Annotated in this window: 49 protein-coding genes (2 of these 49 cut by a window edge); 2 read left to right on the top strand and 47 right to left on the bottom strand. The window is 37.1% G+C overall.

The window, feature by feature from the left end:
• From NGR58_RS00485 to glmS, 20 genes are all read right to left on the bottom strand, one after another.
• Positions 1–120 carry the 5' end (the start) of an acyltransferase gene (locus NGR58_RS00485; protein ID WP_258087796.1) on the bottom strand. Its footprint begins 939 nt before the window's first position, so only the first 120 of its 1,059 coding nucleotides appear in the window; its start codon is at positions 118–120; its stop codon lies beyond the left edge, outside the window.
• 97 nt (positions 121–217) lie between these two features.
• Positions 218–1,396, bottom strand: coding sequence for a UDP-galactopyranose mutase (gene glf, locus NGR58_RS00480; RefSeq protein WP_258087795.1), 1,179 nt, complete (start codon positions 1,394–1,396; stop codon positions 218–220).
• Between the two features lie 72 nt (positions 1,397–1,468).
• Complete coding sequence (locus NGR58_RS00475) at positions 1,469–2,242, bottom strand: DUF4422 domain-containing protein (protein ID WP_258087794.1); 774 nt, start codon at positions 2,240–2,242, stop codon at positions 1,469–1,471.
• Entirely contained in the window at positions 2,239–3,621 is a 1,383-nt protein-coding gene (locus NGR58_RS00470; RefSeq protein ID WP_258087793.1) for an O-antigen ligase family protein, read from the bottom strand. Before NGR58_RS00470 ends, NGR58_RS00475 begins: the two co-directional genes overlap by 4 nt.
• A gap of 13 nt (positions 3,622–3,634) precedes the next feature.
• Positions 3,635–4,267, bottom strand: coding sequence for a YveK family protein (locus NGR58_RS00465; protein WP_258087792.1), 633 nt, complete (start codon positions 4,265–4,267; stop codon positions 3,635–3,637).
• A gap of 126 nt (positions 4,268–4,393) precedes the next feature.
• Positions 4,394–5,017, bottom strand: a complete 624-nt coding sequence (locus tag NGR58_RS00460; protein WP_258087791.1) for a sugar transferase — start codon at positions 5,015–5,017, stop codon at positions 4,394–4,396.
• A gap of 30 nt (positions 5,018–5,047) precedes the next feature.
• Positions 5,048–5,830: a type I methionyl aminopeptidase gene (gene map / locus NGR58_RS00455; RefSeq protein ID WP_258087790.1), complete on the bottom strand. Its 783-nt coding sequence runs from the start codon at positions 5,828–5,830 to the stop codon at positions 5,048–5,050.
• Positions 5,831–5,971: 141 nt separating this feature from the next.
• A complete protein-coding gene (locus tag NGR58_RS00450; protein WP_258087789.1) occupies positions 5,972–7,327 on the bottom strand; it encodes a GH25 family lysozyme in 1,356 nt (451 codons plus the stop codon).
• A 117-nt stretch (positions 7,328–7,444) separates the two neighbouring features.
• A complete protein-coding gene (locus NGR58_RS00445) occupies positions 7,445–7,867 on the bottom strand; it encodes a hypothetical protein (protein WP_258087788.1) in 423 nt (140 codons plus the stop codon).
• A gap of 11 nt (positions 7,868–7,878) precedes the next feature.
• Complete coding sequence (locus tag NGR58_RS00440; protein WP_258087787.1) at positions 7,879–9,498, bottom strand: C39 family peptidase; 1,620 nt, start codon at positions 9,496–9,498, stop codon at positions 7,879–7,881.
• A 132-nt stretch (positions 9,499–9,630) separates the two neighbouring features.
• Positions 9,631–11,370, bottom strand: coding sequence for a YfhO family protein (locus NGR58_RS00435; RefSeq protein WP_258087786.1), 1,740 nt, complete (start codon positions 11,368–11,370; stop codon positions 9,631–9,633).
• Positions 11,371–11,459: 89 nt separating this feature from the next.
• The gene (locus tag NGR58_RS00430; protein WP_258087785.1) at positions 11,460–12,605 is read right to left on the bottom strand and encodes a CDP-glycerol glycerophosphotransferase family protein; all 1,146 of its coding nucleotides are present in this window, start codon (positions 12,603–12,605) and stop codon (positions 11,460–11,462) included.
• Positions 12,606–12,697: 92 nt separating this feature from the next.
• Positions 12,698–14,185, bottom strand: a complete 1,488-nt coding sequence (locus NGR58_RS00425; RefSeq protein ID WP_258087784.1) for a hypothetical protein — start codon at positions 14,183–14,185, stop codon at positions 12,698–12,700.
• A gap of 136 nt (positions 14,186–14,321) precedes the next feature.
• On the bottom strand, positions 14,322–15,164 hold the full coding sequence (locus tag NGR58_RS00420) for an SDR family NAD(P)-dependent oxidoreductase (RefSeq protein ID WP_258087783.1): 843 nt from the start codon (positions 15,162–15,164) through the stop codon (positions 14,322–14,324).
• A 5-nt stretch (positions 15,165–15,169) separates the two neighbouring features.
• Positions 15,170–15,502: a hypothetical protein gene (locus NGR58_RS00415; RefSeq protein WP_258087782.1), complete on the bottom strand. Its 333-nt coding sequence runs from the start codon at positions 15,500–15,502 to the stop codon at positions 15,170–15,172.
• A gap of 92 nt (positions 15,503–15,594) precedes the next feature.
• Entirely contained in the window at positions 15,595–16,347 is a 753-nt protein-coding gene (locus tag NGR58_RS00410; protein WP_258087781.1) for an alpha/beta hydrolase, read from the bottom strand.
• A gap of 120 nt (positions 16,348–16,467) precedes the next feature.
• Entirely contained in the window at positions 16,468–18,453 is a 1,986-nt protein-coding gene (locus NGR58_RS00405) for an LTA synthase family protein (protein ID WP_258087780.1), read from the bottom strand.
• Between the two features lie 146 nt (positions 18,454–18,599).
• On the bottom strand, positions 18,600–19,385 hold the full coding sequence (locus NGR58_RS00400) for an alpha/beta hydrolase (protein ID WP_258087779.1): 786 nt from the start codon (positions 19,383–19,385) through the stop codon (positions 18,600–18,602).
• A 44-nt stretch (positions 19,386–19,429) separates the two neighbouring features.
• On the bottom strand, positions 19,430–20,077 hold the full coding sequence (locus NGR58_RS00395) for a hypothetical protein (RefSeq protein WP_258087778.1): 648 nt from the start codon (positions 20,075–20,077) through the stop codon (positions 19,430–19,432).
• 298 nt (positions 20,078–20,375) lie between these two features.
• The gene (glmS, locus tag NGR58_RS00390; RefSeq protein WP_258087777.1) at positions 20,376–22,193 is read right to left on the bottom strand and encodes a glutamine--fructose-6-phosphate transaminase (isomerizing); all 1,818 of its coding nucleotides are present in this window, start codon (positions 22,191–22,193) and stop codon (positions 20,376–20,378) included.
• 841 nt (positions 22,194–23,034) lie between these two features.
• Here glmS and NGR58_RS10255 point away from each other — a divergent pair.
• Positions 23,035–23,343 (top strand): transposase, encoded by a 309-nt coding sequence (locus NGR58_RS10255; RefSeq protein WP_407077140.1) that lies wholly within the window; start codon positions 23,035–23,037, stop codon positions 23,341–23,343.
• A 757-nt stretch (positions 23,344–24,100) separates the two neighbouring features.
• Here the strand turns inward: NGR58_RS10255 and NGR58_RS00385 are convergent.
• The 20 genes from NGR58_RS00385 to NGR58_RS00290 all read right to left on the bottom strand — a co-directional run bounded on the left by NGR58_RS00385 (position 24,101) and on the right by NGR58_RS00290 (position 48,690).
• Positions 24,101–25,000: a DUF6270 domain-containing protein gene (locus tag NGR58_RS00385; protein WP_258087776.1), complete on the bottom strand. Its 900-nt coding sequence runs from the start codon at positions 24,998–25,000 to the stop codon at positions 24,101–24,103.
• Between the two features lie 236 nt (positions 25,001–25,236).
• Positions 25,237–27,555: a glycosyltransferase gene (locus NGR58_RS00380; protein ID WP_258087775.1), complete on the bottom strand. Its 2,319-nt coding sequence runs from the start codon at positions 27,553–27,555 to the stop codon at positions 25,237–25,239.
• 69 nt (positions 27,556–27,624) lie between these two features.
• On the bottom strand, positions 27,625–29,844 hold the full coding sequence (locus NGR58_RS00375) for a CDP-glycerol glycerophosphotransferase family protein (protein ID WP_258087774.1): 2,220 nt from the start codon (positions 29,842–29,844) through the stop codon (positions 27,625–27,627).
• A 3-nt stretch (positions 29,845–29,847) separates the two neighbouring features.
• The gene (locus NGR58_RS00370) at positions 29,848–32,292 is read right to left on the bottom strand and encodes a glycosyltransferase (RefSeq protein ID WP_258087773.1); all 2,445 of its coding nucleotides are present in this window, start codon (positions 32,290–32,292) and stop codon (positions 29,848–29,850) included.
• 22 nt (positions 32,293–32,314) lie between these two features.
• A complete protein-coding gene (locus tag NGR58_RS00365) occupies positions 32,315–32,749 on the bottom strand; it encodes a hypothetical protein (protein ID WP_258087772.1) in 435 nt (144 codons plus the stop codon).
• Between the two features lie 22 nt (positions 32,750–32,771).
• Complete coding sequence (locus NGR58_RS00360; protein WP_258087771.1) at positions 32,772–33,992, bottom strand: SGNH/GDSL hydrolase family protein; 1,221 nt, start codon at positions 33,990–33,992, stop codon at positions 32,772–32,774.
• 35 nt (positions 33,993–34,027) lie between these two features.
• Positions 34,028–34,474 (bottom strand): glycerol-3-phosphate cytidylyltransferase, encoded by a 447-nt coding sequence (tagD, locus tag NGR58_RS00355; RefSeq protein WP_258087770.1) that lies wholly within the window; start codon positions 34,472–34,474, stop codon positions 34,028–34,030.
• A 25-nt stretch (positions 34,475–34,499) separates the two neighbouring features.
• On the bottom strand, positions 34,500–38,489 hold the full coding sequence (locus tag NGR58_RS00350; protein ID WP_258087769.1) for a CDP-glycerol glycerophosphotransferase family protein: 3,990 nt from the start codon (positions 38,487–38,489) through the stop codon (positions 34,500–34,502).
• Positions 38,490–38,508: 19 nt separating this feature from the next.
• The gene (locus NGR58_RS00345) at positions 38,509–39,246 is read right to left on the bottom strand and encodes a hypothetical protein (RefSeq protein WP_258087768.1); all 738 of its coding nucleotides are present in this window, start codon (positions 39,244–39,246) and stop codon (positions 38,509–38,511) included.
• A 66-nt stretch (positions 39,247–39,312) separates the two neighbouring features.
• Complete coding sequence (locus NGR58_RS00340; protein WP_258087767.1) at positions 39,313–39,702, bottom strand: hypothetical protein; 390 nt, start codon at positions 39,700–39,702, stop codon at positions 39,313–39,315.
• Between the two features lie 11 nt (positions 39,703–39,713).
• On the bottom strand, positions 39,714–40,538 hold the full coding sequence (locus NGR58_RS00335; protein WP_258087766.1) for an ABC transporter permease: 825 nt from the start codon (positions 40,536–40,538) through the stop codon (positions 39,714–39,716).
• Between the two features lie 5 nt (positions 40,539–40,543).
• Positions 40,544–41,824, bottom strand: a complete 1,281-nt coding sequence (locus tag NGR58_RS00330) for an ATP-binding cassette domain-containing protein (protein WP_258087765.1) — start codon at positions 41,822–41,824, stop codon at positions 40,544–40,546.
• A 15-nt stretch (positions 41,825–41,839) separates the two neighbouring features.
• Positions 41,840–42,697: a hypothetical protein gene (locus tag NGR58_RS00325; protein ID WP_258087764.1), complete on the bottom strand. Its 858-nt coding sequence runs from the start codon at positions 42,695–42,697 to the stop codon at positions 41,840–41,842.
• A complete protein-coding gene (locus NGR58_RS00320; RefSeq protein ID WP_258087763.1) occupies positions 42,690–43,523 on the bottom strand; it encodes a LicD family protein in 834 nt (277 codons plus the stop codon). The genes NGR58_RS00325 and NGR58_RS00320 overlap by 8 nt, the downstream gene beginning before the upstream one ends.
• Before the next feature lie 353 nt (positions 43,524–43,876).
• A complete protein-coding gene (locus NGR58_RS00315; protein ID WP_258087762.1) occupies positions 43,877–44,212 on the bottom strand; it encodes a heavy metal-binding domain-containing protein in 336 nt (111 codons plus the stop codon).
• A 37-nt stretch (positions 44,213–44,249) separates the two neighbouring features.
• Positions 44,250–45,200 carry a hypothetical protein gene (locus NGR58_RS00310; protein WP_258087761.1) on the bottom strand — a complete coding sequence of 317 codons (951 nt, stop codon included), beginning with the start codon at positions 45,198–45,200 and terminating at the stop codon, positions 44,250–44,252.
• A gap of 118 nt (positions 45,201–45,318) precedes the next feature.
• Complete coding sequence (locus tag NGR58_RS00305; protein WP_258087760.1) at positions 45,319–46,785, bottom strand: helix-turn-helix domain-containing protein; 1,467 nt, start codon at positions 46,783–46,785, stop codon at positions 45,319–45,321.
• 218 nt (positions 46,786–47,003) lie between these two features.
• A complete protein-coding gene (msrB, locus tag NGR58_RS00300; RefSeq protein WP_258087759.1) occupies positions 47,004–47,447 on the bottom strand; it encodes a peptide-methionine (R)-S-oxide reductase MsrB in 444 nt (147 codons plus the stop codon).
• Positions 47,434–47,979, bottom strand: coding sequence for a peptide-methionine (S)-S-oxide reductase MsrA (gene msrA / locus NGR58_RS00295; RefSeq protein WP_258087758.1), 546 nt, complete (start codon positions 47,977–47,979; stop codon positions 47,434–47,436). Before msrA ends, msrB begins: the two co-directional genes overlap by 14 nt.
• A 45-nt stretch (positions 47,980–48,024) precedes the next feature.
• Complete coding sequence (locus NGR58_RS00290; RefSeq protein WP_258087757.1) at positions 48,025–48,690, bottom strand: hypothetical protein; 666 nt, start codon at positions 48,688–48,690, stop codon at positions 48,025–48,027.
• A gap of 533 nt (positions 48,691–49,223) precedes the next feature.
• Here NGR58_RS00290 and NGR58_RS00285 point away from each other — a divergent pair.
• A complete protein-coding gene (locus NGR58_RS00285) occupies positions 49,224–50,462 on the top strand; it encodes an aminopeptidase (RefSeq protein WP_258087756.1) in 1,239 nt (412 codons plus the stop codon).
• Between the two features lie 85 nt (positions 50,463–50,547).
• Here NGR58_RS00285 and NGR58_RS00280 read toward each other — a convergent pair whose 3' ends face one another.
• From NGR58_RS00280 to coaA, 7 genes are all read right to left on the bottom strand, one after another.
• Positions 50,548–51,705 (bottom strand): CAP domain-containing protein, encoded by a 1,158-nt coding sequence (locus tag NGR58_RS00280; RefSeq protein ID WP_258087755.1) that lies wholly within the window; start codon positions 51,703–51,705, stop codon positions 50,548–50,550.
• A gap of 145 nt (positions 51,706–51,850) precedes the next feature.
• Complete coding sequence (locus NGR58_RS00275; protein WP_258087754.1) at positions 51,851–52,744, bottom strand: RluA family pseudouridine synthase; 894 nt, start codon at positions 52,742–52,744, stop codon at positions 51,851–51,853.
• 95 nt (positions 52,745–52,839) lie between these two features.
• A complete protein-coding gene (locus tag NGR58_RS00270) occupies positions 52,840–53,040 on the bottom strand; it encodes a cold-shock protein (protein ID WP_075269406.1) in 201 nt (66 codons plus the stop codon).
• 299 nt (positions 53,041–53,339) lie between these two features.
• Complete coding sequence (locus NGR58_RS00265; protein ID WP_258087753.1) at positions 53,340–54,092, bottom strand: DUF4811 domain-containing protein; 753 nt, start codon at positions 54,090–54,092, stop codon at positions 53,340–53,342.
• 5 nt (positions 54,093–54,097) lie between these two features.
• Positions 54,098–55,642, bottom strand: coding sequence for an MDR family MFS transporter (locus NGR58_RS00260; RefSeq protein WP_258087752.1), 1,545 nt, complete (start codon positions 55,640–55,642; stop codon positions 54,098–54,100).
• Between the two features lie 314 nt (positions 55,643–55,956).
• Positions 55,957–56,739, bottom strand: coding sequence for a LysM peptidoglycan-binding domain-containing protein (locus tag NGR58_RS00255; protein ID WP_258087751.1), 783 nt, complete (start codon positions 56,737–56,739; stop codon positions 55,957–55,959).
• Between the two features lie 367 nt (positions 56,740–57,106).
• Positions 57,107–57,671: the 3' portion of a type I pantothenate kinase gene (coaA, locus tag NGR58_RS00250; RefSeq protein WP_258087750.1), read on the bottom strand. 380 nt of this gene lie beyond the right edge of the window; the window shows 565 of its 945 coding nt (coding positions 381–945); its start codon lies beyond the right edge, outside the window; its stop codon occupies positions 57,107–57,109.

Genomic DNA, 57,671 nt, shown 5'->3' with positions numbered 1-57,671 from the left:
TGGTGAAAAATTAAAAGCGTAACCCGACGTATGCAACCATACCACTGCAAATGTTGCGACAATATTTAAAATGTCCAAATAATAATAATGCTGTTTACTTACGTTAACTGGCTTTTCCATGTCACTCCCGTCATTGTATATCAAACTATTATAAATAAAACAAGGCACAATACACTGAGAGTGATTGCGCCTTGATTATCTATTAATCTATCAAAAATTAATGTTCTTCATCATGTGCGAAGTTAAAATCTGATGGAATATCAAACTCTTTACGTACTGTATTGAAGGCAGCATTGAATACTTGATCCATATCGTAATAACGATATTGGCCTAAGCGACCACCAAAAATAAATTGTTCCTTATGCTGACGTGCTTCCTTTGCATATTCCTTATACAGATTTGTATTCTTTTCATCGTTAACAGGGTAATAAGCTTCCTTAGAACGATCCCATTCTTGTGGGTACTCCTTGGTAATGATTGTCACCCCATCATCTGACAAACCATCAAAGTGCTTCCACTCCATTACACGTGTATACGGAGTTTCTGCATCTGTATAGTTGATCACCGAATTACCTTGGTAGTTATCTGTTTGTTTTAGTTCAGATTCAAAGCGAACTGAACGGTATTCCAACTCACCAAACTTGTAATCAAAGAATTGATCAATCATACCTGTATAAACGATACGAGGGAACTCAGCAATATATTCGTCTTTGTGATCAAAGAAATCTTCATTGACACGAACATCGATCAAATCGTTGTCCAACATCTTTTCAAAGATTTGTGTATACCCACCTACTGGAATTCCTTGGTAACGATGGTTGAAGTAGTTATTGTCGTAGATAAAACGAACAGGCAAACGCTTAATGATGAATGCAGGCAGTTCTGTTGCTTTACGTCCCCATTGCTTTTCTGTATAACCCTTCACTAGTTTTTGGTAAATATCTGTACCAATTAATGAAATGGCTTGTTCTTCTAAATTACGTGGCTCGCGGTCACCTAATTCAGCTAAAGCAGCTTGTTTTTGTTCTTCAATCTTAGCCTTAGCTTCAGCGGGTGTCTTCGTTCCCCACATTTCATAGAAGGTGTTCATGTTAAATGGCAAGTTATAAAGTTCACCTTTATAGTTAGCCACCACTTGGTTTTGGTAACCATTGAATTCAGCAAACTGATTGATGTACTCCCAAACCTCTTTATTATCCGTGTGGAAAATATGAGCACCGAAATCGTGGACAGTAATCCCATGATCAGTATGTGTATAAGTGTTTCCGGCGATGTGTGAGCGCTTTTCGATGATAAGTGAACGCTTACCACGTTTCGCAGCCTCGTAAGCAAAGATTGCTCCAAACGGACCGGCTCCAACAACTAAGTAATCATAATTTTTATCATTTAAAGTCATTTATTCGTTTCCTCTACATATCTATAAAAAATATCCTGAACTTACTTTACCATAAATCCAGGATATTGTGTTTTAAAAGTGAACCTTCTTATTTGTATCTTTAAAAAACTTACGCTTTAAAAATTGGGTCCCTTTATCGATCCAATTCGTCTTTTCCGTTGTTACCAACGGGAACTCACGGAACGTTTTTTTATTTGTATATAACCAAGTATCCATCAAACGTTCTGACAAGAAGCCGAACACTCGCCGGTCCTGACCCTCATATGATTCATAAGGAATCCGTCGGGCAACTTGATCTAACACGCCAAACATAAAATCCGTATATGACTGAAAATCAGCCTGTTTCATAATAGCCATGTTAAATAGATGCGCCTTCTTACTCTGTCCCATTTGTTGAAAAGCAGGTAGATATTCAGGGAATTGCTCCTTAATGACATCCTGCATGGCAAAATAAGGCTCATTTTTATGAGCATTTAAATAATGCTTTTCTTGTGATTCAATGTAGTAATCACGTTGTTTTGGTAACAAGACATCGGCTTGTTCTAATGCAGCATATATTTGTTCTTGATCCAGAATATCAGCTAAATCATGACCAGATTTTGTACCAAAATACCGCCGATAATGTGCTAGGCCAACAACATCTTCGTGCTGCAAGTTATACTTTGCCCAATATAATGCGGTTAATTCATTAAAAAATGGATTTAACTCTGAAATATTCTCACCTTGATCATCACGTAAATACCCTGTTGGCACTTCATCACGTAAAGCCGACCCAACCATAATCGGTTGATATCCTGCAACTTCAGGAATTTGATATGGTTTATGGGTTGCAATTAAAATCTTCATTCTTCTGACTCCTTTGCAAACACATCATTCTCAGCGATATGAACCACCCGCCAGTAAAAGAACAACATTAACAAAATCGGCCATGACATCACATTTGATGGTGTGACTGCACTAACTACCACAACCACAACCACAGTCATATAAAATGCCTTAATTGAAATACGGTAGAACATGCTACGCTCGTCAAATTGACCGGCTATTTCTTTCAAAATAACTAAGGAACGCTTAATTAGACTAAACAATAGCCAAGCAAAAGTTAAGCAGAAGACAAGACCATATCTTGCTAGCCAACCGAAAAGATCATTCAAAATTGGATAAGCTTGCTTGCGATAAACTTGCATATACTCAAAATTGTTTTTTGACCACTCTGGTAAGTTATCTACAATATATTGTCCTTCATAGCCATAACCAACACCAAATAATGGATGCTGTAGCCATGTTTTAATCAAAGCAATTGTTCCACCAAGACGGTTATCCGTACCACCCTTTTGGAAAATCCAAGTATTCAGCAAACTACGGATACTTGGTACAGCAACATATGCAACCGCTACGCCTAATAGCGCAATTATTCCTAGGAAAAATAAACTGATCTTTTGTTTTTTGGGTGCCGCTAACCAGTATACTAACGCTAGAATACCAATTAACAAGAAACCCGTAGTTGTCTTTGCTAACAACAATACACCTAAACTGGCAGCGCCTAATATCAGTGCTGTCCAGTAAATCCAACGATTTTTAAATGCTTTTAATGGTTCTTGTATCAACATCAGTAAGAACGGACTAAATGCAATCCCCACCAACAATGCTAAATAGGCCGCCTCTGGCTCAAAACCATTGACACGCATTGAAGTTGCGACATAACTACCATTGTCATAAAAATCGCGATTTGCCCAATGACGCTCAAACAGATGCGCAATTGGATTGACCCAGTGCGATAATGATGTCATCCCAAACAGATAGAGAATCTGTGGTAAAACAATTAAACCAAGATAAACGGCTACTGTAATGATGACCGATTTCATAAATTTTACTGCATCTGCATAGCTACGAATGAGCATTTTTTGAACCGTATACGCAATCCAAATTGACAAAATGACCTGGATAAACATCATTAATCCATGTAGTAAGCCATATATGCGTGTCGTCGACCCTACTGCAAATGATTGATAGGTCATTAAAATTAGTTGGGCAACAATAAACACACCCCAAATACGTAAAGTGGTCGTTTTCGGTAAAACATCCTCTAAACGTGCAGGCTGTAAGTATAGTTTAACTAATATAAACAGACCAAATACAACAACAGCAATTTGAGAAAATAAATCAAAGAAAAAGAATGTATATGTTTTTGGCAAAATCGCAAAAGGCATTAACCAACTAACCATATTTCACCCCTTTTTAAGCTTTGGTTGCTTTAAAATTTTTGAAAATACCCGTGAAGAAAGCTAATACAATTCCTACTGCCAGACCAGCAGCCAAACCAAAGACAGCTGACTTTTTAGGTGATCCTGACACAATCGAATCAACATGAGCTTTCTTAGGTGCTGACATCAATTCTGGTTGTGGCATAGTTGAAATTAGCTTAGGCGCGTTAGCAGCATATGAATCCGTATAGGCATTCACCATTTTCACTGCTTGATTGCCCTTTTTAACACCGCGTACTTCTGCCTTGATTAACAATGTGCTATCAGGCGTTGATAATGTCACTGCTTGACGTAACTCGCCAGCAGTAATTTTAACATGTTGCTTTTTTAACTGTTTCACAGCGGGATCAATAATTTGCTGATCCTTACCGATAGAACGATACGTTTTTAGCATCCAAGAATTTCCCATGACACGTGAATTTGGATCCTTAGCATTGCTATCATCCTTACCAACGTACATATCCCGTGAAGCACTAACACTCGTCACAGCTGGCTGTTTGTTCATAGCATACATCACACCACCACAAATAATACCTAATACAATAATCCACCAGGCGTTGCGTAATAAATGCTTGATCAAATCAGTTATAGTAAATTGATTGTCCATTTCACTATTTCCTCTTAGTATAAAATTTCTGACTTAAATTATAATCAGTTAAATGCGAAAACTCGCTACGTTTCAGTATACAGGAGATGTAGCGAGTTTTATAGTTTTATCATAAATTCTTAAAATTTACATTGCGCCTTTTCCCCTAAAGACCGCAATGACTGTCATAAATAAAATTTTGAAATCGAACCACAAATCGGCTTGATCAACATAGCCAATTTCTAGTTGCGCGCGTTCTGGATATTGAATTTCACTTCGACCACTTGCTTGCCAAAGTCCCATTGCACCTGGTTTGACTGATAAAAATTTGTCAACATCTTGACCATATTCTACCAATTCTTTAGCAACCACGGGACGTGGTCCCACAATACTCATTTCACCCTTCAAAATGTTTATAAACTGGGGTAATTCATCAATGGAAGTTTTACGTAGAAATGCACCAAATTTAGTGATTCTAGGATCCTCTTCTGTTGGTAATTTATAGCCATTTTCAACAAATTTCTCATAAAGTTCTTTGTTGGCATACAGCTTTTCCTCAGCTCCCACTACCATTGAGCGAAATTTATAAATACCAAACTCATGATGATTCTGTCCAATTCGCTTTTGTTGATAGAAAATAGGTCCACGATTCTCACCAAAAAAATAGAATATTGATACTACCAAAAAAATTGGCGATAAAATAATTAATGCGAATAGTGAAACAGAAATATCTAAAAATCGTTTGGTAAATAAGTATCCGGTTTCTGACACAGCGAAACCTCCTTCTTGTTTGCTAATGCTTTATAGATATTTTGCGTCATATTCAGGGTCTTGTGACGTCAAAATCTTTGGTCCATCATTGGTTATCGCAACAACATGTTCATATTGTGCTGACCAAGAACCATCCTCAGTCGTAACAGTCCAACCATCTTCCTTAGAGGTTTCTACTTTCCAACCACCAAGATTGACCATTGGTTCAATCGTTATGGTCATACCTGGCTTTAAACGCAAACCATGACCGGCTGTTCCATAATGAGGTACAGCTGGTTCTTCATGCATAGTTGGTTGAATACCATGTCCGATATACTCACGGACATTACCATAACCATTTTCATCAGTAACATATTTATCAATAGCTGCACCGATATCACCGATACGGTTCCCCACTTGTGCTTGATCAATACCTAGGTAGAGAGCTTTTTTAGTAACAGCCATTAGGCGCTTTACTTCATCTGATACATTACCAACAGCGTATGACCATGCAGAGTCAGAGTAGTAACCGTCTAAATCGACAACCGTATCAACTTTAACGATGTCACCTTCTTTTAAAATTAATTTTTTACGTGGAAAAGCGTGGGCCACTTCATTATTCACCGAAACAGTTGTCGCATACTCAAAGCCTTCAAAACCGATTTGAGCTGCACGACCACCGTGGCTTTCAATATAGTGACGACTAAATTTTTCAATTTCCCAAGTTGAAAGTCCTGGTTTGATTAATTCACGAAGTCCTTTATGCATACCGGCTATAATTTCACCGGATTTTTTCATGCCATCTATTTCACGTTGTGACTTAATTGTAATCATTTATATTCTAACCTGCTTTTCTAAATTCAGTTTAACTAGTAACATTATACGCTTACTTTAACAATTCTTGCGAACTTTTCTTATTATCAATAAATAAATGGCTATTTTCAAAACTTCTGAAAATAGCCATTATCAGTTATTTTATCGCAGATAAAAGGTCCCATCATTACCAAAATAATAGTCACGATTATTTATCTTCTGATGTCCTTGCACTGCTCGACCATCAACACCAACATAGTACCGATGGCCCCAAGCCGTGTGCCATTGGTTATGTTGACGGAAACCATGCGTAAACCAGTAATATGTGCCCATGTAAAAACGGAAGCCAGTGTATGGTAGCCCTTTTTCAAACCATTGCCAGCCACGATTAAACTGGACATAACCTTGCCAAGGTGTCAGTTGGCCTTGCGCATTAGCATAATACGTTTGCTTACCTAACTTAACCTGCTGGTTCGTGCGTAAAAAGTGCGTGCCATTATTACCAAAGTAATACTTATACTCACCAATTTGACGAATACCTTGTACTGCTCGGCCATCAGCACCAACGTAATAGCGCTTGCCCCAGGCCGTTTGCCATTGGTTGCCCTGCCTTACGCCCTTATTAAACCAGTAATAAGTTCCCTTATAGTAACGGAAGCCCGTATAACGTTTACCACCTTCAAACCAATACCAACCTGTACCATCATTTAAATAACCCTTTGCTGGTTTACCTGATGAATAGAAAATATTATTTACTGTTTGCTTACTATTCGTTGTTACACTGGTATCTTGTTGTAAAATTGGTGACCCATAATCAACGCTTACATCAAACAATCCCACGACACCAGGAAAACTTGTTTTTGAATTCCATTGCCACGCACCGTACTGCGTATGCCAAAGGTTATTAGCCGTTGGTTGATATGGATATGATGCCATCCAAATGTTTCGCAAGCCAAACTGATAAGGCTTTAATTGTGTTTCTGCAATATAACTGGGCGAGGTATACAACATATAGCGTGGATACCCATTAGCCGCTAAACGGTCACGAAATGATCGTACATTTTGCGTCACATCCCTTTGCCGAGTGGCAACATCCTCTAAGTCATCAACTAACACTGTATGATTTGGTAGCTGATAATTTTTGACCTGTGTCGTAAAGTAATCAGCCTCACTAACTGCACTAGCCGGTGTTCGATACTTAGAATAATGATAAACCGCAATGCGCAACCCAGCTGCTTGAGCACTCGCAATTTGGGCCCGGGCACTTGGATTCACATAGTAAGTGCCTTCCGTCAATTTAACAACGACTCCTTTGACACCGTGCTGTTTCATCTTGTCAAAATCTGCTGTTGTTAAACGACCATTCCATGATGACACATCCACAAAGTCCATCCGTGGTGTCCCTGCTTGACCAGCTGTAATGCCTGGTACACCATTCACATAGACATGATGTACTAAAACCGCAATACCGAGGATACTAATTATTAGAACTAGTATCAGTTGTTTAAAATAGTGCATCAAAAAATTACCTCATATTTTGTATAATTACACCTTTTGTAAGTGCCTAATCATATTACAATATTTGGTAATCTAAATAAGACCAGTTATTTTACATGTATTAAAAAAATAGTCCGCTTACTGTTTCAACTGATTTTTAACATATGTTGGGAAATCAGTCTGTTGTTCCTTGGCTGCTTGCCAATACTGAGTAATCGTCGCATCATCGAGGCTTGAAGAATCTATTCCCGCCTCATAAAGCTTAATACGAGCTTCGCGAACATTTACGACTTGAGAATCATCCGTTGATTGCTCATCATCAGTACCGTTGGTTGTCTCTGAACTAGTCTCTAACGTCAGGCTTTCATCCCCTGACAACGATGTACTACTAACACTTGATCCTTGTGACTGACTAGAAGATTTTACACTTGAAGTATTTGAAGAAGCACCATTATCTTGTGTATGCTCATCCGCTGATTGGTTAAACATAAAGTACATTGCAAAAATGGCAATCACAATAATGACGATTGTTACGATCCAAATAACCTGTTTACGTTTCATATTGATCACCCCTAATTAATCGCGAATGCAGGAGTTCCTGCATCCCAATCCTGTGAGTCCTTTGATAATTTACTCAAAATGCCATCAACACTATTCCAACCACTATAGAATTGGTGATTATATGGATCAAAAATCTCCGTATTTCCTTGATTGTAACCATAACCTACAACAGCATGCCCAATTCCAACGTTCACGAAGAAAATAACTGGTTTACCTTGTTTCAAGGCTGATTTCACAGCATTAGCTGTACTTAAACTTTGTGCTTGATGCCCATACGCATTAACCATTGTTTTTAGATCGAGTCCCGAAGCACCATACGACTCGTGAAACTGACTCACTTGATTTCCAACTTGACGTGGCGTCACATTAACACCATATGAACCCTTTAGGACCATGGCTACACTAGTTGGCACACACCCAGTTGCGCCGAAAGTACCACCACTTAACCAAGTATTTGACCATCGTTTATCCCACTGTGAATAATAATATGGTTTTGCCACTTTTTTAGGCATGTCTCGTTCATAAAAGGTCCCGTTGGTACCAAAATTATGCTTCACACCATTAATGGTCACAATACCTTGGACAGCGCGACCATCAGCACCAACGTAGTATTTGTTCCCCCAGGCAGTCTCCCATTGATTATTCTGCCGAACACCATTTTCAAACCAGTAGTATGAACCTTTGTAGTGACGGAATCCGGTGAATAGTTGTTCATTTTCGATCCAACGCCAACCTAATCCAGAAACATTGACGTAGCCAGAAGGTAATGCTCGCTTATAAAATGTCTTATTGGTTCCAAAATTATAAATCTGATTATTAATAACCCGCAACCCTTGCACAGCCCGACCGTCAGCACCAACATAGTATTTATTGCCCCAGGCAGTTTCCCATTGGTTATTCTGTCGAACACCGTTTTGGAACCAGTAATAGGCTCCCATATAATAACGGAATCCTGAGTAAAGTTGGCCCTTTTCTAGCCAACGCCAACCAACACCGGGTACGTTAATATATCCTGAGACATCATCGTTTCGTAAATAAAATGTCCCATTAGTTCCAAAGTTATATCGCTTACCATTGATCCACTGCGTACCTTGCACAGCTCGGCCATTCGCACCAACGTAATATTTGTGACCCCAAGCTGTTTCCCATTGGTTATTCTGACGAACACCATTTTGGAACCAGTAATAGGCACCTTGATATTTTCTAAAGCCTGTATATGGCTGGCCATCTTCTAACCAGTTCCAACCACCATTAGCTTGAGAAACTTCCGGTGCATAGACATAACCTGACCTGTGGTCAACTTTCGTCGATGATGTGGTTGCACGACGCCCACTTAAACCGCCTTGTTCCTCTGTCGACTCAGTTTCACTTGAAGACGGTTCCGCTTCGTCTACCTGACTAGAACTAACAGTCGGCGTACTTTGACTTACTGGTGCCGTCGTTTCAGGAATACTTTGACTTGCTTGTTCCGACGATTCGGTACTCACTTCACTAGTCGTTACCTGCTCACTAGTTGTTACCTGCGATGATGACGTATCATCAGCAGAAATTGTGGCATAACCCAGTTGTCCACCTGCTAATATACTTAGTCCGAATAGCATCGTTCGGTACAAATTATTATGATTTTCCATGCCCGTTACTCCCTTAATTTTTTGTAAATTATATCTATACTTCACCACTTCTAGTCTGACAAAACTTGCGCTAGCAAGGAAAAAAGCAAGAAAGAGAAAAATTCTTTCTTGCTTATATTAAAAATACTATGTTTATGCTTTACGACGTTTATCCCAGATAATATAAATGATCAATCCAGCACCGGTTGCTAAACTAATTACCCAAGCAACATACGTCGTTACTGGTGTTTTTGCATGAACAGTCAACTCACTAACTGGACGATTCGTTGTCTTAATAACCAGCTGCTTATTCTTGTTTATCTTATATTGATACTGATGATTATTTTGGTCAGTAATTTCATAGTTTAGACTCTGATAGCCAACCATCGGAATGATCGTTTTTGTATTCTTAGCTAACTTTGCCTGATACGTCAGGCCATTAGGTTCAGAGGTTGCTTTGGTCTGTAGTAACTCATGATTCTGAACGATTGCCTTTTTCTGTAATGATTTATTAAAATCGACATTCTCAGGCAGGTAGTCAAACGCACCATAAGTATCCCAATAACCCATCAAATTTTCAAAGTCATCATTGTTTACTTTAAAGTTCGCCATGGGTGCATAACTGACTGGATGCTTCGCTGTTGATTTATAATCAGTTTGCACAGCCAAGGCATTGACCCGATCGACAAAGCCATATTTAATGTTAAATACGGCAAAGGCAAATGAAAATAGTGCTAATCCGATATATATCGTTTGTTGTAACCACTTTTTATTAATGACATTGCGAATCGCCAAAATTGCGCTAACACTCAGCAAAAAGATAGCAATAATGAAGACACGATGTGGGAATTGAATGACACCTAGCTTCGTATCATATAAATAATTCCAAACATAACTTGAACCACTAAAAATGACAGCGACTGATACTAATGTCGCAATTTTTGTAAAACGATCCTGCTTAAGCCAAGTTAATACCACACCGAAGATGGCTAGGAAAGCGATAATCCCAACTGTGTTGGTTTTAAAACGAGCATCAGCGGCAATGGTAAAGGTTGCTTTCACGAACTCATGCCAATCTGGTGCTGCCCAGATAGTTAACTCTGTTGCTGCTGGAGTCGCCAGTGTATTTCCTAACATAGCGATAATGAACGGCATTAGGAATACCAGTGATAATAGAATCGTAATCACAGCAGCAACTGACAAATTAGCCAATACATTCCAACGATTTTTTCGGAAAATCAATAAAAACAACGTAAAAATCGCTGTATAGCCAGCAACGATCGCAAATGATAGCACGTGAGATAAGATAACCAAAGTAAAACCAATGACTAACAATGAAATAGTTTTTTTGTCTAACTTAACCACATTGTCGGTCGTTGTCTTGGCCAATCTGATTAATCCCAGTAACACTAATGGCATAAATGACATCGCCCAAACTTCACCAAATAACCATTGTTGAATAACTTGAGATAATGTTGGCGTCGCCATGGTATAGATGAACGCTGCAATAGTGCTTTCTGTTAATGACAGTCCTAATTCTTTACTGACCCATTTAGCAATACTGAACTGGGTCATTAGTTGCACCCACATCAACACATACATTGCTGTGACTGGTGGAAAAATAAACTGCAATACCGCCCCGATATAAACTGGGAATGACGGATACATAGTTGGTACGATACTACCAATTTGATTAGCAGAAAATGTTGAGATAACTGGTATCAAATTACCATTTTTAATATGTTGATAAAATTCAAATATACGACTGGCATGGAATTGTAAATCCGCTCCTGCATATAAAAAGCCAAACCGGCCAACATAGGCTAAAATAATTGCGAAAACTAAGCCTGGAATAAGGTAATAACATCCCTTCTTTATTGCACTAGCATGCATTTTTTTACTCCTTAATCATTCTCTGGTTTTTATTTCAAATTAAAGGGCGCTATTAACTTCAACAGTTTGATAGCGTCCTTGTCATTGTATCACGATAAATGCATCAAAATACTCTTTAATGCAGTTGCTGCTTCTTCACCACTATGTGAATTATACTGTTGGCTGATATCTGCTAGCACTTGATAATCATACTCATCTGCTTGTAATAGGTTCATCAATTCTGACTCAGAATATGCAACAGGTAATCCTAAATCTTCTTGGGCGTCTAAATAAACACCTCGTCGGACATGATATTCATTAAAGTCCGGTTGAAAGAGAAAAATTTTCTTGCCATAGACAGCAAAATCAAAGAACACACTTGAAAAATCAGTAATCAACACATCAGTAATCATAAATAACTTATACAATGAATAATTATCTGCCGTAATGATTTTGCCTTTTTTAACAGCCTCTGAAAAATAATGACCCCGATAAATTACCGTATAGGTTTCAGATAATTTTTCTAAAGTTGCTTGTGTTAATGTCGTCTGTTCACGTGCTTGATAACCTCTAAAAGTTGGCACATAAAGCAAGATTGGTTTATCTGATTTAATACCCAGCTGATATTTTACACGTTCTGGTGTAATGTTTTCTCGATAGCGCGTCACAATATTTTTACGTAACTGACCATGCTCCACAAATCTTTTTGTTTTTGGAAAGACCTCTTTGAATTTTTCTAGGTCATAGTCACCATATGTAAACATAAAATCAAATTGTACATGATCATACCAATATTGCACTAATCGAGATAATCCAATTTCGGCATGGCCTAAACTTTTCAGTGGTACACCATGCCAAAATTGAATATAAATGTTTCGTTTATGACTAAATGGAATTAAACGATCAATACTAGAATTCGCCACCCAATATTTAGACCTTAACAAATGGTAGAAAAAAGTCGGTGAATTAGATGAAACTTTACGTCCTAGTTCCGGTTGCACATAAATTTTTGGCTTATTCATTGCCCAGACAAGTTCATAGTCCTTAAATGCCGGATCATTGCGTAGCATATTATAGGCTTCTTTTGGTGTATCTGAATATTGACGACCACTATAAGAGATAAACAAGATTTGTTTTTCGTTCGGTCTAATAAATAATTGTAGAATTTTAACGAAAGCCCCGACAGTAATCAGGTACGCACCTCCAAAAAAGGATGAATTTTTGATACGATTTTTAATTTTTTGTGCTCGACCCATATTACACCATTGCCCTCTGCCCTAAGTTTAATATTTCAAGTATAACAAAAATATGTTATTGGCGAAGCGTAATCATGTAAATTCTGATGAAATTAACGGATTTCATGCATTATTTCCGCACCACGATTAACAATTAAATAAGAACGACCATTTTGGTCCCAGACCTGTGATTCAAATTCTCTAGTCGCTTGTTTTGGCGATACATAGACACCACTTTTAATATCTGACTTATTCAATGCACCCCGTGCCCACTTCGAAGCAGGTATGGCATAATAAGCGCCATCAGTTAGATAAAATAACTGATCCGTCCGATTATTGACGGATAGGAATTGGCCAAAGTAACCTGGCTTGTTTCTGACAACCGTTCGTGACATATGCAATTGCAACTTACCATGCTGTACGTTACCACGGTACAACATTAAATCTCCAGCCTTAATGTTCTTAGCAGCTAACTGCTTCTTCGTCTTATTTGAAATCATGCTAACCATCGCCACATTACCATCATCATCCATACTGAATGTTTGTTCACCATGAAATGATTGATGATTTTTAGGGTCGCGGAAAGTAAATTTGTGCTGATCACTCGGATATAGCGTATCTAATTTAATTCTGACAAGACGTTGTTGGCGTGACTTTTTAGCTAAGGTTATCAACCAAAGGTGATTATCTTTCGCATTATAGGCAACCGCCTGACCATGGCCCATATGAAATTCTGGTCCAACCTTAATTGCCTGAATCAAACGATCATCATTTGTTGTCGCAAAACGGTTTTGATTGATTCGCTTCTCTAGGCTTCTAAGGCGATCTGCCTGACCAGTTTGCCAGACACCAAGCGCTTGCAATTGTTGGATATCATACCGGACTATGCGACCATAATTTTTTCGCTTCTCTGACTCATACATCACGTACAGATAACGTCCGTGCATGACACTCCCCTGTGGTAATTGCCAATTAACTAACTTTGTTGACACGGTCGGTAACAATAAGGCTGTCTGATAACCTTTAATAGGTGATACTGAGCGGTCATTTGCTTGTAGAGTAGAAAACTTACTTTTAGCCGCAGTATACTTTGGCTTTTTTAAATAGGACATGCCGGTATCAGGTGCCTGTACAACCCGATACTTTTTAGGTGCAGTTCGACTATTTTTGAAAACATTCGACCAGTTACTAGTCTTGATTTTTTCCTTCGGCTTACTTAAAACTTGCCACTGAGCTTGTTTCATCCACTTTGTATTCGCCACAGCATGACCTGACTTATCTTGTAAACTTACTGTGACTTGATCATTTTTGCGTAAAGAACGTGATAGTTTTGCCGTAAAAGCTTGATTTAAAATAACGGTCTTCTTTAATAAAGTATCTTTTTGATTCTTCACAACAAGTGTGTAGGCAACCGCCCCCTTCTCATTGTCATCATAAATCGTCCCTTTAATTTGATCACTGCCAGTTTGTAACTGAATATTCTGTTTCAAATCCATGCTTACAACTGTGTTGTTAGTTTGCCCATAAATGGCGTGATTAGGTATACAAAATGCCAGCAGAAAGAACGTACTAAAGGCCACCAATGTTTTTAAATATTTCATACTTACCCAATCACCTCACAAACTTCTGTTACAAAAATATCTCTTCATTTTATCATAATAAACTGTCCGTCGTCGTGTTGGCATAAAAAAAGTAGTTAAGACACCGAATGTCTCAACTACTTGTAAAAAATATTTATTAAAGATAATCCTGTAAAAGCTTTTGCGTCTTATCCCATAATTGCTGTTGCAAGGTCAAATCATTGACTTGTGGGTTAACTTTCTTCGCTTTTGCACGTTTATTGTAATAAGCCCCTGACTCCCAAGTTTCGCCAGGTGTGCCTTCAATAAAGAAACGCAACGTGTCGCCACCTTCTTGTGCACTTTGCATGACAACCTTATTCAACATTGTATGATAAATGCGATACATCCAACTCTTTTTATCATTAGCAAAGTTTGTGCGAATCATACCAGGATGGAACGAAACGGCTGATAAACCATTTTTATGGAAACGTCGATCCAATTCATTGGCAAACAGAATATTTGCTAGTTTGGCATCGCCATATGCTTTCGTTCCTTTATATTTCTTATGACTATTATTCAAATCATTTAAATTAATATGACCAAAGAGTTGATGAGCAATACTTGAAGTATTAATCACGACTGCCTGGTCTGGATTAAAATTGGGCATCAATAATTGGGTGAGCAAAAATGGCGCCAAGTAATCCACCTGGACAGTTCGCTCAAAGCCATCATTTGTTAATGCATGTGTCCCAAACAGTCCACCGGCATTATTAACTAAAATATCAATTTTTTGATCACCTAAAGTCCGTTGCAATAATTCTGCTAAATGACGAACCTGATCAAGTTGTGAAAAATCAGCAGTGAAATATGGGGCATCGACTCCATTAGCCACCTTAGCTGTCTTCGCTTTATTACGACCAACTAAGTAGAGATTGTACTCTGCTTGATTTAATCCCCGCGCAGCTGCTGCGCCAATACCATCAGATGCACCTGTAATAATCACATTTTTCTTTATCATATAGCTCACCAATCCTTTCGAATTAACGTGCGTTTAATTGATTTTTTCGTTACCACAAATCGTTGGTAATCTGCATGATCTAGTTTCATCAACGTTACTGTTGTTCGATCAACATCACATACCAGATAATTGACCCGCGACTGCAGCACTCTATCAGCACTTATTTTAATATCTTTACCAACTGTAAAAATATCATTTACCCTTAGTTGTCGGTACTTTTGTTGACTAATAATCCGCCTACCCAAAAATCCGATTGACCATAGTGTACCACCAACCAGTGCTGATTGTTCAAATTGTTCGGTTAATTTTATTTTTATTTTTTTGTCATCTTTCTGCATAGAACCCCCACTTACTTTTAGTATAGCATAAAATATGTTTTGCTTGGAGAAATTCATATATATAGATAACAATCAATAGGTAAAAATACAGATTATCGTATAGTAAAAGGCTGTTTCTCATCAATTATCTTAATCACCTGCTGAATAGCTCCATCCCACAAACGCCATTCATGCCCACCAGCAGCTTGCACAAATTTATGTTGCAGCCCTTGCTGTTCAATCTGATCACTCAACGTCAAATTCATATCATAAAAAGGATCCTTATCACCACAAAACTGCCAAATAAACGGTGCTTGTTTCGACTGCTGAGTAATCAGATATGCAATATCATTAATGGAATGCCTAACTTGCTCTGGTGAGCCAAACAAACTACGATACCAAGCATCGCGTTCTGGATTTTCACGCCATTTTCGTTCAATATCAGGCATTGCTGACAATGGAAAGATACCTTGAAATTGGTCAGGATGGGTTAACCCTGTCTTTAAAGCACCAAAGCCACCCATTGAAGTCCCTGCGATGAATGTCCGTTCACGTTTATTTGATAAATGAAACCACACTCGACAACGTTGCAAAACTTCCTCACTGATATACTCAAAATACTGGCTTTCACCCACCCGACTGGTGTAATAGCTACGATCCACGCGTGGCATAATAATCGTGATGTCTGTTTGGCTGGCATAATCCGTCAGACGCGACTGATTTAGCCATGCGTTCTCATCTTCTCCCATACCATGCAGCAACAATAATGTCTTACCAGATTCAGTTGGATGTTCCGGCAAAATAACATTGATACTCGTACTCATTTCTAACTTTTCCGAATAAAACGACATGCGACTGACTGCCATAATATATCCCCCTGTTATTCTCCTAAAATCACTTTGTCTATATAACCATTTATACCATTTTTTATCCCTAACCTTCTAAAAAAGCAACCGAATTCTACCATAACTCGGTTGCTTAATAGTTTACTTTTTGTGTGTAAAGTCACCACTCAAATAATGCTCACCCGCACTTAAGTCGTACTGGACTAGTTTTAAGTCGTGTAGTAATTCTTTTTGCTTCGATGATAAGTCTTTTGTTTTTAACTCTTTACCATTGTTATCTACAAAAGTATCACGTGCATAATTAACGAATACCGGCAATTTATCAACAACCTTTGTTTGTAAGGCAAAGAAAGGTGTCACCTTGCTATTCGTTGCCTGCAATAATAGTGCTGGGAAATCGCTTGGTGATGCATAAGGACGTTCATCTTGACGCAAAGTTGACTTTTTACTATTATCACGAGCCGCTTTATTTTGATAAATAAAGTAGTCAGTTTCATGACTAGTTTTCATCTGCGCTTCTTGATCAATAAACGTAAATACAACTGGCCAATGATCACCATAGAAAACCAACGTCACTGGACGATCAAGGTTCTCAACCTTATCAATCATCTTTTTAGTTGCTATATCGGTTTCGTGAACCCCAGTAATATATGTTTCTACTTGATCTTTTGTGTTCTTCGAAACTGCTGGTTCCAATACCTTGTATGGACTACCAGGATATTCATTCGCCTTATACATCAAATGATTTTGCATAGTCATTAACTGCAAGAATTGTGATTTTTTACTTTGCGTATCATCAATTTTGTCTAACAAGAAACGGTAAGCATTCTTATCAGCTGGATAATCAGTTTTCGACGATAGCTTACCCGTATACTTGTCCGGATACTTATTCTTCAAACCATCGGTTGTATAGAATTTCTGAATACCGATATCCTTATAAGCATCACGACGGTTATAAAACATACCCGGATATGGATGGAGGACTTCACGTTGATCAAATAAGTTCGGCAACGTTGGTACCTCATTCGCATATGGTACTAATTGCGTATAGGGAACAACCATTTCTGGCGCAAATGTCGCCAAAGGGAAACCAGCAATTGTCATATATTCAATATTTGCCGTTCCACCACCATAACCAGAAGACAGCATGGTACCAGATAGCACCGCATCTTTTTTGATTTGATTAATATTCTTGTAAACATCTGGACCTTCATACTTCAGTTTTGGTACTTCATTCGGATTCGTTAATGATTCACTCAAAATAGAAATAACGGTCTGACCTTTTAGGTTATCTTGACGCGTTTTATTCAATTCACTAGCATAATTCGTGTACTTTTTCTGTATTCGGGTCATTTCCTTAGCCGAATACTCATTAGGCTCACGCATAATCACACTTGAAATATTCGAAACAAATGTCATGATTGGTCCATTAACCATCGCATCATCAACCATAATATTATTTTGTTGCTGATAACCAAAGTGGTACAAGATAGCCTTATTTTGATCAGCATTCACCACAAAAGGTGTGGCTAATAAACCAAAAGAAATTAATAGTACACCTAATCTACTACCAGATTGGAGAAACATCATATTGTGGACCGATTTTGCGAATACGCCGGCTCGCTTACGACGTAAATATATTTCGATTAACGTTGCACCAACCAATAAAATTGCGATAGCAATAATCGCCCCGACCAGCAAGTCCTTATCAATCATCTTCGTTAAGCCACTCACAGCTGTTAACTCAGCCATGTCGCTGAGAATGATTGGCTCATTACGTGTACTCATTTTCATATATTCAGCAACAATGGCAATAATCGCCAATATAGAATAAATTGCAGTTCCAATAAATAATTTATTGACTAACACAACGATGAATATGAATAGCAATAAGCATGCCAACACCGAATAGACCATTTGTGGTCGCGTCAAGAATTGAAAGACATAGTGTAATGCCACATGCATGTCAGTCGATTGCGCATTTAAACGCCCCCAAACTTGAAAATGCATCGCAAATTGCAATAGTAATGTTGTCAAAAAACTAAAAATTAAGCCTACAGTTAATAGCTTCATGACACTATTAAAAGACGGTCCCACAAACTTTTCTCTACTCAAAAATTTTTTCATCTTACTCCACTCTTAAACCAATTATTCAATCATATGTATTCCCTAAAAAAGAGCCAGATAGAACGTCTAGCTCTTTTGCTTAATTTGTATTGTCATCTCTTATCAAACAACATAAATCATGAATGCAATTAATTATTTTCTATTTTTTAAGACAAACGTTCTTCTCGCACATAATCAATCGGTAACCATTCCAAGACGCGTTCAATCTGCTTGTCCCAGTAATACCATTCATGACGTCCTGGTGCTGTTTCATAGGTTACGTCGTATGATAATTGCTTTAACTTCGCAACCGCCGTATCGTTAATCTGCTTAAATTCGTCTTGTTCGCCTACCCAGTCGTACAGTCTTGGCCGATTCTGGCAGTTTTCTGCCAAAGTTAGAATATCGTTTTCCGAACCACTAAATTGGTCCAAATCACCAAAAATTCCTTGCCAATAAGTCAAAGATTCTAAATCTAATAGTGGCTCTGTGTCACCAATAAGTGCGCCAGAAAGTGATGCCGCATAGCTGAACTTATCAGTTGCTAAGGCTAGTTTGAAAGCCCCATAGCCACCCATCGACAAACCGACCACAAAGTTCTTTGACCTTTTCGTTGATAATTGTGGAAAAAAACTAGCTACTTTCTCAGGTAGTTCCTGCGCTATGGCATCAAAATAATTTAGACCATACTTGGTATTAGTGTACCATGCTAAATCGGTCGAAGGCATCACAATTGCAATTGGTGTTTGCCTTACTAGGCGTTCAATATCAGTTCGACGTTGCCAAGTTGTTTGGTTATTAGACATCCCATTTAATAAATATAATACTGGTATATCTTGCAACGTTTCATTAGTCCAAGTTGGATTATGATCTGATAATTCTGGTAAAATCACGTTCATCGTACGGTCCATGCCCAGAACTTGTGAATAGTAGTCTACCTCTAAATGAGCCATAATGTCTCCCCTTAGTCCTAATTTTTCTAATCTATTATATAACCTTACTCATTGGAAAACTTGAATGACAACTTAGCATCAGGATCAATACTATGAGCAAGTTCCCGATAGAAATCTTTGGTTGATTGCTTTAATAGGCCATCGTATTTTTCTACATATTTTTGTTTTGACTTGTCATTCAATACCTTATTAATCATATCAGTTTCACTAATATCTGACGTGAATGAACTAAAGACACCATTATGTTCATCTAACAATTTGAAATTAGGATTATTATAGCCAATGAAGATAAACTTAGGCACTGTAATGACATATGAGTTCTTGCCATTAGATTCTATATCAACGTCTTTACCATTGATACCTAATTTCGCATCAAAAGTGGCTTGCATGAATTTCTTTCTATTGGTTCCCACAATGTTTTTACCAAACAATTGTGACGACTTTTCCTCATTAAAGACCTCAGACATGCCTAAATTAACTAACACAACTTGTTTCTCTTTAGTTAATGATTTAATGGTTAACGTTTCTTGATCTTTTTTGACTGTTTGAGCAGCTGGCGTATGTGAGTTACTATCGTGTCTATTTATTTGCCAAACAACACCCCCAACCACAATAGCACCAAGAGCTAGCCCCACTAAAAGCCAGATGAGCTCATGTTTAACTCGTTTCCATAATGTGTATGTTCGCTTCATATTACCTCATCCATTCAATATTACTGATTTAATTATATACGTAAATATATGTTAAGTCAGTATGTTTAGTTGAGTTTTACCCGTAATATTACTTTATATAACACTAGTTTTATAAAAGCAATTATTCATATACAATATTTCATGCAATTCAACAAAAAAGCACCAAACAAAGAACTATTGTCCCTGAATGGTGCTTCAATATGGTAAAGTCCCCTCTACCTTTGATAAGTTAATTATCAATAAAACCAGTACTACATGATAGTACCATAAATTACGCTTTAAAACTATTTTTAATGTTCTATTGAACAGTAACTGACTTAGCCAAATTACGTGGATGATCAACATCCAAGCCACGGCCTAGTGATGTATAGTACGCCAATAATTGTGTTGGCACAACACTAACCAATGGTGTCAATAATTCATTGATATCTGGCAAAACCAAGTCATCTTCAGGCTTAGCGACTGCTTGGGTCACAATTGTATAAGTCTTGGCGCCACGTGCTTGCGTTTCAGCTAAGTTACCACGAACCAAACCAGCCAAGCGGGGTTGCGTCATCATCGCAATCACGGGTGTATCTTTCTCTATCAAAGCCAATGTGCCGTGCTTCAACTCACCAGCAGCGAAACCTTCCGTTTGAACATATGAAATTTCTTTTAATTTCAAAGCAGCTTCTAGGACGACGGCTGAATCAACCCCACGGCCAATATAGAAGGCGTGATGTGCTGGCACCAACATCTCTTCAGCAACTGCTTGAATTTGCTCTTTGTCATCAATGATCCCTTGGATGGCAATCGCAATCTTTGATAATTCTTGTTCTAAATCAACATCTAATTGCTCACGATCAGCCAAAGCATAGGCCAAAATAGCTTCGACCGTTACTTGCGCAACATAGGCCTTCGTTGAAGCCACCGCAATTTCGGGACCAGCAATCAAAGGTAACGCATACGTTGCTTCGCGCCAAAGCGTTGACTTTTCAACGTTCGTTAAGGTCAATGACTTAAAGCCTTGGGCATTGATGTTTTGCAAAACCTCACGTGAATCGGCAGTTTCACCCGATTGTGATAAGAAAATAAAGAATGGCTTTTCTGATAATAATGGTTGCTCATAGGCAAATTCTGATGACACATGTACTTCAGTTGGAATACCTGACCAACGTTCGAAGAGACGCGCACCTACTAAGCCAGCATGATAAGACGTACCAGCAGCCACAATATAAATGCGATCGGCAGCCCGCATATCCTTCACAATACCTTCACCAATCTGTGGCTGACCATCCTTAGGTAAGTAACGTGAAATCAAGTGACGAATCACCACTGGTTGTTCATCGATTTCCTTTAACATATAGAATGGATAAGCGCCCTTATCAGTCTCGGTTGCATCAATATCCAAATGGAAGGGTTCACGATCCATCGTTTCACCAGCAGCACTAAATAATTGCACATTATCTGGATCAACGATAGCCACTTCCCCGTCATGTAATTCAATAAAGTCATGGGTTTGGTCAAGCATCGCTACAGCATCGGACGTCACGACATTAAAATCAGCCCCAATACCAATCAACAAAGGTGACTTTTGCTTAGCAACGTACATCCGCTCAGGCTCTTCACGATCCATCAATAGGAAACCATAAGCAGAATTACTATCTAACAAAGCAATCAACTTTTTCAAAGCTTCAAAAGTGGTTGCCCCTTCCTTAACAAACTTATCAATCAATTGGACAGCTACCTCAGTATCCGTATCTGATTGGAAAGTCACGTTGTCTAGATAGTCATCTTTTAATTCAAGATAATTTTCAATCACACCATTATGGACTAAGTAAAAGCGACCGTCTGCAGAAACGTGTGGATGAGCATTGGCAACCGAGGGACTACCATGGGTTGCCCAACGAGTATGGGCAATTCCAGCAGTTCCCTTGACGTTTTTTTCTGAAACCAATTTTACTAATTCTGAAACACGACCATTCTCTTTCACAAGTTGATCCGTGCCATCAGCCTGATCTGCCACATATAACCCAGCAGAATCATAGCCACGATATTCTAACTTTTGTAATCCCTTTAATAGAATAGGTGCTGATTGGTAATTATTTCCCGTAAATCCAACAATTCCACAAAACATAAGTTACCCCTTTTTACTTTAAAAATTAAATGGTATATATTTAATTTTTTGTTTCTATATTCACAAAGTAAATTATCTCGCTTTATTAACAACTGGTCAATCATATATATTTGTTTTTATCATACTTTGGTCTAAATTGGTATAGCATATACCATATGATAAAAGTTAAAATCACATGCTTTTCTTCTAGCACTCTATCTTTTAACATGAAACTAAAAATTTCGCGTTTTTTATTTTGCCTTTTTCACAAACAAAAAGACACCAATAAGATACCAGCGCAAAATGTAATCGACGAAAAAAACAGATACGAGATATTTATTGATGTCCATTAATGATTCTATCCTAAATTCAGTTGGTTCAACAGACAAAAATATTAAATTTATAATTTCTGAAGATGGTAATTTCAATGAGTTAGTCCCTTACGGGCATTATCATCATTTAGTTTTACTATAACTATAATAAAGCCAGTCTAGTCACGCCCCCTGAACACTGCCCACAATGCGGTTTTGATTTAACTGGTTATTTATATTTATCAGGTGCTGATATCGATAAGTATAAATTGCCTACCACTAATGGTTATCAACAAATTCTATATTTAACGAAACAACATTACCAATGTCGTCGTTACTGGAGTACCTTTGTTGCACAATCACCAGACTTTGTGGAAAGGTCATCAACCTCACGATCTTTACTACAACAAATCATCGATTTGGCTAAACGTGATATTTCAGAAAAAATACTGCCTATACTTTGCATCTATCAACGAGTAAAGTAAATCAGTTAATGCATCACGCAGCTAAGACCTACCAAACAAATTACACTCTAAAAATTACCAACGGTTATTTGTCTTGATGAGTTTCATTACGCTAAACATCAATATAGTTTTGAAATGATTGATGGACGTACTAGTGACTTAATTGAACTTTTTAAAAATCGGACCAGTACAAATATTCGAAAGCATTTGTCTAATTACGCTTTAACTAATCGGCAACGAGTAGAGTGTATTATCACAGACATGAATGCTAAATATAGTACTCCTCTAAGACAGATGTTTCCCAATGCCAAAATAATTATTTATTGTTGCCATATTATTCAACTGGCAATGAAAAGCTATCCAACTTACATGAATCACTATTCAACAGACCATTAACAATAAACACAGTCGTATTTATAAATTACTGAAATCTAATTGGCAGTTCTTCATTACCAACCTTACCAAACTGGATTTAAACCAAAATCGTTGGTTCAAAGTAATTAATGAATACATGTACCCTCAGGATGCTTTACAACTAGTGCTTGTTTTATCGCTCCACTTTAAGCAAGCTTATAAAGTTTATCAAGCAATATTAACATCCCAAAGGTATTAAAAATGCCTTTTCAACTCTTTCTTCCAATGAACGTATTGAAGGAGCAAATCTCGTATTAAACAAATTGGCCGGACGGCCTACGGATATGGTAACCAATATAATTACTTTTTCATAATTCGTCTACACTTATTTAATCGTCACCAAGTTAAAGCAAATTTCATGAATTTATTAATACAAGAACCTAATTAGTCGATTTTACCATTTTTCAGGTTATCTGACACAGAGCCAATCTTTCCAATAAGTTAGTGGTCTAAACTTCCCTCTAATTTTTGGGATTTAGTCCATATTAATCGCTTGTAAAGAGAGTTTCTACTCACAAAAAACAGACAAACTCATAAAGAATCCAGCTAATTGGTGTTTAAGCCATTCAATTAATTAATTTTTTCATCAATACTATTTAAGGAATAACCAATTTACAAAAATAAAAATATCTATTATTAAATTTAATATTATCTTTATAATGTGTATTCTGATTACTTATAGCACCTTATGGTAGTTTTTCATATATAACTTATAGTTAAATACAATATAGCTTTAGGATTAAGATTTTTTATGCCTTTTCATTCTTGTAAAGATATTGCTATGTTGTGCATTCTCTAATTGATATTCTAGGCTCGAGATATTTTTTTCCAATCCTATAACCCTATTTCTTAATTCCGTAATTTTTGATAATGTCTGTTTCTCATCAATTTTTATTAATTGATGAAGAAAATCGTCATAAAACGGCTTTGTATAATGCACATAAAACGGTCCCCAAGGATGATGCCTATCTAAAAAATATTCCTTTTCTTTCATATTTATAACTAACACATCATAGTTATTTATAATATAATCATCTAACATGTCCCATAATGAATTTAACTTATTTACATCAACTGTCATAAATTTCCGAATCTTACGATAATCCGTCATAGTCGTGCCATCTTCCATGGTATCACTAAACCTTGACTGATTAAGTATTACTTGAATATTTGGGGCATACTCTTGTAAATATTTAAAAAATAAATCCACCTTTTTTTTCCACAAATTTAAATATTCATCTGTATCTTGTACCATGCTTATTTTTGATTGTTTATCTTTGAAAAATTTTAAATCTTTAAATTTTGGATTATTTGATATAAAATTATCATCGCCCAATTTAATAACATTGTAATATAATTCTACCCATGAATCTAAAATTAAATAATCCACATCTTGAGTTGTAAGTAATGACAAAAACTCTTTATTCAACTCTTGACGTAATTGCCACTTATCAAAATCACGAAACGTCTCTAAGTTTTCATTCTCTAAAAAATTTATGGGATCTGACATCAAACTCAACATAGAAGTCTGATGTGTTCCTGCCACAACCTTGAAGAATAATTTATAATTTCTATTAAATTTAGAATTAAAATTATCTCTTGTTAAACAAGAACCCATAACCGCAATATTTTTAACCATATATTCCTCTACTATTTATAAACTGTAACCTATTGTTGTGTTATTCATAAAACTATACACTATTACCCAACATTAGTATTAGTTCCAATAAATTACCCACAATATACTTGCTCACTCTCTTGTTATATTTTTATTCAGATAATACTAGTAATGTCTAAGTTGCTTCGTTACTCCACAAAAAGCTAAGTTTATTATTATTCATGAAATTTCCTTCGACACCAATGCAGATTTAAAAATTAAGATTCGAAACCCTTTTCAACAATAAGCATAAGCTGATTATAATAATCCTTATCAGTATACTTCCCACTAAAATTTATAGCTCTTTCTGAACGTTTAACTTTATTTTCTGGGTGGTTAAAAATTTCCATAATTTTATTACTAAATTCATTTACATCACCATCCGAAACTAAACTTTCAGAATTAACGAATTCACGTGGGCCGTAATCAACCGCATAAGAAATATTAGGCGTCCCGTTCGCTAAGCTTTCTAATAACGTCAATCCAAATCCTTCAAACTTAGAAGTAAACAAATGAACAGTGGCATGTTGAAAGGCATTATCTGTTTCATGAGTAAATCCCATAAACTTAACACTACCCTGTATACCTAACTCTTCTACTAGCTCAATTAAATTATTCTTTTCAGGACCTTCACCATAAATAAATAATTCAGCCTGTGGAAAATGTTTAACAACCGATCCAAATGCTTGAATCACATCATTTACACGCTTATCCTTATCTAGACGTCCAAGACTAATTGCTGTGTAATCAGGTCGTTTCTCAAAAGGAACTAAGATATCCTTTTTCTCAATTGTATGTGGTTCAACAATTATATTTTGTTTAATTGAATCACTTACTCTAGCATCTAAATCGGATTTAGCTGATTTAGTAAGTACAATTATTTGATTAATATTTCTGTTTAATTGATCAACAACCCTATCATAAGCACCCTTTAATTTATTAGTTCCATATGTTAGATGAGTACTATGAAAAACAACATTAATATAGTGCCTAGTTTGCCACTTTGAAACAGCAGTATATATTGTAGGATGTTCAACAAATAACAATGCATTTGCATAAGCAAAGTGCCTAGACATAAAGTAAATTTGCAACTCATAATATGCATTAAATCTTCTTTTCCCATCTATCACTGGAATTTCATACCAAGTTGTAAAATATTTCTTTCTTACATTATTGAATATGCGGCCAGTAGTTAAGAAAAGCTTTCCTTCATAATAAAATGACTCTGTATTTTCAACTTTACCGTTCAAAAGCGTTGTTTGCCGAACCTTTATTCCATATTTATTATAATATTCTCTTTTCTTCAAAATGTTATTTTCAAAAGTTTCCTTCAAAAAGATACTACTATCGGAAAAGCCATTAAATCTATAAATTTTACCTTTAATATATGAAAATTTAACATTTATATCATTATCTTTTTCGACAATCGATATATTAGTGATACCACGCAACATTTCCTGATTAAACATTGCTAACATCTCTGGATTCATTCGTTCTGACTCAAAAAAAACAGTCCGAGATCTTAAAAAAGACCATAAATTATAAACTGGATTTTTTACAGCTCGTCCTACTTTTACCGAGTCTTCATATAATTTTACAGAGTCCTGATTCGCAAAAGTTAACAACAAAGGTTGATAGCCCATTTCTTTTAAGAACTTTATTCGTTTATACAATGCCCCTGTTAACCCGCCTGCTTTTGGCGAAACACCACCTGTTAATACACCTACAACTTTGCGTGAGGAACGTTTTATCATAGAATATTTTTTATTTATCAACTCATGATAAGTAATAATAGAATTCACAGGAAAAGAAAATTGTTGTATAAGATTTGATTTTTCCCTATCTGAATTAACTAATATTGTTATTCCACTATGGGCATATTCATAAATCATTAAAAGATTGTTTTTATTCATTTGGTTAATATAAAAAAACTTTTGTAAATTTGTTTCATAATTTATTAAAGTCTCCGTATACTGATTACCGTCAATAATTAAACTGTCATTATCTGATTGTAAAAAATGATTCAAGAAAAAATGAATAAACTCAGATTCCATACCTAATTGTTCCAATTGGCCATTAAACTTAAATTCAAAGGAATCGGTTAAGTATTTCTTACTAAAATTATCCCAGTGAACCTTAGTCTTAAGAATAATATTTCCATGCTTATTTAGATACAATCGTTCACTTTCTTTTTCATTTTCATCACGTAAAACAATTAACCGTAAAATTCTATCGTGATAAAAATAATCTGATTTATGCTGTTCATTGTCATAATTCTGAATAACAGATCCATCTTCTTTTGTGAACTGTTGATCAAAATCATCAATATACTGTTTTTCTAAGAAATCACCATTTTCTGCTAACCAGCCCATTATATGTAGAGCATGATTGTCATGAAAATCATTAAATAACTGTTGGATCGAAAACGTATCTTCCGTATAATCCAGCAACACAATATAATCTTCTGAATTATTATCACGAAGAATAGACATGTCTCTATAATTTTCAACAGTCGATGTTAAAAAATATTTTTTCATTAGAAGCCCTTTCTAGAGAAAGTTAATAAATAACCTATATCTGATTTATTTTGATTAAAGTTAGTATTATTAAGCATTCATATCTGTAATATTTATTGTTTTCTCTATTATATATGAATAAAATGACTTATTGTTTTTATTAATTGTTTTCACATCAAGCATTAACTCTGAACAATTTAAGACAAGCGGCAAAATATTTTTTAAATTGGTCTTTTTCGAATCAATCAAATATATATTTTTCTCTACGTCAAAATAATCTTTGAACTTTTCTTCATCACCATATATATAAATCGCGTCATATGAATTTTCATTAACTAAACGTTGTAAGTTATAAATACCAAATGTTTCATCAAAATCTAGGAAATTATTCGCTATTACACATAATTTATTTCCATTTTCTATTTTAACAGCGCTCACATATTCATTATTAAACACAAGCGGTAAATAAAAATTTTCCCCAATTAAAATTGGTTCACTATTTATAGAAGTTAAATCGATAACTTCGGAATACTGCGGGAAAATATGTTTTTTAATATATTCATTCTTAGATATACCTAAACGTGTTTTTTGATCACTATAGAATGAAGTTGTTTTAACATATGTTTTCTTTTTGGCATGCATACCGAATGCAAATAAATTATTTTCAAAAACATTCATCATTTTTCCTAGATAAATAAATTGATCAATTTTTTCTAACGGTACTACTCTGTGAATTTCTTCCTCAAATATTTTTTGAACGCTACCTTTCTCATACATTGACATATCACCCTGATTAGCTAAAGAATAAGGTACATAGTTATCAATTGAATAGTTAACCTGCCCTAACCTAAAAATATGACTATATGCGATTCTTATTTGTGATAGTTGCAATAGCTCCTCATCATTAAAATGGTCTTTGGTTAGTAATACAATATTATTATCATTATTTTCAACTAAAGAATTTATGAACTGAACCTTAGAATAATAGTCATCATCCTCAAATCCATCTAAATATATGACAATGTTACTCTTACCATTATCTATTTTCACTTCATATTCATTTGTTATTTTTTCTGTCACATCAAACAATTCATCAATAATATATGATGCCGCTTTACCATTCTGCCATGCTACATAATCATGAACATTTTCACTATTATTCATCTTATAATTATCTAAATTATTTAATGATTCCGACAGTTGTTCTATAGTCAGTACAACATTTCCTGGAACGGAATTAATATCTAATAATAGCCCTCTGTCGGCCATATATGAATCTAAGTCATATGCGTATAAGAAAACTGGTTTCCCAGTTATAAGAAAATCAAAAAAAATACTTGAATAGTCTGAAATTAAAACATCCGTTATGCTCAATAATTCTGACGTATCTATATCATTTGGAACTAAAATATTTTTAATTCTATTATCTGACTTAGCCTTATCATAAGCAATTTGGTGCGCCTTAACTAGCAACTGATAACCTTCTGGCAAAGACCTTTGAATGGCTAAAGAATTTTGAACAAATTCTTCCGTCATATTCGCAACACTTTCTTGATTTCCTCGCCAAGTAGGTGCATACAACACTATTTTTTTATTAGGGTCAATTGGTACAACTGTATTTAAAAATTTCGAGAAAACTGACACATCAGTACTTTGAATTAAGTCAACTCTAGGATACCCAACAGTTAGTTGAACACCTTCATATATTTTATTTAAGTCATAACTATCATTCATAATATTTTGAGTGTAAACATTAGGATGAACCATATAGTCTGTCATTAAAAACTGCCGTTGAACGTTAGCCCACTGACCAAATCTTCCACCCATGTACTTTCCCATACCTTTAATAGGAGTCCCATGCCACATATTTATCATAATTTGCCCTGGTCGTTTCACAAAATAATATGGCATTGAGGTATTAATTACCAAGTATTTTGCTATAGCCAAGTATTGTAAGTGTTTTTTTGTATATGGCCTAATAAATTCTACATTATCTAGATCTGCAAATCTCCTTGATTGAAAATTATCTGGATTTTCTAAAATCCAGACATGATGATACTTATGCTCCGTATCTCTTTTTAAAATCTCTAAAAAAATTGCATATGGGTTATCAGTCATACTTTTACCTAAAAAGGAATCATACATTATAACGTTTTGTTTGATAGGATGACTTTTACTGAATATATATTCACTATATTCATTTATTCTTCTATAATTTTTATTAGATTTAGCCCTTTTTTCAATTTCTATTTGATGTGCTTGTATAAATTGTTTTCTTAACTCTATATTAAAATTGTCTAAAACACTCATTTATTACTCCCCTAGAACTGTTTTTTCAAGCACGTGGTACACTAATTCATTATAACTATCAATATTAAATTCTGGTTTTTGTAATTGTAGTGGATGTTCAATAGTGGTCTTCATCGCTTCTTGTAGTTCTTCTACAGTATTATCCACTAACTTACCACCAACCTTCGAAACCACACTCCTATTCCCAGGTATATCAGTAGCAAGTATTGGTACCCCCATCGAAGCAGCTTCGAGAAGCACCATAGGTTGTCCCTCATGATCTGAAGTCATTAAAAATGCATCTGCATGCTTAAAATAATAGTACGGATTAGGTACTTGTCCCACAAATTTAACAATTTCTCCTACTCCTTGTATCAATCGGTACTTATTTAACTCATCTTTTAATGGTCCTTCACCTAAAATTAATATTTCAAAATTCGCACCAGTATGTTGTTTTACATACTTGACCGCGTCTATCATTTTTTTATGACCCTTTTCAGGGGATAATCTCCCCGCCATAACAAAAGTAAATTTTTGATTAGATGGAGCTAAAAATGTGCCTGATTCAATACTTTTACTATTTTCAGTATCCCGTATTATATAATAATTTTCTTTCCAAATTTGAACTGCTTCAATATTATCAGCAGATTGTTTTATTTGAATATCTGTTTTATTAATCAAGTTATTAACTGTAAAAAAATTCCCACTATTGGTATATTCAACAAGTTTTTCTTGATTTTGCTTCATTACCTCTTCAGATACGCTTACATATCGATCAAAAAATTGATATAGTTTAAAGATTCGTATAAGTGTGTCATGCATTATAAACTTACCGTCAACGAACCTTTTTGTTTCTTCCCACATATCATTATGCAAGAAAATAGAATGTTTTCTTGCTTTCACAGACAAAATAAGTGCTTCATAATAACTACTATAACCACCAAAATCAATAGCATAATCAAAATCATTCATTCCTGTCATTCTCTTGACTTCTCTACTATATTGGTTAAACGGGTTCAATTTTTTCATCCAATTTTCATAACCAGATTTTAACGTAATTAATTCGTGAAGCGCTTGCTCTTTTTCATCAAATACACTTACTCCAAAACGCTGGATCACTGTTGTCATAGGACTTAATCTTTGTATATTATCATAATCTGAACCTTTAAATTCACCCTTTTCAATTATAATCAAATTATATTTTTGATAATCTATATAATTCGATAAATTCAAGACAGATGACGTAATACCATTGTTATAAAATCCTCCACCGTACATTAAAATATTTTGTCTATCATTGGTAATATTAAAACTTTTTTCTATAATTTTAAGAGGCTCAGAGGGAGTTATTGAATAAGATTCATCCTGCACATGATTTAATAGGTTTACTTTGATATTAGTAAAAAAGCTAGAGTACTCTAAACTATCTGTATATAACTCTGTAACATTTCCCATATATGGTTCTATGTTTCTATTTATACCAATCATATATTCTTGCAGGAATTCGTCCTTATACAACTGCTTATGAATATAAGGCGCGACATCTACTAAAATTAAGTTATTAGTTTGATTATTTTCTTTTTGACCAATAATATTTTTTAGAGTATTAACTATATCTAAGCTTTCCAGCTTTTCCAAATGAACCAGAATAATACTTAAGGTAGAATTACTTTTTTTATATTTCTTTATAGCATACGGAACCTTTAAAGGGAATTTTTCACTTTTCTTTTGAATATTATTCTCAAAATGTTTCTTCATATTATAGTTTTCAACTACGTTTCCTTGATATATTCTTTCTATACCAAGAACACGAAGTATCTCCCTGACATCAACACCTGGTAGGGCTATTAATTCAGTTGATTGAAGAACTGAATGTTGTAGTCTAACACCTGATATATCTAATGGCCATGACACACTTTCAATTTGTTCAGTAATCTCATCCAGAGTATTAACAACATCTTGTCCTTCACGTTTTTGAAAATAGTATGGTAATGTACCCTGAGTCAAAATCACTTTAGATTGTGCTAATACTTTTACAAAATCAACACTGTATTTTTTTACTGTTTTTACTTTCTTATATGGAAATGGATCAGTCAATTTATCTAAAGCAACGAAAACATCCATTTCCTGACTATTAATAATTTCTGCAAATTTAGATATTACTGTTCCAGAGAAGCTCCCTCCATTACTTCCAATAACAATAATCTGATTTTTTAAAGGCTTTCTAAAATACTCAACATATGTAGCCCTAATATCGAAATTTTTATTGTTTTTTCGCTTACTTTTTTTCTCTTCTACAAGTTTCTTGTATTCCGTCTCTGTACTATCTAAGTTTTTAGCATTAACACTATCATTTACTACAGACAAATTTTTTTCATTATCGACAGTTAAGTTTTCTTTTTTTAATGTACCCTTAATAACTTTTTTTATTGGCTTAGGTACCATTTTTTTAATTTGTTCAACTTTCATCACTTTACTCCGCTTTCTAATATTACAATTCAATATTATTTTTTTGGATTAGAATAGTCCCAATGACTGTACCTGAACTCATCTTTATATTTTTAAGTCCAAAATTTATAAACATTGGCTGAACAACTTGGTTCCCACCAAAAATACGGTCAACTAAAATCAGTCGCTTATTAAGAGACAAATCTTTAGCAGGTTCAAAAATTGCACATTCATCTTCTTTTAAAATAATTTTCAATCCAGAGTTTAATTTTTGCGGAGCTAATAATGTTTTCAACTCTGAGTTATCCCTAAATCCTTTTAACTTTTTTGGTAACTGTAAAACATTAATACCTTTAAAAAAAGGATTATTTACTGCTGAATCAATAACAGTATCTTCTGCTAATGTCACTTCATAACCTGGCAAATTTTCTGCTCGCTTAAGCGAAATTTCTTGCCCTTGTTCATTCAAAAATTTCATCCCACAAAACTCCATTTTTAGTTTAAATCTCTATCGGATTCACTTGTACAAATTGATTATCATGCCATAAATAAACTTGATCTTTAAGAGAAATATAATGTTCTAACCAAGATTCATTAAATTGATGGCTAGTCACTTCATCAGACCATGTATTATCAATGTTTAATAAAGAAATTTTATTTTCTCCATCAAAATGTATAAACGATATATCATTTGAGTTAAAGAGCTCCGACTCCTTCAAAGATAGTTCATCTAACTCACCGTTATAACGTAAGGGTGCCGCATAGTACTGATAAATATTAGTTATTTTCAAATCAGCCGGTAATTCATTTTCCGCAAATAAATTATCCAATTGTGTTTGATAATTTGCCACTAATCCAAACCATAATACTTCGGAACATTTTCCTTGCTTAGCCTGATTTCTAACTTGTTTAAATAATTCTTGTCGCATTTGTGAATCTTCAAACAAATCATCTGTAAAGACAAACTTCACGGTTTCCCCAAAACGTTGTGTTGGGGATTGATAACCATGCCTTACGAAATCCGCCAAACACTTAGCAATTTGTTTATGCACTGCTAGTGTAAAATGATCTCGATCATCAACATACTCGTCAATATGATTGCCTAAGTGATAATCACGAATATCAAATATCGGCACCTGACATTCTTGGTAAATTTCAATAAATGCTGATAACATCTCTTCATAAGTAAAGCCATTTGGCCCTTCTAAATGCCAGGCAGGCTTGTGCTTACGAAATGCCAACGTTTCTAAAACACCAACTAATTGAATATGATGGTTAATTCGTCTAATCCGTTGTATATTCTCACGCAATTTCACTTTAACTTCATCTAACGTATGTAATGAGCCATCCGGATTAGGTTGTTTCCAGTCATTGTTTCCATAAGCAATCAGTACCACATCAGCCTGGCGAATTTCTTGGCAATAATGTTGAATACTACCTTCAAAACTGTGCATCCATCCAGCCAATTGATCTAAATTATGTTGACCTTTAAACTGTCCCGTACCAGTTTCAGCAAAATTTTCTAACTTATGTGCATGCAAATAATATGATGCCAGTTTCGCGTATACCGCATCACGATATGGTGTTTCTTCACGTACTAACTCTTGACCGGCAACAATACTGTCGCCAAAAACAATGATACTTTTATTCTTCCAGTCATTAGTTGACTTCCCAATATGGAAATACTTCAAAAACCGTTTTACTTTGCTGTTAACTGCCATACGAGTTATCTTCCCTACTACTGGTTACTTAGAGACTAGTTCCCCGATACATCAATCAATGATGTATCAACACTTGTTGCTAATTTTTTCTTGTTTAAATCATTCTTAATCTGTGACGTTGAAATTTCTGGGGTACGTGGTAAGTACACAACTTCTGTATCTGTTTGTTCTTCAATAAAATCAAATTTACCTGCCCAGTCATCCCCCATAACCAACGTATCGACATGATATTCTTTCATATCAGAAACTTTTTGATCCCAACTATTCTCAGGAATGACCAGGTCAACATAGCGAATAGCCTCTAGTAATTGCTTACGCTTTTCGTAAGAAAAATACGTTTTCTTTTGCTTTGAATCCCAATTAAATTCATCTGATGACAGCACAACAATTAAATAGTCACCTAATTGCTTTGCCCGACGCAATAGATTGATGTGACCGTAGTGCAACATGTCAAATGTTCCGTAAGTAATAATTCTCTTCATAGTTCCTAACTCCTCTTAGTATTCATTATTTAAGTATAGCATTAAACGCTTGGCGCGCTTGCTCTTGGTAACTGTTAATATCAAATTTTTCTAATTTAGTTTGTTCTTCCATAGTAAACAACATTAATTGCGCAAATGAGGTTGCGGCCACATCCTGCGTTACCAAACCGTATTTTTGGTTACCTATCACACCCACATTCGCAGCAATATTAGTTGCCACAATTAACCGTTGCTGCATTAAGGCTTCCAACAAGACCATCGGCTGACCCTCATACAGTGACGGATGTACGAAAACATCGGCCAGTGCCAAATAATCCGCAGGATTATCAATTTGACCAGTAAATAGGACAACATTGGCAATGCCCAGTTCTACAGCTTTATTTTCTAATTCGTTACGACTAACACCATCACCAATAATGATTAATTCGGCTTCCGGATGTTTGGCATAAATCTTTGCAAAAGCATCTAATAGCATCGTTTGGTTTTTTTCAGGTGATAAACGGCCAACAGCGACAAAAACGAAATGATTATAAGTTGCCCACTGACGACCATTTTGGTACAACAAAGAGTCTGAAAATGCATGTTGTGCATCCGCAGCTAATATTGCATCACCTGTATCGGCTAGCAAAATAGTTTGTCCATTTTGTCGAGTCAACTGTGTGTAATGTTTATCACCATCCCATACAGAAATTTTTCTTGTAATCCATGGTTTATTAATCTGATCAACTGGTTGAATCTCATCAACCGGCAACACATCTGCCACTAACTTAACGCCAGATTGTTCATCAGGTAGCAACTTTTCTTGTACAGACAGTGGTGCCACATATTCATTGGTTAATACCGATTCATCAAACCAACCATACTGATTATCAAACTGGCCATAAATCACAAATGATTCAGTTTGCCAATTCCATACCCGCGCTAATTCAACAATGTGGTCTTTTACTGCTAACTTTTGCAACTCCTGACTTAGAAGCATCACTTGATAATCAACAATAGTGTCATGGCTGACCGTATAAACCTCGTCAAAGTGCGTCGTGTCTAGTACAAATACTTCATTTACTGGTACCATCACCGATTCATCAAATTTTTCAGAATATAATTGATAAACTGGTTGATTATTCACTAACTGAACAGTTCGATAACCATCAGTAATTACCAAATCATTTGGTAATGCATTAAACTGTGAACGAATCATTTGCTCACTAGTATGGTTAAAGATTAATGCTCGGTTAACAGGTACATCTAGATAGTCATTCAAACTGACGTGATAGTTGTTCGTCAGTAACATATCAATAGACTGTTTATTCATATCCTGTTCAGCGATCCACCACTGTTTTTGACCAACTTTTACTCTGAAATAATTACCCGTCATTGTTTTCGCAAACGCAGTTGCTAAATAAAGTTTATTGACTGTCTTCAATGGTCTTTGTTTAATACCACGTTTGCTCAATCCTAAGGGTTGGTTAGTCAAGATAACTTCATGATCAATCGTAAATAGCTGTTTGACACCAACATTATATACTTGTTCAGTAACTTTATTAGATAGACGATTCCATAACCATTGATAAAAGGCAAAACGTGATGAATACTGCATTGGCAAGATACTTGATGCCTTTAACCAAGCTAATTGCTGATTTTTTGGTAACTGTACCTGATAATAACGACCGTCCCCTGTTTCAGCTTGCGCAACAATTTTTACAAAAGTATGGTTTAACCATTTTGCCTGACCAATCACATCATTCGCGTCATTCCCCTTTAAATAAGGTGTTTGGAACAGACGTCGTTTATTGTTGTACACCCAGCCAATTTGATGTACTGGTTCTTGGTACAATAATTCATTGACTTCATGAACATCAATCGCCTTTGCAGTGACCCAACCACTTGGCAAATCATTAATTGCAAGCTTATAAAATGTCCGCTGATTAATGCGGGCACGACCAAGAATACGAATATGATCGTCATCATTCACTGTTTTAATAATGTGATTATCCTGCGCGATATCTGCCAAAGACATATACATCTCAGTATCTTGTACACGCATGTTTGCAGCTGCTTGGTAATCTTCAATCACAGGCAAATCATGCATTTGTTCATCGGCTGCCGTAGGTAATGTCAATGAGTTTGGGACAGCTGCCATTTGTTCTGGACGGACGTATTTTGATAACTTTTTCTCATTAATTTGCTTTAAGGTTTCCGAAACAGAAACAATTTTATCGAAAACTTGATAGAGCGTGAACAATGCCCCCAACTTCTTAGCATGAACTTGCTTACCGTTAATCACCTTTTGCGAATCAACATACAAATCATTATGTTGATAAACAACTAGTTGTTTTCTGGACATCACCACAAACAACTTCAAACCATTAAATGAGTAGCCAGAAAAATCAATTAATGTATCAAATTGCACACTATTAAATAATCGATCTGCTTCACGTTTGTACCCAGCTTTCGGAATATTGGTATCAGACCACTGTTTGATACCATGTTCACTAATATAGCGATCTTGTCGGTGTTCTGGACGGGTTAAGGCAGTAACACCAAAGCGATACATAACACGTACATGCTCATCTAATTGCGCGACATTATTAATAATTTCTTCGTTATCGTTATCCCACAATAAATACGTCACATCATATTTATCATAATCAATATTTTGGCTTAAGTTGATGGCACTGGTCGTAATCCCATTATTTCCCATACCGCCAGGATAAATCAGCAATTTTGTCTTATTCAAACCACTCGCTTGGACATGCTTTATGCCTGGTACTGATTGCTGATTAAAGACTGTTTGAACGATACGGGCAGTGACTTGACCGTCATCATAAGACACAATCTTTTCTTTAAGTTGCTGATATTTACCATGATACCGTTCACTAATTTGGTCAGTATGCTGTAATGCATGACCCACGGTTTCAATATCATCTAAAATTGGACCAGGTAACTCATTATCATCAAAATACATACCACGATAACTACTGTATAGTTCATGATCCCAAGCATAAAAAATAACTGGTTTATTGGTTACTAAATAGTCAAAGAAAATACTTGAATAATCAGTAATTAAGATATCCGTAATCCCTAAAATCAAGTTAGCATCCACTTCATCAGAAACTAAATATGGACGTAAACCTTCATGACGTTTGGCCAACGGATAAGCGTATGGATGTACTTTAACCAGGATATTTTTATCAGGGTTTAACTGTTTTAATCGCTTAATCTCTTCATAAATTTGGTTAATACTACCTGAAGGGTTGGTAATCGATGTCCCCTTCCAAGTTGGTGTGTACATAACGATTGGCTGCGTTAAGTCTAGTTGCACACCACTTTGCTGTAAGTATGCCAAGGTATTTTTTTGCTCGTGAGCATAGGTTAAGTCAATGCGCGGATAACCACCTTCAAGAACTTCACCTTGGTACAAGCCATTTAACTTATAACGGTCTAAAAACACATGTGATGTATGCGCGTTTGGTGAAATAATATAGTCAGCCATTAATAAATTACGTTGCACATTTTTTAAGGATGTCTTTGAACCGGGAATATCATAACCCATATATTTCAATGGCGTACCATGCCATGTATTTAAATAGACTTGCTCTGGTTTCTTATGCCAGAATGACTGGAACGTTGAATTGGTCACAAGAAACTTAGCCTTTAATAACCATTTAGCATATGCTATGGTATTACGCTTAACCCAAATAATCTGCGACTGCATATCAGTCGGTATATTTGCAACCATTTTTGCTAGATTTTCTTGACTATCATCTGTTACCACCCACACATGTTGCAGATATTGATATTGCGCATGGGAACTCAAATAACGAAAAATTGCTAGCGGTGAATCCGTCATTGATTGCCCATCACGAGTCTCGTACAGAACAACCTGTTCATCAACCATTGCCTGATCATAATGACGTATATAATATTCACGTGTTTTTTTCAAATCAGAGTATCGATAGGTCATGGCGACTTCTGAAATATGTGCTACACGTTTTGCTTTTTTTTTCAAATCCATCTCAAATGCCACCCAATCATTACATTAGAAAAACTTTAGTCACGTCATGCTGATGTTCAAATAACACATCATAGTGGCGATTCATATTAATTACATAATTGTCTGGTGCAATCACACGACCAAACCATTGTTCATATAAATCAACCTCACTATATACAACTGGTTCATTCCACCCAACTAGTTGGTAATCTGCTCGTAAACCACGTTCATCAAAGTGAACAACTAGCTGTGTATTTAAGTCTGTATCCAAATATTCATCAACGACTGGCAAATGAGTTTTATCATCAAAATGACGCAACACCTGAATGTTACCAGAGGTATTCACCGAGACACGTTGATGTGGTTTCTTTTGACCTGGCTTAGCAAAATCAACTGCAGTTACTTTGCCAGCTTTGTTGTTGATAATAGCAATTCGCACTTCACCATCTTGCATAAAAAGACGTTGGCCATCTTTCTTTTTAACAGTAAACTTTTGATTACCAATATAGTCCTGTGTAAATTGGTTGACATTATCACGTTGATTGCTCTTCAAATACTGTGACACGTAGAAACTTTCAATCTTTATGTTAGGGAATTCGCCCGAAAGCTTTTCATACTCATTAATCAACTGGTTATAGTCACCTTTATACCGTGGATCTAAAATCGTCAACGTGAAATCAGAGCCAATAAGCTGACGTAAATTAGTCATGTAATGTTTAATCGTTGTCACTTCAGCAGTGCCTAACTTATCGATAATGATTTTTACTTGATTACTCATATGAATGTCCCTCTAATTTTTTATATGTATCCAGGAGCTAATCCTGGTATGAGAATTCCTTATACATTAATTGACGTAAACAATGAAGTCCGAATCATGGTCAGGTTCACCATTAATAATTGGACTTACTCGCCAACCTTCTTTGACCTTAGCAATATAGTATGACCATGAACGATTACCCTTATCAGGACTGGCCAAGACCAACCGACCACGGGTACGATTAGTAAAGCGATTGTCCACAACTACTAGATGCTTACCTTTTGCATCTTTGACTTCAGAGCCTGAAACTTTCATTGTTTGCCACTTATTCGCATTTGATGTTTTATAAGTACCATTGGGAATAATTGGTGTGTTGTCCGCATAACCAAACGCATGACTGCGTTCGGCAAAAGCCCCAATCATGATACCAATAACCAAAATTGCTAATACTTGAATGATTCCTAGTGTCTTTTTCATTATTTCTTCCTTTATACAAAGTCCATGAAACGATTACGGAAACGCATATGGATATGTGCACCGACCGTGAGGAGAATAATCACAATCCCCCAGAACAACAGATTCGCTGTTATGTTATGCCAAAACCAGACCGGGTTCTCCAAAAGCGTTTCTCTAAATCCTTGAATAATGTAATACAATGGATTTAATTTCAATATATTTGACAACAACAGTGGGAACTTGGGACTATCCACTGGAATAATCACACCCGAAACCCACATTCCTACACGTAAGACTGCTGTATAGGCATTATAAAAGTCTGGTACTAACACGGTAATTGTTGAAGTCACTAACGATAATGCATACAAGAAAATCATCATCGCAAAAAAGTAATAAAAGAATTGTAACCAATAAATCGATGGTTTAACATTCATAAACAAGATGGCGAAAAATGCCATACCTAGCATGACAAAGTAACGCCGTAACTCGGTAATAATTTCCGTCATTGGAATAGCGGACAAAGAAAATTTCATACGAGATAACATATTAATTTGTGATTGAATACTCTTTGCCGACTTTTGCATAGCCGCTTGCATAAAGAAGTAAGTGACCATTCCTAAGGCAATCCAAGCAATATACCCTGCTAAACCAGTAGCGTGAGGATTACCATTGTCACTACCATTACGAACCGCAAACATCAAAATCATGATACCAATTTGCAATGCTGGGTCTGCAAAATGCCAAAAATCACCCAAATAATTTTCCCGGTAAGTTTGATCATTATTGTAACGAGCAATTCGTTGCACCACTGGCCAACTCTTTACTAATTCCTTAAAAATTTTCAAAATATCTTTCACAATAACTACCTCTCAACCGGCAAAATAATTTCTTGCCCAGGATTAACCACTTGGTCCATCATCTGATTAGCTTCCATAATGGCAGTGACCGAAATGTTTGCTTTTTCAGCAATTCCGACCAATGTTTCACCATCTTTTACCGTATACGTATTTTGCGTTGCCGAGTAAACAGGTGTTTCAGCAGGATTAGTGGTACCGATACGTCCATGGCGCTGGTTTAACTGAGCCAACTTTGATGGTGCAAAATTTGTAATCAAATGGGTCGGGTGCGCTGCCACATTGGCCCATGACATGTTTAACAATTGCTTATTCATCAACCCCACCGTCAATATTGTAATGACAATCAAAAAGACACGAGTGAACCATCCCATTTTCTCGCTGCCCTCAGTAAAGGAGTGTTCATCTTCTTTTTGTCGTTTCAAAGCCGTTGATGGATCCAATAACATTTGTCGATTACGTTCCAATTGCTTTAAATGTCCTAGCGTAAATGTTTTTTGTGCTTCCTTATACCGCTTCTGATAGGCCAATCGCTCATTTTCTGAAAAACGATTGAAATGCTTTAAGAAACGATCATATTCCGGCATCACTTCATCAATTGGACCATCCATCCGGATATCACCATAGTGCATCCAAATCACGCGGTCCGCCATTTGACGCATTTGCGCTGCGGAATGCGACACGAAAAAGATGGTTTTACCCTCTTCTTTAAAGCGTTTTGTACGTTCCATTGATTTTTGCGTAAATGTCGGATCACCCACAGAGAGGGCCTCGTCAATAATGACGATATCAGCATCGGAATAGACTGAAATAGCAAAGCCTAGCTTGGATTTCATACCAGATGAATATGATTTAACCGGTTGGTCAATAAAGTCACCTAGTTCAGAAAACTCGATGATGTCATCCATCTTGGCTTCAATTTCTTTTTCCGTCATTCCTTGCATCAAGGCCTTTAAACGAATATTGGCGCGTCCAGTTAATTTTGGTCGCATCCCCGCCCCAATCGCAATAATTGAAGTTGACCCATTAATCGTCATTTGTCCACTGGTTGGTTGGGTCAATCCCGCTACCATTTCTAGTAAGGTTGATTTACCTGATCCATTGGTCCCAATCACCCCAATGGTTTCACCTGCATGTGCTTCAAAGGACACACCTTTGACTGCCCAAAAGTTAGGAATACCTTTACCCCAAAATTTGAAGACAGCTTTTACTTTATCTGATTGTCGTTCAGCTAAATCAAATCGCTTCGTCACATGATTTGCTGCAACGGTTACTTTTTTTTCAACCATTTTTCTAACCTATCTTCATTGTACTGCGCTACCATCATCAACAACTGAGTCTTCTGTACCGGCCGCATCATCTGATGCTTCACTACCTTGTGTACCAGTATCAGCGGCACCTGTATCGGTTGCCGCCCCACCAGTGTCACTAGCCGGCGTATCTGCAGGAGTATCCGGCGTCCAAGTTGGCGTATAGTTTGGTGTCTCATCATAAGATGGTGCCACTTCAGCTTCGGCAGTATCAGTTTCTGCACTATCTTCAGTCAATCCTGGATCAATTGCCTCTTCAGTACTCGTTTCTTCAGTCACAGCTGGTTCTTCAACAACTTCACTGGATGGCTCAACAATTGCTTCTTCACTAGTCGAAGTACTCGTTGATTCACTGACATTTTTTTGGTCATCCTTTTGAACCGTAATATGCTTCGTGATTTTGTTTTGACCACGTGTTGCCTTAACCGTATACTTACCCGGCATCACAAAAGTCACCTTGATATCTTTTTTACTTTTATTAGGTTTGTAGTTTAAATCATGGAGCTGTTCATGATTACTAGATACTTTCACGGCTGTATTCTTAGACACGTGAATCGTCACCTTGGCTTTACCATCTTTGATTTTCACTTTTTTATCACTCAAATGAACCAGTTCGGCATCATAAATTTGTTCTGCTTGAACTTTCTTTTGGTGATCTTGGGCTGCTTGATGTGCCTCTTTTTCTTTATTAATTGAAAAGCCGGCAAATAAGGCAACGATTATCCCAAATGTCAGGAAAAAATGCCCCATTCTCTTAGAACGATCAATCTTCTTAACGCGGGCAAAAATAGTCACAAACAACCCAAAAATGGCGACAACACTAGCGATGAGTAGTATGTATAAACTAATCATGTACTTCTACTCCTTTATTATAAAAACGGGCATGCGTTTTTTGTTTCTTTTTCGGTGGCAAAGCTCGCCAATCACCATACATCTGGGTGAGGTAAGATTGGCTATCTGCCGGTATATAAACAGTTAAATCTTCAAACGGGACTGACTGTCGTTGTTGATAAACAGCTAGTGGAAAATTTTCCCTTGTTTTATTCAATCCCTGGACAATGTACAAACTATAGATATCTGAACGCGCAACATGGCGTTGATTCATCTTTTGCGCTAACTTATCCATGCGTTGCACCCACCACCCCGTCGGATGCCGTTGCGCATATTTAATAAGCAGTGGTTTCAACCACCAGCCGGGTTCCTGTTTTGAAATAGCAATCCGCCGGGTAGAATTCCGCATTACATCGAGATATTTCATCTGATAATACGCTATCTTTTGACCGACTTTGGATTTTGGTACCGCATCAATCGGAAAAACATCCACATAAACACCATTATGAACCAATGCCCATTTACCGTCTGCTTGCGTTTGCGTATCACTCACACGCGCATACGCATATAGCCAATTCTCAGTATTGTACGGAGTCAACAATTCATACTGTGAATTATATGGTCGATAGTCACGAATAAACTGTTCGTATTCATCTCTCGGCAATGCCACATCGGCGTCATCATCCCAAGGAATAAATCCTTGATGACGGACCGCCCCTAAGGCACTGCCACCCGTTAAGACATAATGGTAATTATGTTCATTAAAATATTTAATCATGTCAGCTAGAATAGCCAACATGATTTTCTGCACCTCAGGTACAGTTAAATATTTTAATTGTTCACCCATTCCAATACCCCAATCTTTTCGCTAACTCATTGTAATGCCCATCAACATGAATTATTGCTATAATCTCAAAATTTTTTATAAGTATGTAAAAAATTACTACTAACGTTCTAAGTTTATCTCAATTTCTTTCTATACACAACCAAGTGACAATGCCTGAAACTGGCGGTTTCACTTGAATTTTCCAGCAAAAAAGCGTTAGTGCAACAATCCACTAACGCTTTAATTTATATTAAAAACGCATTCCAAAAGTCTGAATCCTCAATGTAACAAAATTTACGCCATTCCTGCCCTTCGCTTTGCTTCGACAAAACATATGACACACCGGATTCAAAACGACTTTTGTCTCGCTCTATTTAATCAATATCCTTCTCAATCTTTACAGCAGTCCCATAAGCTGTCACTGAATCACCAATTGCTCCTGATGACGAGTCAAAGCGCATCATTACAACGGCATTGGCATCTAGTTCAGCAGCAGCAGTTTTCAACCGATCAATGGCATCGTTACGGGCGGCATCTTGCAACTTTGTATAACCTTTGATTTCACCACCAACAATCGCTTTCATTGATTGAGCAAATGATGACACCACATTTCGTGAACGGGTTGTTAAACCAAACACTTCACCCATCGTTTCAACAACATGGTAACCTGCAATTGCTTCGGTGGTTGTTACCAACACTCTTTCAGACATACATATTTCTCCTTATTTATCGCTTATTTACTACCAACTACGCATCCAAAACATCGTCGTCTGTTGACGAACTAACTGATGAATTAAATTCATCAATTGATGAGCCGATTTGATCACTATAGTAAGCTAACATCTTTTCTTCTAGTAATTCTGATAACTGTGACTCAGTCTTGATCAATGACTTAGCAGGCATCTTTACCTTTAACTTATTATCTCGTTTTGTATTGATTTTAGCGGTTAATTGTTCCTTGTGATTATTTTCTTTTCCCGAAAAATCAATTGCAAATGAGTTTCCTTTATCACCAACAGTTAACTTGAGCATGAAGTTTTTGACTGGATCAAGATCTGATTTGGCCTCTTGCCATTCAGACTTCGGGATTTCCTTACCTGATTTTGTTTTTGAAATCTTCGTCATCAAACTTTTCATATCTGCTTTATTCAAGTTAACTCTGTAGCCATTAGACACTTTCTTGAACTTATGACTGTCTAAATCTTTAAACCATTCTGTAACGGCGGTCGCGTCTGAACGGACTTCTTTCGTATCAATAGAGCTGTACGAATCTTTTAACGACTCACTTTGAGACGAATCAAGCCAATATTTATCCAGTGATTTGGTTACTTTAGTTAGACCTTTTAAGCCATATCCTTTCACTGAACTTGTCAGCATATCCGCAGACACATAAATGTGTTTTTTATCCATTTTAATATTCATGGCTTCTGGTGTATTTTTATCAGTTACTTTTAAATGTACGGCTAATTTATTTTCATTCTGTGAATCTGCTTTAAGCGTACCGCTGACACTCCCCATATCATTACCAGTACCATTGGCCTTTACGTGAAAATTTGCAATATTATCATTACTTTTGGTCATCTTGACTAAGTTAGACGCAAACTGTCGCTTTGGTGTATGCAAGACAGCATAGGTTCCGCCACCTACAACTAACGCAATCACCACAACAGTAGTACTGACAACAGCTGTTTTATTCATAATAATCCCCTTTACAACTACTCTGATGAAATCATCGCCCACATTTCTTTTTAGTTATGATACTCCATTGCAATTGTAGCAAAAGCGTTGATTAATCACCAATTCTAATACTTATGTATTACAATTTATAAAAACGACGCATTGTCAAATCAATCATCTTTTGTCGTAATGCTAAACGTTCTGACCACTCTGGAATAGTCTGCCAGGCAAAACCGGGTATTTGTTGACTAATCATCACATTAGATAGATAAAAGTCCGTATCTTCGGTCAACTCATTGGTGATTTTTATATTTAATGTATCCCATTGACTAACCATTTGTGTTAAATAATTCTCTAACGCGGGCATGTCAATCAAATCAATCGTCACTGTAATCATCGGGAAAATATCCGCCACCGTAAACACTTTAATAAAAGTGCTTAGTAACGGATTGAACAGCATCCCCATCAATTGTTCCTCACTATAATCAAACCGATGCGTAAACATATGAATGACCTGCTTCGTAAAAGCCGTGTGAATTGGATAAGTTTGCATTTGAAAATCAACATCTGGCAAAGGTTGAATATCATATGGTGGGAAATAACATAAACGAATCAAAACTGGCCCAATCAATGCTTTGATGGCTTGTTTTTGTTCTTCAGGCAGTTCTTTCATAAAATAATGCCAGTAAGCGCGACCAATTCGTTCAACGACCCAAGTAACAGTTGCTTGATTATCAGCTGTTAAATCCGATAAATAATCGGTCGTTTGCCCAATACCCAACGCATAACATACCGACAAACCATAACGGAGCTCATCGTCCACCCAAGTATCTTCAGGATCTAACCGTAGTCTTAGATATGAGGCAAACTGTCCCATTAGTTGTTTGGCAGAAAATTGCAACTCTTCGGTTGGTTTAAGCAAATCTTCATCCGTTGATTGAATATGATGACCGTTCATCACGCGTGTATGCCAGACACCAATCGTAATTTCTAGTACACGCTTAATCGTTGCCCGCTTCGTCAATAAAGGGACCACATCATTTTGAACCTGTTTCACATATTGTTGCGTCTCTTGACTAAACGGTAACGGCGAATTAGCAAAAGCTAGGTAGATTTGCTCAATCATCATCGTCCGAATTTGGCGCTCATCACCCAATAATTGATAATTATCCGCAATCCGAATACCCTGTTGCAACAATTGTTCACGTACTTCTTCTTTTACCAACCGAACCACGGTTGTACTAGAGGAATGACGAAAAGCAATCACTTCATTAGAATGGACGCCTTCCAGAAAAACATCCAACAGGAGGTCAAATTTTAGTGATTGTCGTAAATAATACCCTTTCAAGGCAGCACTACTAATTAACTGTAAATCATGCAAGGTTATTGTCCGATTAGCATCAGACAGAATAATGAAGTCTTGTGATGACTGGGTAATTGCCTGACAGTCAATGTTTAACTGTTGCGCAGCTTGTAGTGTCAGGTACCGAGACCAGCCCATCGCTGCCATCAAATCTTTAATTAAAAAGCTTTTACTATGATGAGTGATTAAGTACTGATGTAGTGCCAATCGATGCTCATCTTTCTTTGAAAGTAACCAATTCATTGTGTCCACTCTCTCCATTTGATTAGTCATAAAGCCATCATAACTTTATTTATCAATTTAATTTCGCTAATTTTTTACCCGATGAAAAAAATATAGTCGATATAAATACCTTTTAGTTAAGTCCACCAATTTCTAAACTAATCCCTAGTCAAAAGCCACCTTCATGACAACTCCATGAAAGTGGCTTGAAAACAGCTTATCGCCGCTTAAGTGAATATCTATTCTTTATTAAATTGTGACTCATACTCACTATATCCTTGATCCGCTAATTCAGCGACCGGCACAAATTTTAGCGCAGCTGAATTAATACAATAGCGTAACCCACCCTGTGCGATTGGACCATCAGTAAATACATGACCCAAATGTGATTCAGCATTTTGTGACTTAACTTCTGTTCGATACATCCCACGTGATGTATCAAGATGGCGCTTTACTGATTTTTTCTCGATTGGCTTTGTAAATGATGGCCATCCACAACCAGCATCGTATTTATCCAAAGAACTAAACAATGGTTCACCACTCACAACATCAACATAAATACCTTCATCAAACCAGGCATCATATTTATTATTGAATGGCGCTTCAGTTGCCGCCTCTTGGGTGACAGCATATTGTTCTGGTGTTAATTGCTCACGTAAATCTGCTTCATTAGGCTTTGCCATTATTTGCATCCTCCTTATCTGACCAATACTTGTGCTGATACCTCTTTCTTGGCATCATCATCATCATTTCACGCAATGGATTTTTCTTATAAAACTGTTGATGTTCTTCTTCAGCATCGTAAAATGGTTTAGCATCTTCGATCGTTGTTACAATCGGCTGATCAAAACGCCCGGATGAATCTAATGCCTGCTTAGAAGATTCAGCGATTTGACGTTGTGTGTCATCCTTAACAAAGATAACTGGTCGATAAGTGTCACCACGATCCGCAAATTGTCCCATGGCATCAGTTGGATCAGCCAGTTGCCAATAAAGTTCGACCAAAGACTCATATGACACAATGTCGTCATCGAACCAAATCTTAACTGCTTCTGTATGGCCAGTAATATGAGCAGCTACCTCGTCATACGTTGGATCAACCATCGTACCACCGGTATAGCCTGATCGTACTTTTTCAATTCCTGGTAAGGTTTCGAACGGTTCGACCATACACCAAAAACATCCACCTGCAAAAATAGCTGTTTGCTTTGTCATTAATCATACCCCCTAATTAATAGGATACACCGTTAACCTACTTTTTTAATCTTTATCGTCTTTATCTTTGTCATCATCATCTTTACTACTTGATTCTGATGCCTTCTTAGCATCATCTGCTGCTTTTTGCGAAGCTGATGCAGCTGACGCGGCTTGTTTATTAGCATCGTCCGCATTTGCTTTCGCATCTGCCAAGGCCTTATCAGCTGAACTTTGAGCCGCTTGAGCTGCAGCTGTCGACTCGCTCATTTGCTTCTTTAAGTCTTTGAGCTCACTGTCTTTCTTATCCACTGATTTTTGTAACGACGAAGCTGATGATTGGTATTTACCAGTATCCTTCTTAGCTGTTACAAAACGTTGATTTGTTGTAGCGGCCTTTTTTAGTAAGTCCACCCCACCATCAGTATCAATCGCGCGCTGATACAAACTTTGGGCTGATTCCCAATTTTGTTTCTTAATCGCTGCATCTGCTCGCTCTAAATCATTCAATTGTTCACTGGCGGTCCGGTTCTCAACAGAAACACGTACCTGCCGTGACGCCTGATAATGTTTCTTGGCAGTCTGCCAGTCCTGAACCGCGACGGCATCACGGGCTTTATTTAATTCTCTCGTATACGTCCGATCATCACTAAACCATATGATGGCACCATAACCAGCCACAATGACCACAACGAGTCCGAGTACCGATAACATAATCTTCTTTCGACTCATGCTATGCTCCTTCAATAAGTATTTGTTGCATTATATCACGATTTGCAACTAACCAACAATTCAAGACAGAGCGTGACAAAAGTCGTTTTGAAGCTGGTGTGTAAGAATGGGGACCTTATTTTGACTCGTAGTGCAGCGAAGAGACGGAATAAGGTCTCTGTTCTTACATTGAATCTTCAGACTTTTGGAGCGCGTTTAGACAGAGCGTGACGAAAAATGGTTTGAAGTCGTTGTGTAATGTTGTTTGCGTCATTTTTGGCCGAAGCAAAGCGGAGGACAGGAATGGCGTAAACTGCATTACATTGAGATTTCAATTTTTTGGAACGCGTTTAAGAAGAGCGAGACAAAAGTTGCTTTGAAGACAGTTGTAACGATGGTGGTGTCATTTTGGCTCGAAGCGCAGCGAAGAGACGAAATTATGCCATTGTCGTTACATTAAGGCTTCAGACTTTTGGAACGCGTTTAGACAGAGCGTGACGAAACCCTACTATACCTGTAAAATGATAGTTATCTTAAAAAATGGAGAAAAAATCATGACAATTAAACATTTCGATCAGTTATTAGATAAATATGCCGATTTAATTACCCGTGTTGGTATTAATGTGAAGCCTGGCCAAGATGTCATTATCTATGCCGAGATTGACCAAGCTGACCTCGTTCACCGGATTATGCATGCCGCTTATGCATTAGGTGCTAATCAAGTCATTGTTGAATGGAAAGATACCATTTTGCAACGCGAATTTTTGACACATGCCAGCGAAGCAACCTTAACAAATATTCCTGCTTGGGTTTCTGTCCGTGCCGAATCTCTAATGGCTAACCAAACCTCACGAATTTCCATTGTTTCAAATGATCCTGATGGCTTTAGCGATGTTCCTAGTGATCGAGTCTCACTTTATGAACAAGCCTATCAAAGAGCTAATACGGCCGTTCGTCAAGCCACAATGAATAATGACGTGGCCTGGCTAGTTGTGTCTGCTGCTGGTAAGGAATGGTCACAAAAAGTATTTCCAGATGTAGTAGCTGATGAAGCGCAAGATAAATTATGGCAAGAAATTTTCAAGATCAACCGCATTTCAGAAGATAATGATGTCATTGCTGATTGGCAAGAACATATCGAGACGCTCAACGAAAAAGCGGCCTGGTTGAACCAACAAAATTTCAAGGCACTTCAATACCATTTTGAAAAAACATCATTAACTGTTGGCTTAGCTGAAGACCATGTCTGGGAAGCTGCTGAATCATTCAACAAAGCTGGTAACCGTTTTGTACCAAATATGCCAACTGAAGAAGTCTTTACGTCACCTGACTATCGCCATATTGACGGTACAGTACAATCAACGAAGCCTTTATCATATTCAGGTGTCTTAATTACAGATATTAAATTAACATTTGCCGATGGCAAGGTCGTGGCTGCTGAAGCAACGACTGGTCAAGACGTATTACAACAATTAATTCAAACAGATGCAGGCGCTGCATCATTGGGTGAAGTTTCATTAGTACCAGATGATTCGCCAATCTCTAACTCGGACATTGTTTTCTATACGACTTTAATTGATGAAAATGCCTCTGATCACCTAGCACTTGGTGCTGCCTACCCTTCAAACATTAAGAACGGTACCCAACTATCAGTTACTGATCGTCAAGCAAAGGGCCAAAACGATTCAATCGTACACGTTGACTTTATGATTGGTTCCGCCGACATGGACATTGACGGTATCACTCAAGATGGCCAACTAGTCCCTGTTTTCCGCCAAGGTAATTGGGCTTAAGACAGAGTGTGACAAAAAACATCTAATAATGAAAACGAGGTTTGGACTTTGACATCCAAACCTCGTTTTTAATTGCAATATTTAATTAGTTAGAAACACCAACAATGACGTCACCAACTTGTGCAAAGCCAAAGTGAGTTGAACTTGCACGCATCTCCCAGTCACGGTGACCAGTTCCTGATGCAGTCGTCATATTTGTTTCGTTATACCAAGCATCAACAACTGATGAGCCAGCACCAAAACCAATTGAAATGACTTCGTTACCATTGCTCCAGTGTTCATTGGGAATTGAACCACCATTGTTAGCAATTTGTTGGGCACGTGCTTGTGCTTTGGCAGCTAAGTCAGATGACCATTCAGTCGTCATTCCACTACGCTTAGACTTTAAGGCATCAAATGTGGCATTATCAACGTTACCAGCAGTTGATGAAGATGCTGTTGTTGACTTTTCAGTCGCTTGTTGATTATCAGTTGCTTGCTTAGCAGCGGCTAGTGATGAAGCAGCAGCCTTAGCAGCACTGTCAGCAGCGGCTGATGATGAGACTGAAGCAGCTGATTGCGCAGCAGCACTTGACTTAGCAGTTGCAGCCATTGCCTCTGATTGAGCGGCTTTGGCGGCAGCTTCACTAGCTGCTGTTGCGTCTGACTCAGCAGCAGCCATTGAGGCAGCCTCAGCTTGTGATGAAGCAACACTGGCAGCAACTGATGCAGCATAGGCTTCAGAAGCAGCTTGCGATGAAGCTGCGGCTTGGATAGCAGCGGCCTCTGATTCAGCAGCAGCAGAGTCTGCAGCAGCTTGGCTAGCTGCTGTATCATCTGCTGGTGCAACTGATGATGCTTCATTGGCTGCTGGTGCTGATGTATAAGCAGTTTGGGCTGGCGCAGCAGCTGATTGTGGAGTTGCTGACTGAGCGGTTGCTGCAGTTGCCCCATTAAATGATTGACCAGCAACAATCAAATCAGGGTTAATAATCCCATTAGTTGTCGCAAAATGATCAACTGAATCATTTGTGGCCATGGCTAATGCCCAAACCGTATCACCGTTTTGGATTTGGTAATCGTTAACACCACCATTTGCTGAAATTTGTGATGCAACTTGATCAACAGTGTTAGCTTGCCATACATCTGCAGAAGCAGACTCATTAGCACCAACAAAAGCGACACCCGCTGCAGTAGTTGCTACTGCAACTGATACCCATTGCTTACCTGCCTTATACATTTTCTTGTGTGACTTGATTTCCATTGAAGAAGTTTCCCCTTAATTCGTTACGCGTTTATGCGTATTTAATTTTTGTTTAATACAACATTTTTTAATAATAACAGAAGTTCTTAACAAAATCATTACATTTTAAAGGAAAATTTTGAAATTTCTTAATAAGTTCGGGTAATTACTTAAGATTTACTGGGAAACTAGACGGTAACGGTGCCCCAATCGACTTGATGTCATTTGAAAACGGAATCGGTAATTGCACACTAGCAGAATGTAACAATAAACCACCTTCATAATTAGATTGTTGATTATACAAGTCATCTCCTACCAGTGGGTGCCCGATTGCTGCCATATGTAAGCGAATTTGATGAGTTCGCCCCGTTTCTAACTGTAAACGTACTAGCGTCTGTTGATAGACCGTTTTAATTTTTGTCCAGTGAGTCACTGCGGGTTTCGCATTGATACCATTGATCTGACGCAAACGACTATTAGTTGGATGTTCACCAATTGGTAGGTTAATCGTCCCTGTTGGCTGTGTCAGGTGGCCGTCGACCCAAGCCAAATAAGTACGTTTGATGGTCTTATCATGTAACAGTTGATTCAACATTGGTACCACGTATGGTACTTTTGCAATAATCAAGGCCCCAGTCGTTTGACCATCCAAACGATGAACCATGTATGCCCGTTTACCCTGCTTGATCAAGTATGCTTGGGCAAAGTTCATCATCGTACCATCTTCACCAGGAGAATTGGGATGCGTTTTAACACCTTTGATTTTATTAACAACTAATAACTCGTCGTTTTCATATAGGATTTGTAAGGATTGTGAATCATCAGGGACATAATGTGAATCCGGCGTTATAAAGTCAGTCGGTAACCAGTGCAATAACAACACATCATGTGGTTTTAAAATAGTTGAAGTCGGTTGATACTCACCATTCAAATAAATACGACGTGCGATTCGAAAATTGCCTCGTATCCGTCGTGGCACATGCCACATGGTCAGTTGCTCTTTAATTGAGACTGCCGGCTGATCCGTTGGCAACTCGATTTGCTTTGTCCACCCTACCATTGCACACTCTCCATAGAAATAATGCGTCACTATTACCACAATAAAAGAGCCTAGGAAAATTCCCAGGCTCTTTTATTTTTTAAGCTGATTAACGATTACAACTTTGTAACGTTAGCAGCTTGCAAACCACGGTCACCTTGTTGTACTTCAAATGATACAGCTTGACCTTCTTCTAATGACTTGAAGCCATCAGATTGGATTGCTGAGAAGTGTACGAATACATCGTCGCCTGATTCGCGTGAGATAAATCCGTAACCCTTGTCTGCGTTAAACCACTTTACTGTTCCTTGTTCCATGTCTGAAACCTCCTGGCATCCTGCCATAAAATTAATAATCCAAAACGAAGATGCCCTTATTTCTGAGAAACATAAAACAAAATCTTTCAAACTATGTTTTAAGTATAACACGTGTTCCTACTTAATGATACAAACATTTTAACTGATAGCGAAATTATTATCGCATGATTAGCGATGATACCAGTTATAGCAGGCGATTACATTGATAATAAAAAAACATTTACTAAGCAGTTAAGCTATCAGTATCCCCTAATTCAGACGACCCAATCACCTAACCTGTTAATAAATGTTTTTACTGACTATTTAATCATTTGCTTCATGGCATCTGCTGTCATTTCCGCAGTTGCTTCATGAGAATAATCGGCAACGTCATTGGCGCTTGCCTTTGGATTATCCTTCATATATGCAGCAACTTTAGCTTGAATGGCATCACGCATTTGCTTTTGTTGCGCAGCAGCAGCGGCCTTATCTTGACCAGCTGCCTTTTGCTTTGCTGTCACTTGTTTTGCTTGTTGAGCACTCAAAACGACCCAAGTGTTCTTAGGAACAGTCACAGTGCTTGTTTGCTTAACTAATGAGTGACCTTTGCCTCCAAAGTCTAACAACCACTTAAAGAAGTCATTTTGCCACTCACGACGAGTTGTCACCGTCTTAACGGTAGCCTTATCAACATCAGCAGTCTTATAAGTTGCCTTCTTGTTAATAGCCTCGGCCATGTTCTTCTTGTTTGGGACAAAATGTGGCTTAGCTTTACCATCTTCACTATCCGCATAGATCATGACATAGTTGCCTGACTTCGTACCAAGTTCTTGTGTAATCAACATACCAGCGGGTGATTTTGAACCACCAGCTGAATAAATTGTCTTTTCGGTAGTTGTTGTCACATTCTTCATCCCATAATGTGACTTGATATTAGCGGTTAGCAACAACACAGTTGCTCCTAATAAAGCAAAAGAGATTAGGCCCATAATAAGGCGTGTTGGCGCACTTTTAATGTAGAACCATGAGATATATGTTAATACTGCAAATACTGCTAAAACAATAATAATCATGTTGCCTAATCCTCCTTTTCATCTGATGAGACATGTTTTGTCATACCCTCAGGTACAACACGACCACCGCGGACAAATAGTGCCACAATAATACCAAGAATTGCGAAGCCGAAACCGATGGCAAATGATACACGGAAGCCCTTCATCGAGGCATCAAGCATATCTGATCCATATTGTAATGGATTAGCTGTCTGCAAAGCCTTACCTGGCTCGTTGTTATTGATAATATTTTGTGTCACTGATGTCAACAAGGCAACAACAACTGACGAAGCCACTTGACGGGCCGTGTTGTTTGAAGCCGTTGCATGTGGTGCTTCATTAGCTGGCAAAACTGACATTGACATCGTCGTCAATGGCATCATAACCATCGCAACACCAAACATACGCAAAGCATATAGGGCTGTAATGAAAGCACCTGAAGTTGTTGTCGTAATGAACATAAATGGCAAAGTTCCCAAAGCCAAGATAGCAAAGCCGACAATTGCTAGACGCTTTGCACCAATTTGGTCATACATACGTCCAGTCAATGGTGCCAACAATCCCATCATCAATGCACCTGGCAACAAAACTAGTCCAGAATTCAATGTTGACATACCATGCACGTTTTGCAAGTAAGTTGGCAACATCATTTGAACACCCATCATGGCCATCATAGCCAACATAACGCCTAAGGTCGTCAATGAGAATTGCTTATTCTTAAAGACACGGACGTCCATAAATGGTACATCCATTTTAACTTGGCGCCAGATGAACAAAATGATTAGTAGCAAACCAGCGATGATTGGTAAGATAACTGATGAGAAATCACCCCAACCTGCTGTAGCCACATTTGTAAATCCAAGTAGGAAGACACCGAAACCAAGAATTGACAAGATGAATGAAACAACATCCAACTTAATCTTCTTAGTAGGCAAAACATTCTTAACATAGAAGAATGACAAAATAAATGCGATGGCAATAACGATCAATGGCAAAATAAAGATAGTTCGCCATGAAGAAGAAATTGTCAAGCCAAGTAACGTGTGGTCCTTTTCAAGGATCCAACCAGACAAACTAGGTCCGATAGCAGGCGCTAGCCCAATCACAATACCGTTGATTCCCATGGCAGCACCACGTTCTTCAATTGGATAGATGTTAAGCATTACCACTTGCATCAAAGGCATCGTTACTCCAACGGCAATGGCAGTTACGATACGACCAGCTAAGAACATCCACCACATATTTGAATCAGCAGGTGTAAAGGCCGTCAAAGCCATTCCTGCAGTTAAAAGTGCATAAGCAATAATATATAATGTTCTTGATTTAATACGCGTTGATAAGAAAGCTGAAACGGGCATCATCACCCCGTTTGCTAGTAAGAACCAAGTTGTTGCTTGTTGCGCCGTTGCAAACGAAATATCAAAATCGTTCATTAGGGTTGGAATAGCCGTTCCCAATGATGTTTGCATCAACACACCAGCAAAAGTACCGATTAATAATACGGCGACCATGGCTGTACGGTTAAATGGCTTACCGTCCATATCCAAAGTCACACTTTTATCATGTGCCATTTGTTTTCCTCCATTTGTTTTAATCACAATGTATCATTGTAAAACTCGTTTTCTATTTAATCAAGTTTTTTGTTAAGTAATTTAACAAATATTGTAGTTGTGTTCACAAGAAACAACTGTACTGGCCAATCGTGGTCATCAATTCATCTATCAATATCGCTATGCCATAAGCAATGAAAACCCTTACAGGATAACATCATTTATTGAACAGTTGTTTGTGATGTGTTCACAACTTTCGGAAATTTTTTCATAAAAAAAGAAGACCGAGACAATTTAATTGCTCAATCTTCTGATTATTATTCATTAAGTGTTTTTTACCACCAACCGTTAGCTTGACGGAAGGCCGTTGCGTTTTCAACTGAACCGTAACGTGAAGTGGCATAATTAACCATTCCTGAAGTTTGGCTGGCAACACTACCAGATCCCCAACCTTCTTTGGTTTGACCAAGACCATGGTAGCCATTTGGTGAAACGGCATTAGGATTTCCACCTGATTCTGGCATAACAACTGAACTCCACAAAGCTTCAGTTCCACCGTTAGCCAAGAATTGTGCCTTAACTGATCCACCAGCTTCATTGCTTGATGATGGTGTGCTTTCTGCAGCAGCTGACTCATTTGAAGTTGCTGGTGCAGCTTGTTGAGCTGGCTCTGCAGCTGCAGTCGTATCTGCTTGAGCAGCTTCGCTTGCGGCAGCCTTGTCAGCAGCAGCTTGTGATGCAGCAGCTGAGCTAGCTGCGGCTGCTGATGATGCTGCGGCTGCTGAACTTGCAGCAGCTGATGAAGCAGCTTGAGACATTGCCAATGAAGCAGCATCGTTAGCTGCAGAATCAGTTGATGCATCAATATCAGTTTCAGCAAGGTCTGCTGAATCTGGCACTTCAATCTTTTGATCAACGAAGATCATGTTCGCATCTTTCAAGTCGTTTGACTTTACCAAGTCATCAACTGTCATGTTGAACTTGTTGGCAACTTCTGATAAAGTATCGCCCTCTTTAACTGTATAAGTTGATGCGGCATTAACAATAGATGAACCAGCAACAAAGACTGACGCAACTCCGGCAACTGCTAAGGCTGTTTGTTTCACTTTACTACTCATAAAAATTAATAATACTCCTAATGGATAATTTTGATTACTATATTTAATACCTGTGACTACGCAGGTTGATGAATTGGGCATTACCCAACGACAAGTAATAGTTTAACAATTTCAGCTTATAGCAAGTTACATAAACATTACATGAATTTAAACGGTTAATTCAAAGCCGCCAATACACGAAATATTTTTGTAACATTAGAAAGTATCCCCTATAAAATAGGGATTTATAAAGAAAACATTAAGATAGTTAACTCGAAAAATAATCTCTAAAATTTCCTTAAAAATAAAAAATAAAGACGCTGAACACGAATGTTCGGCGTCTTTATGGCTTTTTGTTACATTATCGTCATTTTGAAAAGTAATGTTTTTAGAATTTGCGTAACCATATCGTATCTATCTCGTGATTAGCTTGTTTATGCAATACTAAATCGGCACGCTCACGAGTTGGTAAAATATATTCGTTTAGGTTGGGCAAATTTACTTGGCGCCACACATCTAAAGCAGATGCTACCGCTTGTTCCGTTGGCATCTTTGTATACTCAGCAAAGAATTCATTGTCAGCCGGATTATCCTTTGCAGCCGATAGCAACGCCTTAAACCGTTCAATATACCATTGCTCGATCAAATCTGTTTGGGCATCCACATAAATCGAAAAGTCAAAGAAATCCGAAACGTATACAGGCGTGTTCGCCCCACTTTGTAACGTGTTGATACCTTCAATAATGAAAATATCTGGATTATCAAACTCATCATACTCACCTACCAACACATCGGACATATCATGAGAATACTTAGGCGAATGGACAGTCCGTTTGCCTTCTTTCAATGCATTCATAAACGCTAACAACTCTGCCATATCATAAGACTCAGGAAAACCTTTACGGTCAAAAATACCAGCAGCCCGTAATTTTTTATTAGAATATAAAAATCCG

The organism is Weissella fangxianensis, from assembly GCF_024718545.1.
GTDB classification, from domain to species: domain Bacteria; phylum Bacillota; class Bacilli; order Lactobacillales; family Lactobacillaceae; genus Weissella; species Weissella fangxianensis.
The sequence above is the reverse complement of the archived record's forward strand: the minus strand, read 5'-3'. Positions and strand labels throughout refer to the sequence as shown.

What these genes read in the sequence shown, in the direction of transcription:
- glf (WP_258087795.1), bottom strand. Translation starts at nt 1,396, where the DNA reads ATGACTTTAAATGATAAAAATTATGATTACTTAGTTGTTGGAGCCGGT.
- NGR58_RS00475 (WP_258087794.1), bottom strand. Translation starts at nt 2,242, where the DNA reads ATGAAGATTTTAATTGCAACCCATAAACCATATCAAATTCCTGAAGTT.
- NGR58_RS00470 (WP_258087793.1), bottom strand. Translation starts at nt 3,621, where the DNA reads ATGGTTAGTTGGTTAATGCCTTTTGCGATTTTGCCAAAAACATATACA.
- NGR58_RS00465 (WP_258087792.1), bottom strand. Translation starts at nt 4,267, where the DNA reads ATGGACAATCAATTTACTATAACTGATTTGATCAAGCATTTATTACGC.
- map (WP_258087790.1), bottom strand. Translation starts at nt 5,830, where the DNA reads ATGATTACAATTAAGTCACAACGTGAAATAGATGGCATGAAAAAATCC.
- NGR58_RS00450 (WP_258087789.1), bottom strand. Translation starts at nt 7,327, where the DNA reads ATGCACTATTTTAAACAACTGATACTAGTTCTAATAATTAGTATCCTC.
- NGR58_RS00445 (WP_258087788.1), bottom strand. Translation starts at nt 7,867, where the DNA reads ATGAAACGTAAACAGGTTATTTGGATCGTAACAATCGTCATTATTGTG.
- NGR58_RS00440 (WP_258087787.1), bottom strand. Translation starts at nt 9,498, where the DNA reads ATGGAAAATCATAATAATTTGTACCGAACGATGCTATTCGGACTAAGT.
- NGR58_RS00435 (WP_258087786.1), bottom strand. Translation starts at nt 11,370, where the DNA reads ATGCATGCTAGTGCAATAAAGAAGGGATGTTATTACCTTATTCCAGGC.
- NGR58_RS00430 (WP_258087785.1), bottom strand. Translation starts at nt 12,605, where the DNA reads ATGGGTCGAGCACAAAAAATTAAAAATCGTATCAAAAATTCATCCTTT.
- NGR58_RS00425 (WP_258087784.1), bottom strand. Translation starts at nt 14,185, where the DNA reads ATGAAATATTTAAAAACATTGGTGGCCTTTAGTACGTTCTTTCTGCTG.
- NGR58_RS00420 (WP_258087783.1), bottom strand. Translation starts at nt 15,164, where the DNA reads ATGATAAAGAAAAATGTGATTATTACAGGTGCATCTGATGGTATTGGC.
- NGR58_RS00415 (WP_258087782.1), bottom strand. Translation starts at nt 15,502, where the DNA reads ATGCAGAAAGATGACAAAAAAATAAAAATAAAATTAACCGAACAATTT.
- NGR58_RS00410 (WP_258087781.1), bottom strand. Translation starts at nt 16,347, where the DNA reads ATGGCAGTCAGTCGCATGTCGTTTTATTCGGAAAAGTTAGAAATGAGT.
- NGR58_RS00405 (WP_258087780.1), bottom strand. Translation starts at nt 18,453, where the DNA reads ATGAAAAAATTTTTGAGTAGAGAAAAGTTTGTGGGACCGTCTTTTAAT.
- NGR58_RS00400 (WP_258087779.1), bottom strand. Translation starts at nt 19,385, where the DNA reads ATGGCTCATTTAGAGGTAGACTACTATTCACAAGTTCTGGGCATGGAC.
- NGR58_RS00395 (WP_258087778.1), bottom strand. Translation starts at nt 20,077, where the DNA reads ATGAAGCGAACATACACATTATGGAAACGAGTTAAACATGAGCTCATC.
- glmS (WP_258087777.1), bottom strand. Translation starts at nt 22,193, where the DNA reads ATGTTTTGTGGAATTGTTGGATTTACGGGAAATAATTACCAATCAGCA.
- NGR58_RS00385 (WP_258087776.1), bottom strand. Translation starts at nt 25,000, where the DNA reads ATGGTTAAAAATATTGCGGTTATGGGTTCTTGTTTAACAAGAGATAAT.
- NGR58_RS00380 (WP_258087775.1), bottom strand. Translation starts at nt 27,555, where the DNA reads ATGAAAAAATATTTTTTAACATCGACTGTTGAAAATTATAGAGACATG.
- NGR58_RS00375 (WP_258087774.1), bottom strand. Translation starts at nt 29,844, where the DNA reads ATGAGTGTTTTAGACAATTTTAATATAGAGTTAAGAAAACAATTTATA.
- NGR58_RS00370 (WP_258087773.1), bottom strand. Translation starts at nt 32,292, where the DNA reads ATGAAAGTTGAACAAATTAAAAAAATGGTACCTAAGCCAATAAAAAAA.
- NGR58_RS00365 (WP_258087772.1), bottom strand. Translation starts at nt 32,749, where the DNA reads ATGAAATTTTTGAATGAACAAGGGCAAGAAATTTCGCTTAAGCGAGCA.
- NGR58_RS00360 (WP_258087771.1), bottom strand. Translation starts at nt 33,992, where the DNA reads ATGGCAGTTAACAGCAAAGTAAAACGGTTTTTGAAGTATTTCCATATT.
- tagD (WP_258087770.1), bottom strand. Translation starts at nt 34,474, where the DNA reads ATGAAGAGAATTATTACTTACGGAACATTTGACATGTTGCACTACGGT.
- NGR58_RS00350 (WP_258087769.1), bottom strand. Translation starts at nt 38,489, where the DNA reads ATGGATTTGAAAAAAAAAGCAAAACGTGTAGCACATATTTCAGAAGTC.
- NGR58_RS00345 (WP_258087768.1), bottom strand. Translation starts at nt 39,246, where the DNA reads ATGAGTAATCAAGTAAAAATCATTATCGATAAGTTAGGCACTGCTGAA.
- NGR58_RS00340 (WP_258087767.1), bottom strand. Translation starts at nt 39,702, where the DNA reads ATGAAAAAGACACTAGGAATCATTCAAGTATTAGCAATTTTGGTTATT.
- NGR58_RS00330 (WP_258087765.1), bottom strand. Translation starts at nt 41,824, where the DNA reads ATGGTTGAAAAAAAAGTAACCGTTGCAGCAAATCATGTGACGAAGCGA.
- NGR58_RS00325 (WP_258087764.1), bottom strand. Translation starts at nt 42,697, where the DNA reads ATGATTAGTTTATACATACTACTCATCGCTAGTGTTGTCGCCATTTTT.
- NGR58_RS00320 (WP_258087763.1), bottom strand. Translation starts at nt 43,523, where the DNA reads ATGGGTGAACAATTAAAATATTTAACTGTACCTGAGGTGCAGAAAATC.
- NGR58_RS00315 (WP_258087762.1), bottom strand. Translation starts at nt 44,212, where the DNA reads ATGTCTGAAAGAGTGTTGGTAACAACCACCGAAGCAATTGCAGGTTAC.
- NGR58_RS00310 (WP_258087761.1), bottom strand. Translation starts at nt 45,200, where the DNA reads ATGAATAAAACAGCTGTTGTCAGTACTACTGTTGTGGTGATTGCGTTA.
- NGR58_RS00305 (WP_258087760.1), bottom strand. Translation starts at nt 46,785, where the DNA reads ATGAATTGGTTACTTTCAAAGAAAGATGAGCATCGATTGGCACTACAT.
- msrB (WP_258087759.1), bottom strand. Translation starts at nt 47,447, where the DNA reads ATGGCAAAGCCTAATGAAGCAGATTTACGTGAGCAATTAACACCAGAA.
- msrA (WP_258087758.1), bottom strand. Translation starts at nt 47,979, where the DNA reads ATGACAAAGCAAACAGCTATTTTTGCAGGTGGATGTTTTTGGTGTATG.
- NGR58_RS00290 (WP_258087757.1), bottom strand. Translation starts at nt 48,690, where the DNA reads ATGAGTCGAAAGAAGATTATGTTATCGGTACTCGGACTCGTTGTGGTC.
- NGR58_RS00285 (WP_258087756.1), top strand. Translation starts at nt 49,224, where the DNA reads ATGACAATTAAACATTTCGATCAGTTATTAGATAAATATGCCGATTTA.
- NGR58_RS00280 (WP_258087755.1), bottom strand. Translation starts at nt 51,705, where the DNA reads ATGGAAATCAAGTCACACAAGAAAATGTATAAGGCAGGTAAGCAATGG.
- NGR58_RS00275 (WP_258087754.1), bottom strand. Translation starts at nt 52,744, where the DNA reads ATGGTAGGGTGGACAAAGCAAATCGAGTTGCCAACGGATCAGCCGGCA.
- NGR58_RS00270 (WP_075269406.1), bottom strand. Translation starts at nt 53,040, where the DNA reads ATGGAACAAGGAACAGTAAAGTGGTTTAACGCAGACAAGGGTTACGGA.
- NGR58_RS00265 (WP_258087753.1), bottom strand. Translation starts at nt 54,092, where the DNA reads ATGATTATTATTGTTTTAGCAGTATTTGCAGTATTAACATATATCTCA.
- NGR58_RS00260 (WP_258087752.1), bottom strand. Translation starts at nt 55,642, where the DNA reads ATGGCACATGATAAAAGTGTGACTTTGGATATGGACGGTAAGCCATTT.
- NGR58_RS00255 (WP_258087751.1), bottom strand. Translation starts at nt 56,739, where the DNA reads ATGAGTAGTAAAGTGAAACAAACAGCCTTAGCAGTTGCCGGAGTTGCG.